This window comes from Zoogloea sp., from assembly GCF_028689785.1.
Classification (GTDB): Bacteria; Pseudomonadota; Gammaproteobacteria; order Burkholderiales; family Rhodocyclaceae; genus Zoogloea.
Map to the genome: position 1 here is coordinate 1 of NZ_JAQVCN010000005.1, position 55,862 is coordinate 55,862.

At 63.0% G+C, this 55,862-nt stretch carries 54 protein-coding genes and 1 tRNA gene (1 of these 55 running past the window's edge); 29 read left to right on the forward strand and 26 right to left on the reverse strand.

Annotation, left to right across the window (positions count from 1 at the left end; translation table 11 throughout):
• Positions 1–99: 99 nt before the first annotated feature.
• From PHI64_RS03935 to rpmH, 6 genes are all read right to left on the reverse strand, one after another.
• Positions 100–981, reverse strand: a complete 882-nt coding sequence (locus tag PHI64_RS03935) for a hypothetical protein (protein WP_299878917.1) — start codon at positions 979–981, stop codon at positions 100–102.
• A 288-nt stretch (positions 982–1,269) separates the two neighbouring features.
• On the reverse strand, positions 1,270–2,616 hold the full coding sequence (mnmE, locus tag PHI64_RS03940; protein ID WP_299878919.1) for a tRNA uridine-5-carboxymethylaminomethyl(34) synthesis GTPase MnmE: 1,347 nt from the start codon (positions 2,614–2,616) through the stop codon (positions 1,270–1,272).
• Positions 2,597–4,243, reverse strand: coding sequence for a membrane protein insertase YidC (gene yidC / locus PHI64_RS03945; RefSeq protein ID WP_299878921.1), 1,647 nt, complete (start codon positions 4,241–4,243; stop codon positions 2,597–2,599). Before yidC ends, mnmE begins: the two co-directional genes overlap by 20 nt.
• 51 nt (positions 4,244–4,294) lie before the next feature.
• Positions 4,295–4,504 carry a membrane protein insertion efficiency factor YidD gene (gene yidD, locus PHI64_RS03950; RefSeq protein WP_299878923.1) on the reverse strand — a complete coding sequence of 70 codons (210 nt, stop codon included), beginning with the start codon at positions 4,502–4,504 and terminating at the stop codon, positions 4,295–4,297.
• Positions 4,501–4,998, reverse strand: a complete 498-nt coding sequence (rnpA, locus tag PHI64_RS03955; protein ID WP_299878925.1) for a ribonuclease P protein component — start codon at positions 4,996–4,998, stop codon at positions 4,501–4,503. The genes yidD and rnpA overlap by 4 nt, the downstream gene beginning before the upstream one ends.
• Complete coding sequence (rpmH, locus tag PHI64_RS03960; RefSeq protein WP_079434516.1) at positions 4,937–5,071, reverse strand: 50S ribosomal protein L34; 135 nt, start codon at positions 5,069–5,071, stop codon at positions 4,937–4,939. The genes rnpA and rpmH overlap by 62 nt, the downstream gene beginning before the upstream one ends.
• A gap of 307 nt (positions 5,072–5,378) precedes the next feature.
• Between rpmH and dnaA the strand changes: the two genes are divergently transcribed.
• The 6 genes from dnaA (at position 5,379) to PHI64_RS03990 (ending at position 13,814) form a co-directional block, all read left to right on the forward strand.
• Positions 5,379–6,839: a chromosomal replication initiator protein DnaA gene (gene dnaA / locus PHI64_RS03965; protein WP_299878928.1), complete on the forward strand. Its 1,461-nt coding sequence runs from the start codon at positions 5,379–5,381 to the stop codon at positions 6,837–6,839.
• A gap of 83 nt (positions 6,840–6,922) precedes the next feature.
• A complete protein-coding gene (dnaN, locus tag PHI64_RS03970; RefSeq protein WP_299878931.1) occupies positions 6,923–8,029 on the forward strand; it encodes a DNA polymerase III subunit beta in 1,107 nt (368 codons plus the stop codon).
• Between the two features lie 74 nt (positions 8,030–8,103).
• Positions 8,104–10,578: a DNA topoisomerase (ATP-hydrolyzing) subunit B gene (gene gyrB, locus PHI64_RS03975; RefSeq protein ID WP_299878934.1), complete on the forward strand. Its 2,475-nt coding sequence runs from the start codon at positions 8,104–8,106 to the stop codon at positions 10,576–10,578.
• A gap of 319 nt (positions 10,579–10,897) precedes the next feature.
• Entirely contained in the window at positions 10,898–11,785 is an 888-nt protein-coding gene (locus tag PHI64_RS03980; protein ID WP_299878937.1) for a sce7726 family protein, read from the forward strand.
• A gap of 8 nt (positions 11,786–11,793) precedes the next feature.
• On the forward strand, positions 11,794–12,732 hold the full coding sequence (locus PHI64_RS03985; RefSeq protein WP_299878940.1) for a sce7725 family protein: 939 nt from the start codon (positions 11,794–11,796) through the stop codon (positions 12,730–12,732).
• Positions 12,733–12,890: 158 nt separating this feature from the next.
• A complete protein-coding gene (locus PHI64_RS03990) occupies positions 12,891–13,814 on the forward strand; it encodes an RES family NAD+ phosphorylase (RefSeq protein ID WP_299878943.1) in 924 nt (307 codons plus the stop codon).
• Positions 13,815–13,950: 136 nt separating this feature from the next.
• On the opposite strand, the gene PHI64_RS03995 is transcribed toward PHI64_RS03990, so the two are convergent.
• The 6 genes from PHI64_RS03995 to PHI64_RS04020 all read right to left on the reverse strand — a co-directional run bounded on the left by PHI64_RS03995 (position 13,951) and on the right by PHI64_RS04020 (position 17,937).
• Positions 13,951–14,298, reverse strand: a complete 348-nt coding sequence (locus PHI64_RS03995) for a type II toxin-antitoxin system PemK/MazF family toxin (RefSeq protein WP_299878946.1) — start codon at positions 14,296–14,298, stop codon at positions 13,951–13,953.
• On the reverse strand, positions 14,298–14,543 hold the full coding sequence (locus PHI64_RS04000; protein WP_299878949.1) for an AbrB/MazE/SpoVT family DNA-binding domain-containing protein: 246 nt from the start codon (positions 14,541–14,543) through the stop codon (positions 14,298–14,300). The genes PHI64_RS03995 and PHI64_RS04000 overlap by 1 nt, the downstream gene beginning before the upstream one ends.
• 155 nt (positions 14,544–14,698) lie before the next feature.
• Complete coding sequence (locus PHI64_RS04005; protein ID WP_299878952.1) at positions 14,699–15,067, reverse strand: helix-turn-helix transcriptional regulator; 369 nt, start codon at positions 15,065–15,067, stop codon at positions 14,699–14,701.
• Between the two features lie 42 nt (positions 15,068–15,109).
• Positions 15,110–16,396 carry a HipA domain-containing protein gene (locus PHI64_RS04010; protein WP_299878956.1) on the reverse strand — a complete coding sequence of 429 codons (1,287 nt, stop codon included), beginning with the start codon at positions 16,394–16,396 and terminating at the stop codon, positions 15,110–15,112.
• Positions 16,380–16,664, reverse strand: a complete 285-nt coding sequence (locus tag PHI64_RS04015) for a helix-turn-helix domain-containing protein (RefSeq protein ID WP_299878959.1) — start codon at positions 16,662–16,664, stop codon at positions 16,380–16,382. The genes PHI64_RS04010 and PHI64_RS04015 overlap by 17 nt, the downstream gene beginning before the upstream one ends.
• A gap of 202 nt (positions 16,665–16,866) precedes the next feature.
• On the reverse strand, positions 16,867–17,937 hold the full coding sequence (locus PHI64_RS04020) for a DUF1176 domain-containing protein (RefSeq protein WP_299878963.1): 1,071 nt from the start codon (positions 17,935–17,937) through the stop codon (positions 16,867–16,869).
• A gap of 166 nt (positions 17,938–18,103) precedes the next feature.
• On the opposite strand from PHI64_RS04020, the gene PHI64_RS04025 reads away from it, so the two are divergent.
• Positions 18,104–18,646 (forward strand): DUF2058 domain-containing protein, encoded by a 543-nt coding sequence (locus tag PHI64_RS04025; RefSeq protein ID WP_299878966.1) that lies wholly within the window; start codon positions 18,104–18,106, stop codon positions 18,644–18,646.
• A gap of 28 nt (positions 18,647–18,674) precedes the next feature.
• On the opposite strand, the gene PHI64_RS04030 is transcribed toward PHI64_RS04025, so the two are convergent.
• Positions 18,675–19,577: a LysR family transcriptional regulator gene (locus tag PHI64_RS04030; RefSeq protein WP_299878969.1), complete on the reverse strand. Its 903-nt coding sequence runs from the start codon at positions 19,575–19,577 to the stop codon at positions 18,675–18,677.
• Between the two features lie 124 nt (positions 19,578–19,701).
• Here PHI64_RS04030 and PHI64_RS04035 point away from each other — a divergent pair, with 124 nt between their 5' ends.
• The 13 genes from PHI64_RS04035 to mobA all read left to right on the forward strand — a co-directional run bounded on the left by PHI64_RS04035 (position 19,702) and on the right by mobA (position 34,816).
• Positions 19,702–20,319: an NAD(P)-dependent oxidoreductase gene (locus PHI64_RS04035; RefSeq protein WP_299878972.1), complete on the forward strand. Its 618-nt coding sequence runs from the start codon at positions 19,702–19,704 to the stop codon at positions 20,317–20,319.
• A 49-nt stretch (positions 20,320–20,368) separates the two neighbouring features.
• A complete protein-coding gene (locus PHI64_RS04040) occupies positions 20,369–21,745 on the forward strand; it encodes a sigma-54 dependent transcriptional regulator (RefSeq protein WP_299878974.1) in 1,377 nt (458 codons plus the stop codon).
• Positions 21,746–21,767: 22 nt separating this feature from the next.
• Positions 21,768–23,885, forward strand: coding sequence for a cache domain-containing protein (locus PHI64_RS04045; RefSeq protein ID WP_366945129.1), 2,118 nt, complete (start codon positions 21,768–21,770; stop codon positions 23,883–23,885).
• A 290-nt stretch (positions 23,886–24,175) separates the two neighbouring features.
• Positions 24,176–27,247, forward strand: a complete 3,072-nt coding sequence (gene fdnG, locus PHI64_RS04050; RefSeq protein ID WP_299878977.1) for a formate dehydrogenase-N subunit alpha — start codon at positions 24,176–24,178, stop codon at positions 27,245–27,247.
• A 10-nt stretch (positions 27,248–27,257) separates the two neighbouring features.
• A complete protein-coding gene (gene fdxH / locus PHI64_RS04055) occupies positions 27,258–28,154 on the forward strand; it encodes a formate dehydrogenase subunit beta (RefSeq protein WP_299878980.1) in 897 nt (298 codons plus the stop codon).
• A complete protein-coding gene (locus PHI64_RS04060; RefSeq protein ID WP_299878983.1) occupies positions 28,151–28,777 on the forward strand; it encodes a formate dehydrogenase subunit gamma in 627 nt (208 codons plus the stop codon). Before fdxH ends, PHI64_RS04060 begins: the two co-directional genes overlap by 4 nt.
• 104 nt (positions 28,778–28,881) lie before the next feature.
• Positions 28,882–29,814 (forward strand): formate dehydrogenase accessory protein FdhE, encoded by a 933-nt coding sequence (fdhE, locus tag PHI64_RS04065; protein ID WP_299878986.1) that lies wholly within the window; start codon positions 28,882–28,884, stop codon positions 29,812–29,814.
• A 13-nt stretch (positions 29,815–29,827) separates the two neighbouring features.
• Positions 29,828–31,255, forward strand: coding sequence for an L-seryl-tRNA(Sec) selenium transferase (gene selA, locus PHI64_RS04070; protein ID WP_299878989.1), 1,428 nt, complete (start codon positions 29,828–29,830; stop codon positions 31,253–31,255).
• Positions 31,249–33,177: a selenocysteine-specific translation elongation factor gene (gene selB, locus PHI64_RS04075; RefSeq protein WP_299878992.1), complete on the forward strand. Its 1,929-nt coding sequence runs from the start codon at positions 31,249–31,251 to the stop codon at positions 33,175–33,177. Before selA ends, selB begins: the two co-directional genes overlap by 7 nt.
• Before the next feature lie 43 nt (positions 33,178–33,220).
• Positions 33,221–33,317: transfer RNA gene (locus PHI64_RS04080), tRNA-Sec, on the forward strand.
• A 24-nt stretch (positions 33,318–33,341) separates the two neighbouring features.
• Entirely contained in the window at positions 33,342–33,818 is a 477-nt protein-coding gene (locus PHI64_RS04085) for a hypothetical protein (RefSeq protein WP_299878995.1), read from the forward strand.
• Positions 33,808–34,200 carry a DsrE family protein gene (locus PHI64_RS04090; protein ID WP_299878998.1) on the forward strand — a complete coding sequence of 131 codons (393 nt, stop codon included), beginning with the start codon at positions 33,808–33,810 and terminating at the stop codon, positions 34,198–34,200. The genes PHI64_RS04085 and PHI64_RS04090 overlap by 11 nt, the downstream gene beginning before the upstream one ends.
• Before the next feature lie 16 nt (positions 34,201–34,216).
• A complete protein-coding gene (mobA, locus tag PHI64_RS04095) occupies positions 34,217–34,816 on the forward strand; it encodes a molybdenum cofactor guanylyltransferase MobA (protein ID WP_299879001.1) in 600 nt (199 codons plus the stop codon).
• 38 nt (positions 34,817–34,854) lie between these two features.
• Here the strand turns inward: mobA and PHI64_RS04100 are convergent, their stop codons facing one another.
• The 4 genes from PHI64_RS04100 to PHI64_RS04115 all read right to left on the reverse strand — a co-directional run bounded on the left by PHI64_RS04100 (position 34,855) and on the right by PHI64_RS04115 (position 39,583).
• On the reverse strand, positions 34,855–35,766 hold the full coding sequence (locus PHI64_RS04100) for an EamA family transporter (RefSeq protein ID WP_299879004.1): 912 nt from the start codon (positions 35,764–35,766) through the stop codon (positions 34,855–34,857).
• 122 nt (positions 35,767–35,888) lie between these two features.
• Positions 35,889–37,394, reverse strand: a complete 1,506-nt coding sequence (locus tag PHI64_RS04105; RefSeq protein ID WP_299879006.1) for an NYN domain-containing protein — start codon at positions 37,392–37,394, stop codon at positions 35,889–35,891.
• A gap of 92 nt (positions 37,395–37,486) precedes the next feature.
• Positions 37,487–39,295: a GspE/PulE family protein gene (locus PHI64_RS04110; protein WP_299879009.1), complete on the reverse strand. Its 1,809-nt coding sequence runs from the start codon at positions 39,293–39,295 to the stop codon at positions 37,487–37,489.
• Positions 39,296–39,406: 111 nt separating this feature from the next.
• Positions 39,407–39,583: a hypothetical protein gene (locus PHI64_RS04115; RefSeq protein ID WP_299879013.1), complete on the reverse strand. Its 177-nt coding sequence runs from the start codon at positions 39,581–39,583 to the stop codon at positions 39,407–39,409.
• Positions 39,584–39,739: 156 nt separating this feature from the next.
• On the opposite strand from PHI64_RS04115, the gene PHI64_RS04120 reads away from it, so the two are divergent.
• A complete protein-coding gene (locus PHI64_RS04120; protein ID WP_299879016.1) occupies positions 39,740–40,009 on the forward strand; it encodes a helix-hairpin-helix domain-containing protein in 270 nt (89 codons plus the stop codon).
• Between the two features lie 106 nt (positions 40,010–40,115).
• Here PHI64_RS04120 and PHI64_RS04125 read toward each other — a convergent pair whose 3' ends face one another.
• The 3 genes from PHI64_RS04125 to PHI64_RS04135 are packed head-to-tail and all read right to left on the reverse strand — an operon-like array spanning position 40,116 to position 42,701.
• The gene (locus PHI64_RS04125) at positions 40,116–41,249 is read right to left on the reverse strand and encodes an alanine--glyoxylate aminotransferase family protein (protein WP_299879019.1); all 1,134 of its coding nucleotides are present in this window, start codon (positions 41,247–41,249) and stop codon (positions 40,116–40,118) included.
• A gap of 44 nt (positions 41,250–41,293) precedes the next feature.
• Positions 41,294–41,767 (reverse strand): SRPBCC family protein, encoded by a 474-nt coding sequence (locus PHI64_RS04130; protein ID WP_299879022.1) that lies wholly within the window; start codon positions 41,765–41,767, stop codon positions 41,294–41,296.
• A gap of 28 nt (positions 41,768–41,795) precedes the next feature.
• Positions 41,796–42,701 carry a DMT family transporter gene (locus PHI64_RS04135; RefSeq protein WP_299879025.1) on the reverse strand — a complete coding sequence of 302 codons (906 nt, stop codon included), beginning with the start codon at positions 42,699–42,701 and terminating at the stop codon, positions 41,796–41,798.
• A gap of 621 nt (positions 42,702–43,322) precedes the next feature.
• Here PHI64_RS04135 and earP point away from each other — a divergent pair.
• The 5 genes from earP to PHI64_RS04160 all read left to right on the forward strand — a co-directional run bounded on the left by earP (position 43,323) and on the right by PHI64_RS04160 (position 47,198).
• A complete protein-coding gene (gene earP / locus PHI64_RS04140; protein WP_299879028.1) occupies positions 43,323–44,579 on the forward strand; it encodes an elongation factor P maturation arginine rhamnosyltransferase EarP in 1,257 nt (418 codons plus the stop codon).
• Positions 44,580–44,636: 57 nt separating this feature from the next.
• Positions 44,637–45,197 (forward strand): elongation factor P, encoded by a 561-nt coding sequence (gene efp, locus PHI64_RS04145; protein ID WP_299879031.1) that lies wholly within the window; start codon positions 44,637–44,639, stop codon positions 45,195–45,197.
• Between the two features lie 165 nt (positions 45,198–45,362).
• Positions 45,363–45,755 carry a hypothetical protein gene (locus tag PHI64_RS04150; RefSeq protein WP_299879034.1) on the forward strand — a complete coding sequence of 131 codons (393 nt, stop codon included), beginning with the start codon at positions 45,363–45,365 and terminating at the stop codon, positions 45,753–45,755.
• A 70-nt stretch (positions 45,756–45,825) separates the two neighbouring features.
• Entirely contained in the window at positions 45,826–46,371 is a 546-nt protein-coding gene (locus PHI64_RS04155) for a YaeQ family protein (RefSeq protein ID WP_299879037.1), read from the forward strand.
• A gap of 110 nt (positions 46,372–46,481) precedes the next feature.
• On the forward strand, positions 46,482–47,198 hold the full coding sequence (locus PHI64_RS04160; RefSeq protein ID WP_299879040.1) for a superoxide dismutase: 717 nt from the start codon (positions 46,482–46,484) through the stop codon (positions 47,196–47,198).
• A gap of 15 nt (positions 47,199–47,213) precedes the next feature.
• Here the strand turns inward: PHI64_RS04160 and PHI64_RS04165 are convergent, their stop codons facing one another.
• From PHI64_RS04165 to PHI64_RS04190, 6 genes are all read right to left on the reverse strand, one after another.
• Positions 47,214–49,127, reverse strand: coding sequence for an MFS transporter (locus tag PHI64_RS04165; protein WP_299879042.1), 1,914 nt, complete (start codon positions 49,125–49,127; stop codon positions 47,214–47,216).
• Positions 49,124–50,359 carry an amidohydrolase family protein gene (locus tag PHI64_RS04170; RefSeq protein ID WP_299879045.1) on the reverse strand — a complete coding sequence of 412 codons (1,236 nt, stop codon included), beginning with the start codon at positions 50,357–50,359 and terminating at the stop codon, positions 49,124–49,126. The genes PHI64_RS04165 and PHI64_RS04170 overlap by 4 nt, the downstream gene beginning before the upstream one ends.
• Positions 50,356–50,829, reverse strand: coding sequence for a rhombosortase (gene rrtA / locus PHI64_RS04175; RefSeq protein ID WP_299879048.1), 474 nt, complete (start codon positions 50,827–50,829; stop codon positions 50,356–50,358). The genes PHI64_RS04170 and rrtA overlap by 4 nt, the downstream gene beginning before the upstream one ends.
• Positions 50,830–50,893: 64 nt before the next feature.
• The gene (gene rhlP / locus PHI64_RS04180) at positions 50,894–51,721 is read right to left on the reverse strand and encodes a rhombotarget lipoprotein (RefSeq protein ID WP_299879051.1); all 828 of its coding nucleotides are present in this window, start codon (positions 51,719–51,721) and stop codon (positions 50,894–50,896) included.
• Between the two features lie 21 nt (positions 51,722–51,742).
• Positions 51,743–53,881, reverse strand: a complete 2,139-nt coding sequence (gene aas / locus PHI64_RS04185) for a bifunctional acyl-ACP--phospholipid O-acyltransferase/long-chain-fatty-acid--ACP ligase (RefSeq protein ID WP_299879054.1) — start codon at positions 53,879–53,881, stop codon at positions 51,743–51,745.
• Positions 53,882–53,894: 13 nt separating this feature from the next.
• Positions 53,895–54,206 (reverse strand): metalloregulator ArsR/SmtB family transcription factor, encoded by a 312-nt coding sequence (locus PHI64_RS04190; RefSeq protein ID WP_299879057.1) that lies wholly within the window; start codon positions 54,204–54,206, stop codon positions 53,895–53,897.
• 187 nt (positions 54,207–54,393) lie between these two features.
• Between PHI64_RS04190 and PHI64_RS04195 the strand changes: the two genes are divergently transcribed.
• The 3 genes from PHI64_RS04195 to atpE form a co-directional block, all read left to right on the forward strand.
• The gene (locus tag PHI64_RS04195) at positions 54,394–54,735 is read left to right on the forward strand and encodes an ATP synthase subunit I (RefSeq protein ID WP_296407679.1); all 342 of its coding nucleotides are present in this window, start codon (positions 54,394–54,396) and stop codon (positions 54,733–54,735) included.
• Positions 54,736–54,737: 2 nt separating this feature from the next.
• Positions 54,738–55,580, forward strand: coding sequence for a F0F1 ATP synthase subunit A (gene atpB / locus PHI64_RS04200; RefSeq protein ID WP_299879061.1), 843 nt, complete (start codon positions 54,738–54,740; stop codon positions 55,578–55,580).
• A 65-nt stretch (positions 55,581–55,645) separates the two neighbouring features.
• Positions 55,646–55,862 carry the 5' portion of a F0F1 ATP synthase subunit C gene (gene atpE / locus PHI64_RS04205; RefSeq protein ID WP_079434620.1) on the forward strand. Its footprint extends 29 nt past the window's final position, so the window shows 217 of its 246 coding nt (coding positions 1–217); the start codon lies at positions 55,646–55,648; its stop codon lies off the right edge, out of view.

Genomic DNA, 55,862 nt, shown 5'->3' on the forward strand with positions numbered 1-55,862 from the left:
TTCATGGGAAGCCCAAAAAGGCAGGAAACTACACAAAATGCGGCCCAGTGAACAGGGGGGTTTGTAATTGCATGAATGTGAACGGGATTTTTGAGGCGGTTATGCTGGGTCGATGCGATTGCCCTGGGGGTGGTAGCCACCGTTGCCAGCTCGATAGAAGTAACGATGATCGCCAAAAGGGGGAATAGCCTCGAAATCAAGAGGAATCGGTTTGGCGCCGACCTTGTAGTAAATGTCTTGAGATTCCTTGAGCGTCTTGGGCGTACTGGGGTAGGGGCCTATATCGATGTAGCCATGCTCTTCGAGTAGGGCGATTGTTGTGCGATTAGCTGTTAGATGACTAGGGTCATAGCTTTTCGGCTTGGGGGCGCAGGTATGAGGATGTTCCCTCGGGCTGGAAATCTCGGACGTATTGATTGGGGATGGTGCAATGGCGCCCAATCCTATTTCTTCCGTCTCAGATCCCAAGGCCCCCCATCTTACAAATTGTTTCCATTCTTTAAAGGGCGACAGTTTTGTAAATTCCCGGCGAGAGTAGGTTATTTGCTTCGTTTCATAGTAGTAACATCCCAGCTCCCACCCCTCATCCTTCTTCCGCCCTCTATTGTCCTGAAACACCTGTATAGAATTGTCCCGGACATCCCAGATGAGGATTCCAAAGCGGCGAAATTGAGGATCTGCTTCGTTGGGCGGAACGCCGGGCGCGCTGCCATTGAAGATCAGGCGATGGTTGTCCATCCACCACACGGCATTCATGTGGGTGTACGCGCCGGAGTCGACAACGGGTAGAGGGGTCTTGGGGACACCGGCCAAGGCTGCTGTGGATTGAGCGGCCTTCAGGTTGAAGGCCAATATTCGGCTAAGAATCCCATCGGCTATGCTTGGTGGCTCACTTGCGAAGGAGGTGTCAGGAGACAGCAGCAAGGTTGTCAGCCCCAGGAGATACAGCTTTTCTCGCCAGCAGATCGATTGTGCGCTCATCATCTTTCTTCGCTAAACCCTGCGACATGCTCATGTTCTGGATGAGCTCACAGCAGTAAATCCCTTGGCCAGGCTTTCGGCGCACCTGAAATCTTGTTGCTGGGGTGTGATTATCCCTTGAAAATATTCATTTTGGATTTTTCGTGAGGAGGCGGGGACTACGCATCGAAGTCAGCAGTCGGTGCCGTGCCTTGGTCGTCCGGTGAGGCCGCCCTGCAATCTCATGCGCCCATGGCTTCAGTCGTCCAGACGCTCAGCAGACATCAGTGGACGTCCATGGACTCCACTTCACTTCCCAATGCAGAACCGCGAAAAGATCACCCCCAGCAGATCGTCCGGGGTGAATTCCCCGGTGATCTCATTGACTGCCTCCTGGGCCAGGCGCAGCTCTTCGGCCATCAGTTCGAGGGCGTGGCGGGCATCGAGGGCAGCCTCGACCCGAGCCAGGGCTTCGCGCAGGGCGATGAGGTGGCGCTCCCGGGCGAGGATCACGTCTTCCCCATGGCGGTGCCAGCCCGCCACCCGCAGCAGCTCGGCCCGCAGCAGCCCGACGCCCTGATCGGCCTTGGCGGAAAGATAGAGGCAGATGCCGGCGGCGTCCTCGGTGCGCTCGGGCTGGCGTGCCAGCAGATCCACCTTGTTGAAGACGGTGATGCGTTCGACGCCTGCCGGCAGCCGGGCATCGATGGCTGCGTCGGCATCGGTGAGGCCGGCCCGCACATCCACCAGGCGCACCACCACGTCGGCGCGCTCGATCTCCTGCCAGGTGCGGGCAATGCCGATCTTCTCGACTTCGTCGGTGGTGTCACGCAGCCCCGCGGTATCGGTGATATGGAGGGGAATGCCCTCGATCTGGATGGTCTCGCGCAGGGCGTCGCGGGTGGTACCGGCGATGTCGGTGACGATGGCCCGCTCCTCGCCGGCAAGACGGTTGAGCAGGCTGGATTTGCCGACGTTGGGCTGACCGACGAGCACCACGTGCAGGCCATTGCGCAGCAGGCTGCCCTGACGGGCACGGTCGAGAATGGCGCGCAGTTCGGCGGCAACGACCTCGATGCGTTCGAAGGCCTTGGCCTCGATGAGGAAGTCCACATCCTCGTCGGGGAAATCGAGGGTCGCCTCGACCAGCATGCGCAGGTCGATCAGGCGGTCACACAGACCCTGGACTTCGCGGGAGAAACTGCCGGTGAGGGAACGGACCGCCGAGCGGGCCGCGGCGGCCGTGGAGGCCTCGATGAGGTCGGCAACGCTTTCGGCCTGGGCCAGGTCGAGCTTGCCGTTGAGAAAGGCGCGACGGGTGAATTCACCGGGCTCGGCAAGGCGGGCGCCCAACTCAAGGCAGCGGGCCAGCAGCATCTGCATGACCACCGGGCCACCGTGGCCCTGGAGCTCGATGACGTCTTCGCCGGTAAAGGAGTTGGGGGCGGGGAAGTAGAGGAGGAGGCCTTCGTCGATCAGCCCGCCGCTGCCATCACGGAAGCGGGCGAACTGGGCGACCCGGGCTTGCGGCTCGCGACCACCAAGAGTGGCCGCGAGCGGGGAGAGACTCGGCCCGGAGATCCGGACCACGCCGATGCCACCGCGCCCGGGGGCAGTGGCGATCGCCGCAATGGGCTCACTCGGCCGGCTTGCCACCGGCCGCGATCATCCGGTTGATCTGCCATTGCTGGGCAATGGACAGGGTGTTGTTGACCACCCAGTACAGCACCAGACCTGCCGGGAACCACAGGAACATGAACGTGAAGAGGATGGGCATCATCATCATCACCTTGGCCTGGATGGGGTCGGGGGGAGCCGGGTTGAGCTTCATCTGGATGAAGCTGGTGGCACCCATGACCAGCGGCAGAATGTAGAACGGATCCTTGACCGACAGATCGTGGATCCAGCCCAGCCAGGGCGCGCCACGCATTTCCACCACACCCAGCAGCACCCAGTAGAGGGCGATGAACACCGGGATCTGGATCAGGATGGGCAGGCAGCCGCCGAGGGGGTTCACCTTCTCGCGCTTGTACAGGTCCATCATGGCCTGCTGCATCTTCATCTTGTCGTCGCCGTACTGCTCCTTCAGGCGCTGCAGGCGCGGGCCAAGGGTCTTCATCTTGGCCATCGACTTGTAGCTGGCGGCGGACAGAGGGAAGAACAAGGCCTTCAGGGCGATGGTGACCAGGATGATGGCCCAGCCCCAGTTGCCGGTGAGCTTGTGGAACCACTCCAGCACCCAGAACAGCGGTGCGGCGATGATGGTCAGCCAGCCGTAGTCCACCACCAGGTCAAAGCCCTTGGCGAACTGTTCGAGACGGCTCTGCTCCTGAGGGCCGGCATACAGCGGCATGGACAGCTTGCCGCTCTGGCCCGGGGCGATGGAGGCCACCGGCACGATCACACCGGCGGAGTAGAGGTCGGAACTCACCTGGTTGGCGAAGAACTCGCGCTCACCCTCTGCAGGTGCCCAGCCAGCCACGAAATAGTGCTGCACCATCGCCGCCCAACCGTCGGAGGCCTTGGTGACGAACTTGGCTTTCTTGGCGGCAACATCCTCAAAGGACACCTTCTGATACTTCTCGGCTTCGGTGTAGAAGGCCGGGCCGGTGAAGGTCTGCACGCCGAAACCGCCGGGCTGCTCGGCCGGCTTGCCGTCGCGGGTGAACTGGAAGTAGGCATGGGGCGCCAAAGCTGCAGGGCTGCCGTTGGTGATCTCGTAGCTCACATCCGCCACATAGCTGCCGCGCCGGAAGGTGATCAGCTTGCTGACCTTGACACCCTCGGCGGTAGCCGGTGCGTCAAGGCGCAGGGTCACCGCATCCTCGCCGTCCTTCAGCTCAAGGCTGGACGCTGCCAGGCTGAACAGGGTCTTGTGATTGGGAAGACCATTGCCGATCAGGCCGGTCTGGGCGGCGTAATTGTGCTTTTCGCCATTGTCGAAGAGCACGTAATTGCGCGTGGGATCTTCGGAGGCCTTGTGGCGGGTCAGCTCAAGCCGGACGATGTCGCCGCCCTGGGCCGAGACTTCCGCCACCAGCACGTCAGTGCGGATGATGGCCTTGGGTGCCACTGCCGGTGCGGCTGCCGTGGCGTTCTGGCCGGGCAGGGCAGGGCTGCCGGCTGCAGCAGCGCCCAACGTCGGCGTGGGAACACCAGCTGCAGAATTGGCCGCTGCGGCAACGGCCGGCACCGGGGGCTTGTTGTGCTTCTGCCAGCCGTCCCACAGCATGACCAGGGAGAACGAGAAGACGAGAAGGAGGATCAGGCGACGGTTGTCCATCGGAGTCAGTGTCAGGAAGGAGTTTGGGGCGGAAGGGTTTGCAAGCGCTGCTCAGGGTACCGGATCGTAGCCACCCGCGCTGAACGGATGGCAGCGGCACACACGCCGCGCCGCCAGCCACGACCCCTTCAGGGCGCCATGGCGCTCGACAGCCTCAAGAGCATATTCGGAACAGGACGGCACAAAACGGCAGTTGCGTCCCAGCATGGGGCTGATGGCGTAGCGATAGGCTCTGACCAGAGCCAACACAACCGGTTTCACTTGATCACACCCTGCTTGGGCAGGCGTTCAATCACAGCGAGCATGTCTTCGCGCAGGGAGCGTTTGGTGACGTCACCAACCTTGGCCGACAATCGTAACACCAGATCGTAGGGCGGCAGGCTTGCACAGGCATGACGGAACACGTCGCGACCGATGCGCTTGACCAGATTGCGCTGCACCGCCCGCTTGGCGAGCTTCTTCGCCACCACCAAGCCGAGCCGGGCCGTACCCGCCTGGCCGGGGCAGTAGTGGAGCGCGAAGTAACGCCCGCGAACGACGCGCCGAAAAGCAAAAACGGATGAAAATTCATCCGTTTTATGCAGTCGCAAAGACGCGCCGAAGCCGAACCCTGCCGTGTTTTCTGCTTCATCCGACGGGCCATTGACGATGCCTGCCGGGGAAGAAATATCAGGATCGGCCCGCGGGCGAGCCTCAGACGGCGAGACGATGACGGCCCTTGGCGCGGCGAGCGGCGATGACCTTGCGACCGCCACGGGTAGCCATGCGGACCAGGAAGCCGTGGGTGCGCTTGCGACGGACGACGGACGGTTGGTAAGTACGTTTCATTTTTCGTGCCCGAAAAGTTGAGTCAAACGCGCAATTTGATACGTTAACCCACTGTTTGTCAAGCAGGTTTTGTTCGCCCCCAGCAAACACCCCACGGCAGGCCCGCCCTCGCAAGTGTCCACAGGCCCCCATGCACAGCCCTGATCACCACCCGAAGCTGTGGATAAGTCCCCTCTGCACAGGTACAATGCGCGTTTGGCCAAACGCTCCCCGCGCGCGATTCTGGCCGCTCCGGCCCTGTTCCGGAGTCATCCGGAAGCGTCTATCCGGTGCGCGTTCTGCCGTCGTAACCCACCCGCCCAATATCGTGCCCGAAGCCTCATCGTCGCCCCAATGCGCTGCGTTCTGGACGCATTGCCTGAACTGCCTGGAGCAGGAACTACCCGCCCAGCAGTTCAAGACCTGGATCCTCCCCCTGCGTGCCGAAGAGCTTGCCGGTGACGACGGAGCCGGCATGCGCCTGGTGGCACCGTCAAACTTTCATCGCCAGTGGCTGCGCGACCGTTACCTGCGCCGCATCGAAGAGCTGGGCGAAGAGTTCTTCGGTGGCCTGCCGACCATCGAGGTCAGCCTGGCCCCAGCCGGCAGTCTGCGCCGTGCTGGCCCCCCTCCGAGCAGCACCCCGGCCCCCAGCAGTGCCGCGCCAGCCCCGGCACCCGCAAACGGTGGCAGCTCATCCCCGGCACCCGCAGTGCTCCGCAGCACCCCTGCCGAAACTCCGGTGTCGGCCGATGCCGCCAATTACGACAAGTCGCGCCTCAACCCCGACTTCACCTTCGACACCCTGGTCACCGGCCGCGCCAACGACCTGGCCCGCGCCGCCGCCCTGCAGGTAGCCCAGAACCCTGGCGTGTCCTACAACCCGCTGTTCATCTATGGCGGCGTCGGCCTGGGCAAGACCCACTTGATCCACGCCCTGGGCAACACCGTGTTCAAGGCCGACCCGCGCAAGGTCATCCGCTACGTGCATGCCGAGGACTATTACGCCGACGTAGTGCGCGCCTACCAGCAGAAGTCCTTCGACGTCTTCAAGCGCTACTACCGCTCCCTCGATGTGCTGATCATCGACGACATCCAGTTCTTCAATAACAAGAACCGGACCCAGGAAGAGTTCTTCCACGCCTTCAACGCCCTCACCGAGGCCAAGAAGCAGATCATCATCACCAGCGACACCTACCCCAAGGATGTCCAGGGCCTCGAAGACCGCCTGATCTCCCGTTTCGACTGGGGCCTGACGGTGCAGATCGAACCGCCCGAGCTGGAGATGCGCGTCGCCATCCTTAAAAAGAAGGCCGAAGCCGAACGCATCGCCCTCAACGAAGACGTTGCCTTCCTGATCGCCAAAAACCTCCGCTCCAACGTGCGCGAGCTCGAAGGCGCCCTCAAGAAGGTGCTGGCCTTTGCCCGCTTCCATGGCAAGGAAGTCACCCTGGAAGTGGCCAAGGAGGCCCTCAAAGACCTCCTCAACGCCCACAACCGCCAGCTCACCGCCGAGTTCATCCAGAAGACCGTGGCCGACTATTACAAGATCAAGGTCGCCGACATGCACTCCAAGAAGCGCACCCGGGTCATCGCCCGGCCGCGCCAGGTGGCCATGTTCCTCGCCAAGGATCTCACCCCCATGAGCCTGCCGGCCATCGGCGAAGCCTTTGGCGGCCGCGATCACACCACCGTGCTCCACGCCTGCCGCACCATCGCCGAGCTGCGCCTCGGCGACACCCAGCTCAACCATGATCTGCACGTCCTCACCCAGGTGCTGCGCGGCTGATGAAACCTTTCGCCCCCAAGATTGCCGGATGGACGCCCACCGCGCGCCTGCCCCTCTAAATACGATACTGGAGACCTGAGTCCATGCTGCTTTTCACTGCGCCCCGCGACGCCCTTCTGGCCCCGCTGCAATCGGTATCCGGCATCGTCGAGAAACGTCACACCCTGCCCATCCTCTCCAATGTCCTGATCGAGAAGAAGGGCGATTCGCTCACCCTCCTCGCCACCGACGTCGAGATCCAGATCCGCAACAGCACCCCCGCCGCCCTCGGCGCCGAAGACGTGGCCATCACCGTGGGCGCCCGCAAGCTGCAGGACATCCTGCGCGCCCTGCCCGACACCGCCGACGTCAGCCTCACCCTCGACGACAAACGCATCACCCTGAAAGCCGGCAAGAGCCGCTTCCAGCTGCAGACCCTGCCCGCCGCCGACTACCCCCGGCTGGCCCCGCCCGAAGGCGAAGGCGTGCACTTCACCACCACGCAAAAGGCCTTCAAGAAGCAGCTCGCCCTGGTGCAATACGCCATGGCCCAGCAGGACATCCGCTACTACCTCAACGGCCTGCTGCTGGTAGTGGCCGGCAACCTGCTGCGCATGGTCGCCACCGACGGCCACCGCCTGGCCTACGCCGCCTCCCCGCTGGTCGGCGACTACGCCCGCACCGACGTGATCCTGCCGCGCAAGACGGTTGTTGAACTGGCCCGTCAGCTCGCCGACTCCGACGACCCCCTGGAAGTGACCCTGGTGGGCAACCAGATCGTCTTCCGCTTCGGCAACATCGAGCTCATCTCCAAGCTCATTGACGGCAAGTTCCCCGACTACGAGCGCGTCATCCCGCAAGGCCACCCCAAGCTGGTCAAGGCCAGCCGCCTGGCCCTGCTGCAGTCCCTGCAACGCGCCGCCATTCTCACCAACGAGAAGTTCCGCGGTGTGCGCCTGATGCTCTCCGAAGGTAGCCTCAAGCTGGTGTCCACCAACGCCGAGCAGGAAGAAGCCCTGGAAGAACTCGAAGTCGACTACAGCGGCGACAGCCTGGACATCGGCTTCAACGTCACCTACCTGCTCGACGTGCTCACCAACGTCTCCGCCAACGAGATCGAAATCCGCTTCAACGACGGCAACGCCAGCGCCCTCTTCGGTCTCGCCGAAAACGCCGACTTCAAATACGTCGTCATGCCCATGAGAATCTGACCCACCGCATCACCGTCCGACTGCGCGCCCCCGCCAGGGGGCGTCCCCGCTGTACCCGCTGAACCGAGAACGCCATGTCCGATACGCCGCAACAACCCGCCTCCGCCGACAACTACGACGAATCCAGCATCCAGCAGCTCGAAGGGCTGGAGGCCGTGCGCAAGCGGCCGGGCATGTACATCGGCGACACCTCCGACGGCACCGGCCTGCACCACATGGTCTTCGAAGTGGTCGACAACGCCATCGACGAAGCCCTGGCCGGCCACTGTGACGACATCGTCATCACCATCCACGCCGACAACTCCATCTCCGTCACCGACAACGGCCGCGGCATCCCGGTCGGCGTCAAGATGGACGACAAGCACGAGCCCAAGCGCTCCGCGGCCGAAATCGTCATGTGCGTGCTCCACGCCGGCGGCAAGTTCAACCAGAACAGCTACAAGGTCTCCGGCGGCCTCCACGGCGTGGGCGTCTCCTGCGTGAATGCCCTTTCCAAGTGGCTGCGCCTCACCGTGCGCCGCGACGGCAAGAAGCACGGCATCGAATTCAACCGCGGCCACGCCGTCGATCGCCTCATCGAAGTCGTGGACGGCATCGAGACCAGCCCCCTGCGCATCCTCGGCGACACCAACCGCCGCGGCACCGAGGTGCACTACCTCGCCGACGAAGAGATCTTCGGCACCGTCGAATACCACTACGAAATCCTCGCCAAGCGCCTGCGCGAGCTCTCCTTCCTCAACAACGGCGTCAAGATCCGCCTGATCGACCGCCGCACCGGCAAGGAAGAAGACTTCGCCTTTGCCGGCGGCGTGGCCGGCTTCGTCGAATACGTGAACCGTGCCAAGTCGGTGCTCCACCCCACCGTCTTCCACGCCAGCGGCGAATCCCTCCAGAACGGCGTGCCCATCACCGTCGAAGTGGCCATGCAGTGGAACGACAGCTACGCCGAACAGGTGCTGTGCTTCACCAACAACATCCCCCAGGCCGACGGCGGCACCCACCTCACCGGCCTGCGCGCGGCCATGACCCGCGTCATCAACAAGTACATCGAAGAAAACGAGATCGCCAAGAAGGCCAAGGTCGACATCAGCGGTGACGACATGCGCGAAGGCCTCGCCTGCGTGCTCTCGGTCAAGATGCCCGACCCCAAGTTCGCCTCCCAGACCAAGATGAAGCTGGTCTCCGGCGAAGCCCGCCCGGCGGTCGAAGAAGTCGTCGCCCAGAAGCTCGCCGACTTCCTGCTCGAGCGCCCCATCGACGCCAAGACCATCTGCGGCAAGATCGTCGAAGCCTCCCGCGCCCGTGAAGCCGCCCGCAAGGCCCGCGAAATGACCCGCCGCAAGGGCGTGCTCGACGGCGTCGGCCTGCCCGGCAAACTCGCCGACTGCCAGGAAAAAGACCCCGCCCTGTGCGAAATCTACATCGTCGAGGGCGACTCCGCCGGCGGCTCCGCCAAGCAGGGCCGCGACCGTAAGTTCCAGGCCATCCTGCCCCTGCGCGGCAAGGTGCTCAACGTCGAGCGCGCCCGCTTCGACAAGCTCATCAGCTCCGAGCAGATCGCCACCCTCATCACCGCCCTGGGCACCAGCATCGGCACCGAAGACTTCAAGCCCGAAAAGCTGCGCTACCACCGCATCATCCTGATGACCGACGCGGACGTGGACGGCGCGCACATCCGCACCCTGCTGCTCACCTTCTTCTACCGCCAGATGCGCGAGCTCGTCGAGCGCGGCCACATCTACATCGCCCAGCCGCCGCTCTACAAGATCAAGCACGGCAAGAACGAGATGTACATCAAGGACGACACCGAGCTCAACGCCCACCTGCTCAAGCTCGGCCTCGAAGGCGCCATCCTCACCCCGGCCGAAGGCGCCGAAACCATCCACACCGACGCCCTCGGCGGCCTGGCCCGCACCTACCTGCTGGCCGAAGCCGTCATCCGCCGCCTCACCGACTGGATCGACCCCACCGTCCTCCACGCCCTGCTGGCCAACGACCTGCCCCTGTCGGTGGACGACGAAGCCGCCGCCCGCGACTCCGCCCAGCGCCTGCAGACCGCCGTCGGCAATGAAGTGAGCATCGAAGCCGTCTACAACGAAAGCGCCGAAGCCTGGACCCTCGACATTGCCCGCATGCACCACGGCAACCGCAAGCGCACCCAGATCGACGCCGACTTCCTGCGCTCCGGCGACTACCGCACCATCCGCCAGGCCACCGAATCCATCTCCGGCCTCATCCAGCCCGGCGCCATCATGCGCCGCGGCGAAAAGCAGCAAGCCGTCACCAGCTTTGCCGACGCCATCCGCTGGATGCTCGCCGACGTGGAACGCGGCATCTCCAAGCAGCGCTACAAAGGCCTGGGCGAAATGAACCCCGAACAACTCTGGGAAACAACCATGGACCCCGCCGTGCGCCGCCTGCTACGCGTGCAGATCGACGACGCCATTGCGGCGGATGAGATCTTTACCACCCTGATGGGGGACAACGTGGAACCGCGCCGGGCGTTTATTGAGGAGAACGCGCTGTATGCGAGGAATCTGGATGTGTGAGGGTGTCGGGTGACACAAAAAGCGAAAACTGTGCCTAGTTAGTGCAAAACTAGTGACACAGATAATGACAAAAGCCCGAAATTGAGCTTTTTCATTTGCTTCACAGTCGATTGGATCTTAGGGCTGTAGCACAGCCCTAAACGTGTAAACAGCCTTACGAGGTAATGACAAGACAGAGGCTACCAAGAAAATGACCCCGAAGGCATATTCGGCCATTGAGTGTACTAAGATTGAACACTACAATGAAGCATAAGCGCCTGATCCGGAGGAGGCTTTGTAACCTTAAAAAAAGGGCACTACGGCTTAGCCGGCTGGGAAAATGGAACAAACTGCAACTCAACTTTCCGCATTGTCTCGCCTATTTTCGTCGGCTGTTTTCCGCGAAATGGGGCGGAAAGGGCGTTCTCCGTTATTTACCCGCTTATTCCACCAGACAGGCCTCTCCGGCCAAAGTATTGCGAAGGGAACCGTCGCGACAGCATTTGAGGCCGCTTTCGCTGTTCTAAGGAAATCGGGCTTCCGTGATGAATATGTTTACCGTGCTGCGCTGACGCATAATATTTTGTTAGGCCGCCATTCACTAAGCACTGCCAGTATGCTGACAGAGTTTAGAGCAGGTTCGTGTAAAGCTGATCTTGCTATCTTGAATGGGACCGCAACTGTTTACGAGATCAAATCGGATCGTGATTCCTTAGCGCGCTTAACTAACCAGCTTGAGAATTACCGCAAGGTTTTCGCAAAAATCTACGTTATCGCTAGTGAAGCGTTTGTACAGGAAATTGTTAGTAGTACCTCTAGTGACGTAGGCGTATTGAGCCTTGTACGATGGAACAGAATTCAGACAGTACGAGAGGCCGTTGACCGCCCCGACCTGGTTTGCCCAGAGACCATATTTGATTCACTACGCTTGGCAGAGGCGCGCGAAATTTTGCGAAGTTTCAATATTGCAGTGCCAGACGTGCCAAATACGAAGCTTTACGGTGTGATGCGAAAGTATTTTGGGCAATTGGATCCAACAGAGGCTCATCAAAAGATGGTACAGACGTTGAAGAGGACCCGTAATTTAGCGCAGCTAGGTTCTCTTCTTGATCAGTTGCCGCCTTCATTGCAACCAGCAGCACTCTCCATTCAAATACGGCAAGCAGACCAGGAACGCCTGCTTCAGGCGGTACAAACTCCTTTCAACGAAGCTATGGCCTGGGTGTAAACAATCACATGTATTACCCTTATTTTCGAGGTAAGCAGTTTGAGCTAATCGCTATTCGTGAAACAGCGGAATTACTTAAGAGTTCGGGCTTTGTGCCAATAATTGAGCCCGTGAGAGAGGTTTTAAGCGGGCTAGATCGAGCACTAAAAACTATCTGCGAAGTCAAGGGGAAAGCCATTGTTATCGTTAACCCGGATCATGGCGATCATGCAGAAGATGGTGCTGGAATAAGCTCCTTGCTAAAAAACGGTTTTCTAGACAAAGAAGGTATCACCGCAGGGATTCTGCTTAAGGAAGGGATGAACCTTGGCTCGGCGTTGAACTATTACGATAAACATAAAGATCACAAACCGGTATTTGTGCACGCTGGCTTCACGGAGGCAAAAGCGCTCGCCGAAAAGTTAGACGGTGACCTGGGTCAAACACAGCATGTCTTTTTTGAAAAGCATTGCGGCAAGCTGTATCGCAAACACTTCAAAGGTAGTATGCGAATTCTTCTACGTGATGGTTTTCAGCGACGCCGAAATGCTGACCACCCAGCTATTGAGGAGTTTTCTGACCTCCACGTTACCTACGAGGAGGAGGACATGGATGGGTTTGGGGATTTCTTGATCGTAGGTGACGACTACAGTGAGGGAGGTGGCCCAGCTTACGCTATCGCTATCCACTTAACTTTTATCGATTCAGACAAAGATAATGTCATGTACATCTATCATTTTGTCTCGACGACTAAGGATACGCCAACTGATCCTGCCGGAAAGTTCGGTCAGGCACTAGGCAAGCTTATAGCTAAGCTGGACTCTGGCAATTCCAAGCTCATCGACACTGAGGCCATCCAGGAGTTTCGTGATCTCCATGCAAAGGGTCACTTCCCGGGGCTAGGTCATGTAAAGAAGCTCTCAATGAAGCATCATATAGAAACGATAGCGGATTTTTTTGCTGACTAACATCCATGCCAGCATATTGTTGCTCCGAGTGCTTTGGTGACCGTGGTCTCAAAAAAAGCATTATTCCTTCCCTTAATCCAATTCGCGGTGTCTGCAATTACTGTCAATCAACAGGTGTAGATCTAGTTGAGCCTGCTCAACTTGCAGACGTATTTGAAATGCTCATTAGCATTTATGAGCCTAATCCCAATGGTAAATCCCTCGTGGAATGGTTGAAGCATGATTGGCAAATCTTCTCTCATCCATTCATGGATACTGCCCATGCAAAGGAATTACTCAGCGAAATTCTAGATAACGGAGATATCGTCCGAAAAACGTTTTCTCCAGCCGAGACTTACAAGAGTGAAGGGCTTGCCCGATGGGAAACGCTTCGGGACGAGCTAATGTATAAAAACAGATATTTTCTTGATGAGACTCTCGATACTGACCGACTAAAGGAATTACTGGATCATTTGCCCGCGGATGATTTGCCAGAAAGTTGGTTCCGAGCGCGCATACTGACAGCGAATCCCCCGTATCCGATTGCGGAAATGGGGGCCCCACCAAAGCATCTTACAACTCATGGGCGTGCTAACCCGACGGGTATTCCTTATCTCTATTTAGGTTCTTTACCAGAAACTGCAGTTGCAGAGGTGCGGCCCCATACTGGCGAAGTGGCGTGCGTAGCTGACTTCAAAGTTACGGGTTCTTTGACTGCTATCGATTTACGCAATCCACGCAAACTGGTCTCGCCTTTTCTCCTCGCAGACGCGGGCTCAATTGGCCAGATGCGGGCTGACATTCCTTTTCTGGAACGACTGGGCGAAGAACTTACCCGCCCCGTTCTACCGCGAAGCGCCGCGATTGACTATATTCCTAGCCAATATCTGTGTGAATTTATCAAGAAAAGTGGTTACGACGGAGTTGTCTACCGTAGTTCAGTGAGCAATGGTATGAACCTTGCACTTTTCAATCCCGAAAAAGTCGTGGGTGGAGACGTTTCGCTCTTCAGTATTAATCGTGTATCAGTAGAAGTAGCGCCCATCTGTATTGCCCCAGTAAAATCATGCTTAGGTGTTAACCTTGAAAGAAACGACACATGAGTACGGCGATGGAAGACGAAATCAAGCGTTGGACGGCCAGGTAATGGAAATCCTGCAGTGCAAGACACGTTGGCGGGGGTGTTTGGCAAGAGGCTCAAGGAGAACCCAATATCCAACCGCTGAAGGTTCCCGTGCCTCACTCAAACAAAATGGCCTCAATTCGGGCCAGAGCTTCGTCAACGATGTACTGCGGCACCGTTTCCTTCAGGCTCACGTTCCGTGCTCGCCAGTCCAAGGACTTCAATTGGTGGCAATGCACCGCACCCTGGGTATCGGTGCCAGCCCCCACTAGCGTGACCACCGTTCCGTAAGTACGGGCAGCGGCAGCGGCGCCCTGCGAAATCGGGCAAATCATCGCCAACCCTTGCTGGTTGAAGACCTTACCGCTCAAGACAAGGCCGAAGTGCGGGCCCTTCATTTCCCGACCAGAGGGCGGATCGAAGTCGAGATGCACGATGTCGCCACGGTTTGGCAGGTACGCCATCAGTCGCTCTCCAATCCAAGCGAGGGCATTTCATCCCAGCCTTCGACACGCGGCAGCCCTTGAGGCATTTCTGCCATCAGGTCGGCCAGTTTGTAGCGCGGGCGGGTCGGCGCTTCCACGGTCATCTTATTGCCCAAGAGATGAAGTTCCACCTGGGAGCCTTCGCCCAGACCGTTCTGGTCAATAAATGCCTTGGGCACCGTCATTACGAGCGAGCCACCGGCTTTGCGCAGGGTTTGAAGCATACGGGCCTCCTATCAATCGTAAGTCCTATTTCAGTATAACTTTTATCTTACAAGAGTAGGACATTAATTCTGCAGCATGAGGACAGCCGGTTGGAAGACGAAAAATGCAGGGCATCGCAGCCCCCGGTAGAGCGTGTCGGGCATGGCAGGCGTGCTCATTCTTGCTTGCCGTCCTTGTCACCGCTCACCACAGCAGCTGTACGCGTTCTGCGAGCGCGCAAACGGCTCGCCTGACGCACGTCGGATTCGAGTGCCCGGACATCCTTGCCCGGTTCAGCCAAGTCCCCAAGCCCGTCCGCCAAACCGAGCTGCCACAAGGCCGAGGCATACACCCCCATGCTCACAGACGGGTCGCCCTTCTCCAGGCGAATCAGTGTGGGCACAGAGACCCCAAGACGGCTGGCCCACTGCCGCTGGGACTCCTTACGCCGAAGCCGTGCCACGGCCAGCCTCTCTCCAAGCGTCTGTAAAGAGACCAGGACTTCCGGCGGCAAGGAACTCAGGGCTAAAGAAGGCTTTGACATAACATAAAGGTAGACAAAATATCGATAAGAGTAAATTTTATGTTATGTCACAGCTCCCGCCATCTCCCCAACAATCATGTGCTCCACAACCTTGAACACACGCTGTTCAATCGGTGTAGCGGGCGCCAGCTCCGGGCTGGCGAGGGCCTTGCGAATGCCCTTTGCCACGTCGTTCACGATGCGCGCTGCCGCCTCCGCTGGAAGGCGCAGCGCCTTGCCGGCTTCGATGAGACTGTCGAGTTTCACCTCGTTGAATCTCGCCGCGCCGGGCAGTTCAATGGCCATGCGCACGGCGGGCGACGGTCCGTCCTGGGTGCCCAATGCTCTGGTGTGATAGGCGGATGTGCTCAGCAGGTCGTAATGGGGCGCCAGCTCGGGCCCGAGCCCGGTCATGACGAATGACAGGTTCTTCAGGTGGCTGTCGTCATTTGCCAGAAAGACGTTGAAGACCAGCCATCGAAAGAGTCGAAACCGCGTTGCCGCGGGGTTTGCCGAGAGGGTACTGATCTCGTACAGCGTCTCCAGGGACGCCCGGCTGTACTTCAGCGTGCGGGAGATGTTGAGCAGCTGGCAGGCGTCAAGGATGTGTCTTCGCTGCGTATCGGGAAAGCTGCCCAGCCTGTCGAAGCGTTCGATGATGTAGACCGGGACCGCCGCCTGGTCGTCGGGCAGGCGCCGCAGAATGACGTCCGGGACAAGCAGCCCCGCCGCCCTGGCCAGCCGCATGGTGAGGAATTCATTGTAGGCCGATGCCGGATAGCGCTCCACGTCGGGATGATCAGGCTTGAGGACGTGCGTGGACGGCGTGGCGCCAGCCGGCTCAAACAGCTCACCCTCCTTCACGACGAGCAACAGTTTGTGCTGTGCGCCCGCTGCCGACATCTTCTTTGGCGCATCATGGATCAGGGTCTGCTGCGGCAGATTGCGGATGCGGCGGACAAGCACATCGTCGGGCAGCGGCACAATCGCGCTGTCGGTCGGAGGCGCCTCCCCGGGTGGCAGCAATGTCAGGGCACCAGCCGATTCCCTCCCCAGATATCGCAAGACGTCGAAGGCATCGCGGACATTGGCTTCCCGACAGACCGCTTCTCTCAGATGCTCTTCTGGCAGGAGGTTGTCGAAGAACCACTGTACGGTGCGGACCGTGCTCCCGTCGCGATGCTCAAGCTGATGTCGTGGCAATGCCGGTGACAGGTCAAAAGCCTGGGCAGACCTTGACCATGATTCGTCGTATTTCAGCGTCCAGATGTCCTGCTCTTCGAGCAGATGGCCAACATGCTGGCGCTCAAAATAGATCTGCAGAACGCGCGCTTCACTCACCGTCAGCATCCCGCTTCTGCGCTGCACGCTGCACCAGGCGCTCAAGCTCTGCTGCCGCGGAGTCGTGGAATTCTACGGACACGCGCACCCCGAGCTCCCGGAGCAAGCGAAACACCCGCCCCATCTGCACGGTGTCCTTGCCGTTCTCCACGTCGGACGTGAACTGCTTGCTGACACCCACCATGCCCGCCAGGTCGTCGATCCGGATACCGGAGCTTTTGCGGACAGCACGAAGCACCGTGCCGATATCCGAGACGGAATCCACCGTTTTTTTCATGGAGATCTTTCCTCAGCGCTCAGTCGTCTCACGAACGATTCGTCCGACTATTATTCCTGTGATCGCAGGAATAATAGTCGGAGGCCGCAGCGATTTCCATCATTTCCTACGAGCGCAGGAATTCCCGATCCGAATCCACCGATAACCGATGAATTCCTGCGATCACAGGAATATTTCCAACCCACTCCATCAGGCCAGCCCCTCACTCCCCCCCACCCAGCCCCACCCGCGTCGGCAAATCCCACGCGCCGCCCGGCGCGATCAGCCTGCACATGCCCGTGGACGTGGCATGGGCCAGCACGAAGCCCCTGCCGTCCCACTTCCATTCCTCCATCGACCAGCAATCCCCCAGGCCGCGGCCCTTTTGGGTGGCAGTAATGGTGCCAGCGTCGTATTCCGAGCCCTGGGTGGTGACCAGCACGGGCTGGTAGGGCGGGGCTTGATTGACGATCCAGTAGCCGTGGCCCACGTTGTAGGCGCCGCCCCAGCAGCGGGTGGCGACGAGGAAGCGGGTGTCGGTGAGGCGGGTGGCGGTGGGGGCTTCTTCGACGGACGGATCGGGTTCGGTGAGATCAGGGCAGTAGTCGGTTTCGTCGTTCTTAAGGGTGGCGCGCAGGGCCTTGAGCAGGGCGGGGCCTTGCTGCTTCACCCAGCTCTTGTCGCCCGGCCTGGCGGGGGCGATGGCGCCCGGCTTGATGACAAGGCTCAACAGCGGGGGGAGGGCCTTGCTTTCGGGTTCGGTGCCGCGCCGGATGAGGGCGCCGGGGGTGCCCAGGCGGCCCTGGAATTCGTCCATCTTGAGGAGCACGGCGGCGGCGCCGGTGTCGGAGAGTGCCCAGGTGGTGCCGCTGCGCACAAACTCGATGCTGCTCTTGCGGGTGAGGGCGGCGAGCAGGGCCTGGGTCTGGGCCGGGTTGAGTTCGCCCTGCAGGCTGTCGCTATCGAAACCCACCGGGCCCTGGGCGGTGCCGTTGATGCGCAGTGTGAGCTGGAAGCGCCGGGGCAGTTTGTCGACGATGGGGTTGTCGCCGTAGCGCCCGACCTTTACCTGGGCCGTCACCGGCTGCCCCGGCCCGGCCGGGCGGGTGAGGAGCACCGAGATGGGCAGCTCGACGCCATCCGGGCTGTAGCCGGCGGCGCGGCAAGTGCGGGTGTTGTCGCAGGCCAACTCCCAGTCGCCGTGGAAGAAGCGGGTGCCGGGCAGGTCGGCGGCGGCCAGGGTGGGGGCGGCCAGCAGCAGGGCGGCGTGGAGGATGGGGCGGGGGAGGCGCATGGGGCTTTCCTTGCCCGGTGCAGGAGCCGGGCAACCTGGGGTGACGGCAGGCAGTCTAGGGGCTGCGCTAATGGGCAGCAATGCGTGCACACGGATTGGCCGCTTGCTATCCTCCGCTTCCCGGCCGCGCGGGCGGCCAGTACCCATCACTCACGGAGATACGCCCATGGCGTCGTTGCAGGATCAGTTCATGAAGGCCGGCCTGGTCAGCAAAGGCAAGGCCAAGCAGCTTAACCAGGACAAGTCGCGCCAGCAGAAGCTCGACCGCAAGGCCGGGGTCGAGACGGTCAACGAAGCCAAGCTGGCCGCCCAGGAGATCCAGCGCCAGCAGGCCGAGCGGGCCCGGGAGCTCAACGCCCAACGCGACGCGGCCGCCCGGCAGAAGGCCATCGAGGCGCAGATCGTGCAGATGATCCAGCAGCACAAGCAGGCCAAGCTCACCCGGGGCGCCGCCGAGGTGGCCTACAACTACACCCACGACAGCAAGATCAAGCGCATGTTCGTGTCGGCCCAGGTGCGTGACCACATTGCCGCGGGGCACCTGGTGATCGTCTGCCAGGGCGAGTCCGCCGAGCTGCTGCCGCGGGCCATCGGCAACAAGATCGCCGAACGCGACCCGGCCCGGGTGGTGTACGTGAAGCAGGCCGAAGCCCCCGCCGAGGACGACCCCTACGCCGACTTCAAGGTGCCCGACGACCTGATGTGGTGATGCGGGCGGCCTGCCCCTTCCAGCATCTTCAGCCCCGGCCTTGTTCCAGCCGGGCAAACCACCCCGCCAGAAAATCCACCAGTGCCCGTAGCACGGGGCGCATCTGCCGGTTCGACTGGAACACCGCGTGGATGCCCAGTGATTTGGGCTCATAGCCCGGCAGCAGGGCCACCAGCCGGCCAGCGGCGATGAGCTCGCGGGCGGCGTAGCGGGGCTGCAGGGCAATGCCGGCACCTTGTTCGGCAGCGCACAGCAGGGCGTGGGCCTCGTTGGCACTGAGCCGCCCACCCACCGGCACGCCGATGTGCTCACCCCGGGCATCCACGAACTCCCACAGGCTGTGACCGAAGTAGGAATAGGTCAGGCAGTTGTGGGTGCCCAGATCCTGGGGCGTACTGGGCGTGCCGTGCTCAGCCAGATAGGCGGGCGAGGCGCACACCACCGAGTGGCAATCCCCCAGCCGGCGGGCAACCACGTTGGGGTCCAGGTCGTTGGTGATGCGGATGGCCAGATCAATCCGCTCTTCCACCAGGTTCACCACCCGGGAATCAACACGCAGGTCCACCGCCGCCAGGGGATGAGTGCGCAGGAACTCGGGCAGAGCCCGGGCCAGCGCAGTCTGAGCCAGGGATGATGCACAGGCCACGCGCAGCATACCCTGCACGGGATCCGCCTCGTCGGTGCCCAGCACCGCCATGGCCGCCGACACTTCCAGCATGGCCCGGCAGCGGGCCAGCACCTGCTCGCCGGGGGGCGTCAGGCTCAGGCGACGGGTCGTCCGGTGCAGCAGCCGGGCGCCGGCCCAGGTCTCCATCTCCCGCAGGTAGCGGGTCACCATGGCCGGCGACATCTCCAGTGCCTGGGCGGCACCGGCCATGCTGCCCCGGTCGACGATCTCCACAAACACTTCGGCGGCGGTGATGCGGTCCATATTCGATCGAATCGTGCAATAAAGACTTTCCGATTATGGAGTTTTTCTGCCGGATCAAGAAACATAGGATGACGGACATGGAAGGAGCAATCACGCTCCTCCACAAGCTTCCAGGAGAACATCCATGTCTCACGTCGCCATCCTCGGCATCACCGGCCGCGCCGGTTCCCGCATCGCCACCGAACTCCTCGGCCGCCAGCACACGATCACCGGCATCGCCCGGAACATCAGCCAGGCCAGCGCCCAACCCGGCCTGAGCCTGAAGGCCGCCGATGTCACCGACGGCAAGGCCCTGACCAGCCTGCTCCCGGGCCATGATGTGGTGGTCAGCAGCACTCGCTTTGTCGACGGCATCGACGCCGCTACCCTGCTCGCTGCGGCAAAGCAGGCCGGCGTGAAGCGGGTCGTGGTGGTCGGCGGGGCCGGCAGCCTGGAGGTAGCCCCGGGCGTCGCCCTCATCGACACCCCCGGATTTCCGGAGCTCTACAAGGCCGAGGCGGGCGCAGGCCGCGTCTTCCTGCAGGCCCTGCGCGCCGAGAACGAGATCGACTGGACCTTCATCTCCCCATCAGCCCTGTTCGAACCGGGCGAACGCCGCGGGCACTTCCGCTTGGGCAGCGACGCATTGCTGGTAGACGCGGCAGGCAACAGCCACATCTCCATGGAAGACTACGCCATCGCCCTGGCCGATGAGATCGAGCACCCCCGGCACCACCGCCAGCGCTTCACCGTGGGGTACTGAAGCGTCTTCGATAACCACAATCCGCTGGCCTCATGGTTAAATCCGGACCATGTACCAGCGCCTCGCCGACCCCGTCCCATCTCTCCCCGCCAACCACCGCGAGCCCGCCTGGTCCGAATATGCCGTGCTGGTGGTGGACGACGAAGCCGGGGTGCGCAACTTTCTCGAACGCGCCCTGCGGGCCCGGGGCTGCCGGGTGGAGGTGGCCGGGTCGTCGGAAGAGGGTGCCGAGCGCCTGCGTGAACATCACTTCGATGCCATCGTGCTCGACATCGCTCTGCCCGGCCGCTCCGGTATGGAGTGGCTGCGGGCCCTGAAGAATGATGGCTTTGCCGGCGACGTGATCCTCATCACCGCCTTTGCCGACATCGAAACCGCCATCGATGCGCTGCGCGCCGGCGCCTCCGACTTCGTGCTCAAGCCCTTCCGGGTCGATCAGATCATCAACTCCCTGCAGCGCTGCTTCGAGCGTGCCCGCCTCGATCGGGAGAACTTCGTGTTGCAGCGCCAGGTGGCCGGCCTGGGCGGCGAGGTGGCCGGGCTGATCGGCCATTCCGCATCCATGCGCGCCCTGTGCGACATGATCCGGCGCGTCGCACCCACCCCGGCCACGGTGCTCATCCTCGGAGAATCCGGCGTCGGCAAGGAAGTCACTGCCCGGGCCCTGCACCAGATGAGCCCCCGGGCCGATCGCTCCTTCGTACCCCTCAACTGCGCGGCGGTGTCGGCCGAGCTGATCGAGAGCGAGCTCTTCGGCCACGTGCGTGGCGCCTTCACCGGCGCCCGGGAGGCCCGCCGCGGCCTGTTCCACTACGCCAACGGCGGCACCCTGTTCCTCGACGAAGTGGGCGAGCTGCCCCTGGCCATGCAGACCAAGCTGCTGCGCGTGCTCGAAGAAAGGCGCATCCGCCCGGTGGGCAGCGAGGCCGAGGTGCCGGTGGACGTGCGCGTGGTGGCCGCCACCAACCGCGACCTGCACGCCGAAGTGGCGGCGGGGCGCTTCCGCCGCGACCTGTTCTACCGCCTCGAAGTGCTCACCCTGTCGATCCCGCCCCTGCGCCAGCGCCCCGAGGACGTGGCCGAGCTGGTGCAGCACTTCAACGCCCAGCTGTCTTCCCGCCTGGGCCTGCCGCCCCTCACCGTCACCCCCGCCGACCTGGTCAGCCTGGCCACCTACCCGTGGCCGGGCAACGTGCGCGAGCTGCGCAACCTCATCGAACGCTCGCTGATCCTCGGCAGCCTGCCGGTGCACAACCAGGTCCAGGGCATGGCCGACCCCCTGCCCCTGAGCCTGGCCGAGGTGGAGAAGCGCCACATCCTGGCCGTTCTCGACCAGTGCGGCGGCAACAAGACCCACGCCGCCACCCTGCTCGGCGTCTCCCGCAAAACCCTCGACCGCAAGGCGGTGGAGTGGGGGCTGGCCTAAGCCTTCGTAAAACAGGCCGCCCTTGATCGACTTCCGCGACCGCCTCAGTCGCTCGGTCCGCAGCAAGCTGCTGGCCATGGTGCTGGCGCCGCTACTCCTCGGCGTGCCCATTCTCCTCGGGCTGGTGTGGATGTGGGGCACCCAGGGCTACCAGCAGCTGGTCAGCTACAAGGTCGGCTCCGACCTGATCACCGCCCACGAATATTTTGCTCACATGCACCAGAATGTCGCCGTGGACATCGGCGCGCTGGCTAGCTCCCATCGCCTGTCCCGGGCCATGGCGGCCCCCGCTGGCGCAGCCCTCGACAGCTATCTGGAAGAAGCCCGGGGCCAGGCCGGGCTGGATTTTCTCTACCTCCTCGACGCCCGTGGCGAACTGCTCGGCGCCGACCTACCCCGCCACCACCCCAGCGCCCGACGCGACGACTGGCCGGTGGTGCGCAAGGCCCTCGCCGGTGAGCCCGCCACCGCCATCGATGTCTTCGACGCCGAACACCTGGCCGCCATCAACCCCGCGCTGCGCCAACGCGCCCGCCTGAGCCTGGTGCCCACCCCCAACGCCGCCCCCGACGCACGCCTGGAGGAAACCCGGGGCCTGCTCATCCACGCCGCCATTCCGGTGCGCGACGAAAGCGAGCGGCTGGTGGCCGTGCTCGAAGGCGGCGTCCTGCTCAACGGCAACAGCGACATGGTGGATCGCATCAACGCCATCATCTATCGGGAAGGCACCCTGCCCCTGGGCAGCCGGGGCACTGCCACCCTCTTCCTCGGCGACACCCGCATCGCCACCAACGTGCGCCTCTTCGAGGGCGAACGCGCCCTCGGTACCCGCGCCTCCCGAGCCGTGCGCGACCACGTGCTGACCGAAGGCAAGGTGTGGCTGGACACCGCCTTCGTGGTGAACGACTACTACGTGTCGGGTTACGAGCCCGTCATCGACAGCTTCGGCAAGCGGGTCGGCATGCTCTATGTGGGCTTCCTCGAAGCGCCCTTCAGCGCCGCCATGCAGGGCGCCCTGTTCACCCTCTTCGCGGTCTTCGTGTCGGTCAGCGTGGCTGGCTGCGTGCTGTCCCTGCGCTGGGCACGGAGCATCTTCAAACCCGTCGAGCAGGTCGGCGCCACCATCCAGCGCGTGGGCCAGGGCGACGCCGAGGCCCGGGTCGGGCCAGTGGCCAGCCGGGACGAGATCGGCCAGCTGGCCGCCGCCTTCGACGGCCTCCTCGACACCCTCGCCGCACGCCGGGCCGAGTTGCAACGCTGGGCCGACGAGCTCGACCGCAAGGTGGCCGATCGCACCCTCGAACTGCAAGAGGCCAACGCCACCCTCGAACAGGCCCGCCGCCACCTGGCCATGACCGAAAAGCTCGCCGCCATAGGCGAACTCACCGCCGGCGTGGCCCACGAGATCAACAACCCCGTGGCGGTCATCCAGGGCAACCTGGACGTACTCAAGGAAATCCTCGGCCCGGCCGCCGATCCGGTGCGCGAAGAGATCCGCCTCATCCACGAACAGACCCACCGCATCTGGCTGATCGTCACCAAGCTGCTGCAGTTTGCCCGACCGGGCGAATTTGCCGGCTACGTGGAGGGCGTAGACCCGAATGCCCTGATCGCCGACTGCCTGGTGCTCACCCGCCACAACCTGGAGCGCCGCAACATCGACGTCCATGTGGACACCGCCGCCACCTGCCGGGTCGAGGTGAATGCCAGCGAACTGCAACAGGTCCTGATCAACCTCATCGTCAATGCCATCCAGGCCATGCCGGACGGCGGCAGCCTGCGCCTGCGCATCCGCGACTGGGAGGAGGACGGCCAGCCGGTGGGCGCTCGCATGGAAGTCTGCGACACCGGCCAAGGCATCGCCGCCGAAGACCTGTCACGTATCTTCGACCCCTTCTTCACCACCAAGAAAGGCTCGGGCACCGGGCTCGGGCTGTCCATCAGCTACACCATCATCGAACGCTACGGCGGCCGCATCTCCGTGGCCAGCCAACCCGGGCAGGGCGCCTGCTTCACCGTACACCTGCGCAGCGAAGCCCGCTACGCCGACACCCCCACCGCCCCGGGTTTCAACGCCCGCTGGATCGAGACCGGCACGGCAACCGAGCCTGGCCGCCCGTCCGACGCAAACACACGCTGACACCGCCCACTATCACCGCCATCAACAGCATCGCCATGTCTTGCAGTTGGCCAGGACGCAAGCTCACAAAAACGCACTTGGTATAAACAGCACGGGGCAGCATGATGGCCGGGCGCTCGGGCCGGCTCCGGAACAGATGGGACATTTTGTCCAATCAGAAGACAAAATGTCCCGATCTTTCCAAATGCGTCCATTCAAGCCATTGATTCCTAAGACCACGCCTCCTGGCTCGGCGCTTGCAGGTCATCCAGACCGTTCTTCAACAACACCTCAAAGGGGGAAGAATCATCATGCAACTCTCACGGCGCCAGTTTTTCAAGGTGGCCGCCGGGGGCTTGACCGGTTCGAGTCTCGTCGCGATGGGCTTTTCACCCACCGCGGCCCTCGCCGAAGTTCGCACCTTCAAGCTCGCGCGCACCACGGAAACGCGCAACACCTGTCCGTACTGTTCGGTCGGTTGCGGCATCATCATGTACAGCCTCGGCGACAAGGCCAAAAACGTCCACGCCGAAATCATCCACATCGAGGGCGACCCAGATCACCCGGTAAACCGCGGCAGCCTGTGCCCCAAGGGTGCCGGCCTGCTCGACTTCGTGCACAGCAAGAACCGGCTCAAGTACCCGGAGGTGCGCGAACCCGGCACCAAGGAATGGAAGCGCATCGGCTGGGACGAGGCTTTCACCCGCATCGCCAAGCTGATGAAGGAAGACCGCGACGCCAACTTTGTCGCCAAGAACGCCGATGGCGTAACAGTTAACCGCTGGCTCACCACCGGTTTCCTCGCCGCCTCCGCCTCCAGCAACGAATCCGGCTACATCACCCACAAGGTGGTGCGCAGCCTGGGAATGCTCGCATTCGATAACCAAGCACGTGTCTGACACGGCCCGACGGTGGCAAGTCTTGCCCCGACGTATGGCCGCGGCGCGATGACCAATCACTGGTCCGACATCAAGAATGCGGACGTGATCCTGATCATGGGCGGCAACGCTGCCGAAGCCCACCCCTGTGGGTTCAAATGGGTGACCGAAGCGAAGGCAAAGAACAAGGCCCGCCTCGTTGTCGTGGATCCGCGCTTCACGCGATCCGCTGCGATGGCCGACCTCTACGCGCCCATCCGCACCGGCACCGACATCGCCTTCCTGGGCGGGGTGATCCATTACCTGATCACCAACAACAAGGTGCACTTGGACTACATCAAGTCCTACACCGACATGACTTTCCTGGTGAAGGACGAGTTCGCCTTTGCGGACGGCTTCTTCTCAGGCTACGACCCGGAAAAACGCAAGTACGACAAATCCAGCTGGGAATACCAGATGGGCGAGGACGGCTTCGTCAAGACCGACCCCAGCCTGGAGAACCCGCGCTGCGTGTGGAACCTGATGAAGGCCCACTTCAGCCGCTACACCCCGGACGTGGTGGAGAACATCTGCGGCACCCCCAAGGACAAGTTCCTGCAGGTGGCCGAGCTGCTCGCCTCCAGCCACACGCCGGACCGGGTGATGACCATTCTGTATGCCCTCGGCTGGACCCAGCACAGCACCGGCTCGCAGATCATCCGCACGGCGGCCATGGTGCAGCTGCTGCTCGGCAACATCGGCCGGGCCGGGGGCGGGGTGAATGCCCTGCGGGGTCACTCCAACATCCAGGGGCTCACCGATCTGGGCCTGCTCTCCAACCTGCTACCGGGCTACATGACCCTGCCAGGCGAGAAGGAGACAGACTACGACGCCTACATCGCCAAGCGTGCGCCCAAGCCCATGCGACCGGGCCAGCTCTCCTACTGGCAGAACTACGGCAAGTTCCACGTCAGCCTGATGAAGGCCTGGTACGGAAACGCCGCCACCAAAGAGAACAACTGGGCCTTCGACTACCTGCCCAAGCTCGACAAGACCTACGACGTGCTGCAGGTCTTCGAGCTGATGCACCAGGGCAAGATGAACGGCTACATCGCCCAGGGCTTCAACCCCCTCAACTCCTTCCCCAACAAGGCGAAGGTGGGTGCCGCGTTGTCCAGGCTCAAATACCTGGTGGTAATCGACCCTCTGGCCACCGAGACCTCCGAGTTCTGGCAGAACTACGGCGAGTTCAACGACGTGGACCCGGCCAAGATCCAGACCACGGTGTTCCGCCTGCCCTCCACCTGCTTTGCCGAGGAGGACGGCGCCATCGTCAATTCCGGACGCTGGCTGCAGTGGCACTGGAAGGGCGCCGAGCCCCCAGGCGAGGCGAAACCCGACCCGGCGATCATGGCGGGCATCTTCCTGCGCCTGCGGGATATGTATAAAAAGGACGGCGGGGCCTTCCCCGACCCCATCCTCAACCTGGCCTGGACCCACAAGCTTCCTTACGACCCCTCGTCCGAAGAGCTGGCCAAGGAATACAACGGCAAGACCTTCGCCGATCAGCTCGATCCGAAGGATCCGACCAAGGTCATCAAGAAGGCCGGCGAGTTGCTGGACGGCTTCGCCCAGCTCAAGGATGACGGCTCCACGGCCTGCGGCTGCTGGATCTTCTCGGGCGCCTGGACCGAAAAGGGCAACATGATGGCCCGGCGCGACAACGCCGACCCCTACCACAACGGTCAGACCCTGGGCTGGGCCTTCGCCTGGCCGGCCAACCGGCGCATTCTTTACAACCGCGCCTCGGCCGACCCGGCCGGCAAACCCTGGGATGCCAAGCGCAAGCAGGTGTGGTGGGACGCCACCCAGAGCAAGTGGGTGGGCTCCGATGTGCCCGATTTCAAGGCCGATTCGGTCCCTGAGGACGGCATGGGGCCCTTCATCATGACCCCAGAGGGTGTGGCCCGCTTCTTTGCCCGGGGTGCCATGAACGAAGGCCCCTTCCCCGAGCACTACGAGCCCTTCGAGACCCCCATCGGTGTGAACCCCATGCACCGCAACAACCCCAAGGCCACGTCCAACCCGGCCGCGCGGGTGTTCAAGGGCGACATGGAGGCTTTCGGCACGGCCAAGGACTTCCCCTACGCCGCCACCACCTACCGCCTCACCGAACACTTCCACTACTGGACCAAGCACGTGCATTCCAACGCCGTGATCCAGCCGGAACAGTTCGTCGAGATCGGCGAGGCGCTGGCGGCGGAGAAGGGCATCAAGGCCGGCGACAAGGTCAAGGTGAGCTCCAACCGGGGCTACATCAAGGCCGTGGCGGTGGTGACCAAGCGCATCAAACCCCTCAAGGTCGACGGAAAGACGGTTCACCACGTCGGGATCCCGCTCCACTGGGGCTTCAAGGGGGTGGCCAAGAACGGCTTCATCACCAACACCCTGACGCCTTTTGTAGGAGACGGGAACACCCAGACGCCGGAGTTCAAGTCCTTCCTGGTCAACGTCGAGAAAGCCTGAGGAGATCGCCATGGCACTGCAATCACTTGACATCGCCAAGCGCTCGGCAACGACCACCGAGCCGCCCCAGGCACGCAAGACCCTAGAAGTCGCCAAGCTCATCGACGTCTCCAAGTGCATCGGCTGCAAAGCCTGCCAGGTGGCGTGCCTTCAGTGGAACGACCTCCACGAAGAGGTCGGGAGCTGCGGCGGCACCTATGACAACCCCACGGACATGACCGCCAACTCCTGGACGGTCATGCGCTACGCCGAAGTCGAATCGGAAGAACGGGGCCTCGAATGGCTGATCCGCAAGGACGGCTGCATGCACTGCGAGGACCCTGGCTGCCTGAAGGCCTGCCCGGCCCCCGGCGCCATCATCAAGTACGCCAACGGGATCGTGGATTTCCACCAGGAAAACTGCATCGGCTGCGGCTACTGCGTGGCGGGCTGCCCCTTCAATGTCCCGCGCATCTCGAAGAAGGACAGCAAGGCCTACAAGTGCACCCTGTGCTCCGACCGTGTCGCGGTGGGCCTGGAGCCGGCCTGCGTCAAGGTCTGCCCCACCGGCTCCATCAGCTTCGGCTCGAAGGAGGACATGAAGGAGCTGGCCGATGAGCGCATCACCGAGCTCAAGGAGCGGGGTTTCAAGAACGCCGGCCTGTACGACCCGGCCGGAGTGGGCGGCACCCACGTGATGTACGTGCTCAACCACGCCGACAAGCCGAGCCTGTACAGCGGCCTGCCCGCCGACCCGACGATCGCACCCACCGTCTCCCTGTGGAAGGGCTTCGCCAAGCCCCTGGCCATGGCCGGCATTGCTGCCGCGGCCCTGGGTGGCCTCTTCCACTATGTGATGAAGGGCCCGAACGAAGTGTCCAAGGAGATCGAAGCCGAAGTCGAAAAGGAACTGGAGGCCGAAAAATGATCCGTGATCCGTCCGACCTGCAACGCTACAACGCGTCCGAGAGGGCCAACCACTGGATTGTGGGCATCTGCTTCATCCTGCTCGCGCTCTCCGGCCTGGCCCTGTTCCACCCGGCCCTGTTCCCCCTCACCAACCTGTTCGGTGGCGGGGTGTGGACCCGCATCCTGCACCCCTTCATCGGGGTGATCATGATGCTGTTCTTCGTGGTGATGTTCTTCCGCTTCAAACGCCTCAACCACATGACCGACCCCGACTGGGAGTGGGTCAAGCGGGCCAGGGAAATGGTGGATGGAGATGACCACAACATGCCGGAGATGGGCAAGTACAACGGGGGGCAGAAGCTGCTGTTCTGGTTCCTCGGCCTGGCCATGCTGATGCTCTTCGTATCGGGCATCATCATCTGGCGGGCGTACTTCTCCCATTACTTCCCCATCGGCGTGATCCGCACCGGGGCCGTGCTGCATGCGGTCTTTGCCACGGTGATGATCATCGCGATCATCGTTCACGTGTATGCCGCCATCTGGGTCCGGGGCACCATCCGGGCCATGCTCTACGGCACCGTGACCCGCGCCTGGGCCAAGCAGCATCACCGGGCCTGGTATCGCCAGGTGACCGGCAAGTAGCACAATCCGGCGGGGGCCCCAGCCGGCGCCCCCGCCGCCCGAATTCCCGGTGCCGTCCGTCAGACAAACCGGCGCCCGAGCCCCGAAGCCCTATCTGGAACGCCATGCAGACACTGCTCAGTCCCGAAGAAATCGCCACCCAGGCCGTCGCCGAGAACAGCTCCAACCGGCTTCCTTCCACCTGGGTTTTTGCCAACCGCGCCGAGCGCCTGCGGGCCCTGGCCGGTGAGCACGCCATGGCCGACTTCCTGCTCTTCTGCGCCCGGATCGCCGACGTCCAGCAGCAGCAACTCGACCGCCTTCGCCCCCTCACCGCCCGCCCCGACGCGGCCCTGCTCAAGCGCTGCCGCGAACACGGCATGCCGCCCCTCGATGCCCAGGGCGCTGAGCTGCCCGAGGCCTGGTTCAGCGTCCTCCAGCACCTCGCCGCCGCCCTCGACCCCTACGCCCCGCCGGTACTGCAGTCGGCCCTGCTGAGCCTGCCTGGCATGGCGCGCGACACCATGGACGAACTCGCCCGCAGCATCCTGCGCTGCGAGGAAGCACCGGACACCGTCATCGAACTGGCCCTCGCCCCCCTCGTCGGCGCTGCCCTGCAGGTTGCCTGGACAGCCCGCGCCCTGGCCCTCGCCGAAAGCGACATTCCCGCCGGCTTCGAAGACAGCCTGTGCCCGGCCTGCGGCGCCCACCCGGTGGCCTCCATCGTGCGCATCGGCGATGCCGGCCACGGCGTGCGCTACGCCACCTGCAGCCTGTGCGCCTGCGAATGGCACGTCACCCGCATCAAGTGCGTGCCCTGCCACAACACCAAGGGCATCAGTTATCAGGGCCTGGAAAGCCGGCAGGGCACCGTGCACCCCGGCGTCAAGGCCGAAACCTGCCCCGAATGCCAGGCCAGCCTGAAGATCGTGTCCATGGAGAAAGACCCGCTGGTGGATGCCTTCGCCGACGACCTGGCCACCCTGGCCCTCGACATGCTGGTGGACGAGGCCGGCTTCCACCGAGCCGGTCGCAACCTGTTCCTGTTCACCCCCTAGGAGACTCCCCACGATGGCGTCCATGGTCCATGGCACCACGTCCGACGACAGCACCGCTTACCGCGCCCTGCCCAGTCTCGACCGACTTCTCGCCGCCGCCCCCGGCCTCATCGAGGCCCATGGACGCAGCGAAACCACCCAGGTGCTGCGGGCAGTCCTCGCGACTGCCCGCCAGCGCATTGGCGAAGGACATGCCGCCCCTGAACCCGGCGGCCTGCTCCGGGACGCCGAAACCCGCCTCAAGGCCCGCGCCGCGCCCAGGCTGAAGCGCGTCTTCAACCTCACCGGCACCGTGCTGCACACCAACCTCGGCCGCGCCGTACTGCCCGACGAAGCCATCGCCGCCATGGTGGACGCCGCCCGCTCCCCCTGCGCCCTCGAATACGACGTGGATACGGGCGGCCGCGGCGACCGGGACGACGTGGTGAATGAACTGCTGCGCGAGCTCACCGGCGCCGAAGCCGCCACCGTGGTCAACAACAACGCCGCGGCCGTCTTCCTGCTCCTCAACACCCTGGCCCAGCGCAAGGAAGTCATCGTCTCCCGGGGCGAGCTGGTGGAGATCGGCGGTGCCTTCCGCGTGCCCGACATCATGAAGCGCGCCGGTGCCCGGCTGGTCGAAGTGGGCTGCACCAACCGCACCCACCCCAAGGATTTCGACGAGGCCATCGGCCCTCGCACCGGCCTGCTGATGAAGATCCACACCAGCAACTACGCCGTCGAAGGCTTCACCGCCAGCGTCGGCCAGGCCGACATGGCACGCATCGCCCACGCCCGCGGCCTGCCCTTCGTCGAAGACCTGGGCAGCGGCACCCTCACCGACCTGGAACGCTGGGGCCTGCCCCACGAACCCACCCCGCGGGAGGCCATCGCCAACGGCGCCGACCTGGTCAGCTTCTCCGGCGACAAGCTCCTCGGCGGCCCCCAGGCCGGCATCCTCGTCGGCCGCAAGGACCTGATCACAAAAATCAAGAAGAACCCCCTCAAGCGCGCCCTGCGGGTCGGCAAGATCACCCTCGCCGGGCTGGAGGCCGTGCTGCGCCTGTACCGCGACCCGGACACCCTGGCCGAACGCCTGAGCACCCTGCGCCTGCTCACCCGCCCCCGGGACGCGATGCTCGCCCAGGCCGAACGCCTGCACGCCCCGGTGGCCAGCGCCCTGGCCGGCTGGCCCCTGACGGTCAGCATCGAACCCATGCTGTCGCAGATCGGCTCCGGCAGCCTGCCGGTGGACCGCCTGCCCTCCGCCGGCCTGGTGTTCCGCCCCCAGGGCCGCAAGGGCAGCGTGCTGGGCAAGCTCGAAGCGGCCCTGCGCGGCCTGCCGGTGCCGGTCATCGGGCGCATCGCCGACAACGCCCTGCACCTCGACCTGCGCTGCCTGCCCCCCGACGACGAAGCCGCCTTCCTCACCCAGATCCAGGCGGGCTTCACCCCATGCTGATCGGCACCGCCGGCCACATCGACCACGGCAAGACCACCCTGGTCCGCGCCCTCACCGGCGTGGACACCGACCGCCTGCCCGAGGAGAAGCGCCGCGGCATCACCATCGAGCTGGGCTACGCCTACCTGCCCCTGGCCGCCGACGACGGCAACCCGGAGCAGGTGCTCGGCTTTGTGGATGTTCCCGGCCACGAGAAATTCGTCCCCACCATGCTGGCCGGCGCCAGCGGCGTGGATTTCGCCCTGCTGGTGGTGGCCACCGACGACGGCCCCATGCCCCAAACCCGCGAACACCTGCAGATCCTCGAACTGCTCGGCCTGAGCCACGGCGCCGTCGCCCTCACCAAAGTCGACCGGGCCAGCCCGGAGCGCATTGCCGAAGTCACCCGCCAGATCCACGCCCTGCTCGCCCCCACCTCCCTGGCCGGGGCGCCGGTCTTCCCGGTATCGGCCATCACCGGCAGCGGCGTGGCCGCCCTGCGCAGCCACCTCCTCGACGCGGCCGGAGCCCTGCCCGCCCGCACCGCCGGCGGCGAATTCCGCCTCGCCGTGGACCGGGTATTCACCCTCTCCGGCGCCGGCACCATCGTGGCCGGCACGGTGCACGCCGGACAGATCAGCGTGGGCGACACCATCACCCTGGCCCCCGCGGGCAAGACTGCCCGGGTGCGCAGCCTGCACGTGCAGAACCGCAAGGCCGACCAGGGCCACGCCGGCCAGCGCTGCGCCCTCAACCTCGCCGGCCTGGCAGTAGATGAAGTGAAGCGTGGCGACTGGCTGGTAGGTACCGCCAGGCCGCTGCCCTCCACCCGCCTCGACATCCACCTGCAGCTCGCCAGCGATGCACCTCGGGCCCTGGCCCACGGCGCCGTGGTACAGATCCACCACGGCACCCGCCACCTCCTCGGCCGGGTTGCGCTCCTTGACGCCACCCTCGAGAAGACCGGTCTTCCGCCCGGTGGGGACTGCCCCGCACAACTGGTCGCCGACGCCTCCCTGCACGCCTGTCGAGGCGATCTGGTGGTACTGCGAGACGGCCACGGCCAGCACACCCTGGGCGGCGGACGCATCCTCGACCCCTTCGGCCCGGTGCGCCACCGCCGGGCGCCGGAACGCCTCGCCGTACTGGCCAGCCAGCTCATCGCCGATCCGGCAGAGCGCCTGCAAGCCGTGCTCAACAGGGCCCCCCTCGGTCTCGATGCCAGCCAGCTGGCCGCCGCAGAAAACTGCCACCCCGGCACCCTGGTCACCCTGCTGCCCACCGCCCACCACAGCGAGAGGGCTGGCTGGCTGATCGGCAGCCAGCCCCTGGAAGCCCTCGGCAAGCGGGTCGCAGCCCGCCTCGCCCAACACCACGAACAACACGGCGACGAGCGCGGCGTCGAGCGCGACCGCCTGCGCCGCATGGTCGCCCCTGCCGTCCCCGCCCTTGCCTTTGCCGAATGGCTGGACACCTGGCTTGCCGCCGGCCACCTGGCCCGCAGCGGCAGTGCCTGGCACCTGCCCGAGCACCGGGTCGAGCTGGATGATCGTGATCGCCAGCGCGCCGAAAAGCTGATGCCCTGGCTGCTCGAAAAGCCCTTCGAGCCCCCCTGGGTCCGCGACATCGCCACGCGCCTCGGCGAACCGGAAGCCCTGACCCGCGAACTCCTCAAACGTCTCGCCGCCCGCGGCGAAACCTGCCAGGTGGTGCGCGACCTGTTTTACGCCCCAGCCGCCGTACGCAGCCTGGGCCGTATTGCCACCGAACTGATGGACGGCGAAGGCTGCATCCGGGCCGCCGCCTTTCGTGACAGAAGCGGCCTGGGGCGCAAGCGGGCCATCCAGATCCTCGAATATTTCGACCGCGTCGGCTTCACCCGCAAGGTCGGCCATGGACACGATGAACAGCACCGAATTCGTGGCGATCTTCCGGTAAATTGAGTTTAAATGCGATAAAATACAGGCAATTCACGTTTTCTTGAACGGAAGGGATGCGTCCCCCGGTGGGGCGACTGGTCTTCAAAACCAGGAGGGGCCGTCAAGCGGTTCCTGGTGGGTTCGACTCCCATTCTCTTCCGCCACCCTTACACTTCAGCGAGCCCACCATGCCCCAGCTGCGCGGCTGTGATTTTCCGGATGCGCTGCTCTACCACCCGGAAAGCCACCTGTGGTTCGCGCCCCTGGGCGAAGATCGCTACCGGGTGGGTGTGACCGGCTTAGGCATCGCCTTGTCCGGCGATATCCTGCTGTTCACCCCCAAGCCCACCGGCGCCACGGTGGACGCAGGGCGCGGCTTTGGCCTGCTCGAAGCGGGCAAGACGGTATTCCCCGTCAAATCCCCTTTCAACGCAAGGCTGCTCCGCGCCAACGAGGCCCTCGACCCCTCCGCCCGGGCCATCAACCGTGCCCCCTTCGAAGCCTGGATGGTCGAGCTGCAAGCCGTGGGTGCGCTGCCCGCCGACACCCTGCTGGCCTGGCCCGAGGCCGAGCCGGCCATCATCCGCATCATGGATCGCTACGCCTTCCGCGACCTATCCGACTTCTCCACCCCGCTCTTCCACGAAGACGACCGTGACTTCTGAAGCCCAGCTGCAGAAACTCGCCATCCTCGTTTGGGCCGCCGACCCCAGCCGGCCGGAACTGTGTGCCACCCCCTTTTACTTCGCAGCAGCAGCCGCCGCGATGGACGTGGAGGTGGAGATGTACTTCACCGCCCGCTCGGTGGAGCTGCTCCGCCAGGGGGTGGCCGAAAAGCTGGAGGCCGCCACCGGCAGCGGCAAATCGGTGGCCGATTTCCGGCGCGAAGCCCTGGCCTTCGGGGTCCGCCTGTATGCCTGCCCCACCGCCCTGGCCAGCCACGATGTACCGGAAAACGCACTGATCCCCACCCTTGCCGGGCAGGCCGGGGCGGCCGCCTTCCTGGGTCGCAGCCTCGACCCGGCCTGGCGTACCCTGAGCTTCTGACCCCCGTCTCCACACCATGAAACACGACCCCATCACCGGGCTCATCCTCGCCGGCGGCCTCGGCAGCCGCATGGGCGGGCAGGACAAGGGCCTCGTCGAACTGGCCGGTCAGCCCATGGTGAAACACGTACTGGATCGTCTGGCCCCCCAGGTGCATCAGCTGATGATCAACGCCAACCGCAATGCCGGCGCCTACGCCGCGTTCAGCCCCAGGGTGGTGCCTGACCGGCTGGCAGGTTTTGTCGGCCCCCTGGCCGGCCTGGATGCAGCCCTGCACGACCCGGCGCTGGAAGGGGACTGGGTGCTGACCTGCCCCTGCGACTCGCCCTTTCTGCCCCTCGACCTGGCCCCCCGCATGCTCGCGGCGGTCCAGGCAGCTGCTGCCGACCTGGCCATGGCCAGCACCAACGGTCAGCCCGAACCCGCCTTCCTGCTTGCCCACAGACGCCTTGCCCCCAGCTTGGCCGCCTTTCTCGAAGGCGGCGGGCGGCAGATCCGGCGCTGGGTGGGTGAAGCGCATCACGTCGTGGTGGATTTTTCCGACTGCCCCGGGGCCTTCTCCAACATCAACACCCCCGAGGAACTGGCCCGCCAGACCCCAAGCCCCAAGCCCTAGGCCTGGTGGCTGCCGCGCCAGGTGCTGGCGGAAAGGAGTTATCGGGTTTGAACAGCCCGTCGGCTCGACATCCAGCCGAACAGAGAGAGCAGAGCCAACCCGCCACCGATCAGCAGGATGCCGGCAACCTCGCTGGCCTTGAAAGCTTCGCCCAAGGCCAGCCGCGATGAGAGGATGGCCACCACCGGGGTGCCCAGCACCGAAAGGCTGGCCTCCCAGGCCGGCACCCGGTCGAGAATCCACACCCACAGCCACCAGCACAGCGCCACGCTGGCCACCGACAGGAAGGCCATGATGGCGATGTAGTGAGCACTCCAGTCGGTACTGCGGCCAGGAACCAGTTCGGCGAGCAGCAGCAGGGGGATTGAGCCGATGATCATCTGCCAGGTGGTCAGCACCAGCAGATCCACCGGCTCACGGCGGCGCAGGCGCTTCAACAGCACGGTGCTCACCGCCCAACACACTGCCGCGCCAATGCCCAGCATTTTGCTGAACAGGCTGGAGTGCATGTTCCAGGGTTCGATGATCAGCAGCAGCCCGCCCAGGGTGGAGGCAGCCGCCAGCCACTGCTTGCCACGCACCCGCTCGCCGAGTACCGGCCAGGCCAGCAGCAGGGTCCAGATCGGCATGGTGAAGATCAGCACCGCCGTCTTGCCGGGCCCACCCTCCACCAGCGCCCAGGTCTGCAGGGCCACGAAGCCGGTGATCTGCACCAGGCCAAGCACAGTGGTCTCTCGTGGGGCCACCAGGCGCATGGATTTGCCCATCAGTTTCACCGCCACCATCAGGGCCACGGCGCCGCCCACACAGCGCTGGGCGGCCAGGGCGAAGGGCGAGGCGTACATGAGGCCCTGCTTGAGCAGCACCCAGGTGTAACCCCAGGTGCACGACAGGACGATCAGCGCCAGCGCTGGGAGGTAGCGGGCGAGGGAGGGGGGAAAGACAGGCATGCGCGACGCCGGCTTGATGCCGTGCGGACGGATCGGAGAAGTGGGTCAGGCAGACAGGCGCAAGGAAAGTTCATTGCCCGGCCCGGTACAGCAGTTGTGCAAACGGCCGTACCGGGCTGCGATCAGGCTTCGTCCTGCTTGCGCGGACGACGGCTGCGGGCGGGGGCCTTGCGTGCCGGCTTTTCCGCGACCTCGGGGGCCGGGGCGGAAGGCTCGGCGGGGGCTGCTTCGCCCCCCGCATCGACCACGGCTTCGGCTGCCTTACGGGTGCCACGGCCCTTGCGACGGGTGTCGGGGCGGGGCGCCGCTTCGGGGGCAGCCTCAGCGACCACTGCGGCAGGCGCCGGGGGAGCCACTGATGCCTCTACAGCCGGCTCTGCCGCTTTGGGGGAGCTGCGGCCACGCCGACGGCTCTCCTTGGTCACCGGTGGCGTTTCAGGGTCTGCAGCGGGTACGGCCGGCTCGATGGGAGCTTCCGGTGCTTCTGGCACAGCCGCAGCTTCGACAATGACCGGTGCAGGCGCATCGGCAGCCTTGCCACCCTCCCTGCGCCCGCGGTGACGGGGACTACGGGTTTCGGCCGGCTCGGCCTGAGGCGCAAATTCGGATTGGGCTACATGCTCGGCGTAGGCAGCTTCGAGTTCGCTGCGGGCAACAGCCAGATCATCCACTCTGGGCTTGTTGCCGCCCCGCCCTCCACGACGGGATGAACGACGAGATTCCGTCGGCTCGGCCACGACATTTCCGGCCTGCCCTTCGGCAATCACCACCTGCTCGCTGGCCAGCTGCTCCGTACGGGCTGCAGCGCCACCGGAACGATACACATAGGTGCCGGATTTTTCGTCCCGGCCGAACTCCAGCAAGCCGCGGGACTGGGCCTCCTCAAGCAGGTTGCCGAAGGCACGGAAGCCGTAGCGGGTTTCGCTGAAATCGGGCTTGCGGCGCTTGATGGCTTCCTTGAGCACCGAAGCCCAGATCTTGCCGGTATCACCCCGCTCGGCCAGCAAGGCTTCAAAAGTTTCCACGGCGATCTCGACAGCGCGGGTACGCCGGGCGTCGAGCTCTTCCTTGCGGCGCTTTTCCTCTTCGGGGCTGCGCCGGCTGGACTGCTGGGCCTCCCGGGGTTCGCGACGGGCCGCCACCTGGCGGGTCTCGCGGACCAGATCGTCGTAGAAGATGAACTCGTCGCAGTTGGCGATGAGCAGGTCGGAGGTGGATTGCTTGACCCCGACGCCGATCACCTGCTTGGCGTTTTCGCGCAGCTTGGACACCAGCGGCGAAAAGTCGGAATCGCCGCTGATGATGACAAAGGTATTGACGTGGCTCTTGGTGTAGCACAGGTCGAGGGCGTCCACGACGAGGCGGATGTCGGCCGAGTTCTTGCCGGATTGGCGCACATGGGGAATCTCGATCAGCTCGAAATTGGCCTCATGCATGGTCGCCTTGAAACCCTTGTAGCGCTCCCAGTCGCAATAGGCCTTCTTGACGACGATGCTGCCCTTGAGGAGCAGGCGCTCGAGAACGAGCTTGATATCGAACTTTTCGTAGTTCGCGTCACGTACACCCAGGGCCACGTTCTCGAAATCACAGAACAGGGCCATGCTGACGTTTTCGGGGGATGAGGCCATGTAGGGCTCCAGGAGAGTCGGCAAGAGTGCTGCGCAGGGTACGCCCAAAAGGGCAGGAAGTGGGCCTGAAGTCGCCTCGGAGGGGCTTCCGGTCAGGCGATCTCGCTGCTTTCGGCCGGTGGCGCAACCTTGACGACTTCTTCCAGGGTCGTGACCCCGGCCGCCACCTTGAGCGCACCGGAGAGACGCAGGGGCTTCATGCCTTCGCGGATGGCGATGTCACGCACCCGGGCGATGTCCATCTCGGCATTGACCGCCTTTCTCACTTCCGGCGACATGAGCAGGATCTCGTACAGCCCGATGCGCCCCATGTAACCGGTCATGCGGCATTCCAGGCAGCCCACAGCCTTGTGGATGCGGCTCGGGCGGGGCGCTTTCCAGGGCGTCACCAGATGATCCCAGATGGCTCCCTCTTCGGGCGTCAGGGGATGGGGCTGCTTGCAGTGGGGGCACAGGATGCGCACCAGACGCTGGGCCATGATGCCAAGCAGGGTGGCATTGAGGAGGTAGGCCGGCACCCCCAGGTCGAGCATCCGCGTCACCGCCGAAGGCGCATCGTTGGTGTGCAGGGTGGATAGCACCAGGTGGCCGGTGAGGGCGGCCTGGATGGCCATCTCGGCGGTTTCCAGGTCGCGGATCTCCCCCACCATGATGATGTCCGGGTCTTGCCGCATCAGGGCCCGCACCCCGTCGGCAAAGCCCAGCTCGATGGCCTGATGCACCTGCATCTGGTTGAAGGCCGGCTCCACCATCTCGATGGGGTCCTCGATGGTGCACACATTCACCTCGGGGGTGGCGAGCTGCTTCAGGGTCGAATAGAGGGTTGTGGTCTTGCCGGAACCGGTGGGCCCGGTGACCAGCACAATGCCGTGGGGCTTCTCGGAGATGGAGTGCCAGCGCGCTTCATCCTGCTCCGAAAAGCCCAGCTCAGCCATGTTGCGCACCAACACTTCGGGATCGAAGATACGCATAACTAGCTTTTCGCCAAAGGCCGTGGGCAGGGTGGACAGGCGCAGCTCCACCTCCTTGCCACTGCTCACCCGGGTCTTGATGCGGCCATCCTGGGGGCGGCGCTTCTCCACCACGTCCATGCGCCCGAGAATCTTGATGCGGCTGGTCATGGCGGTGAGCACCGGCATCGGCATCTGGTACACCTGGTGCAACACCCCGTCGATGCGAAAACGCACCAGCCCCATGTCGCGCCGGGGCTCGATGTGAATGTCGCTGGCGCGCTGCTCGAAGGCGTACTGCCACAACCAGTCCACGATGTTGACGATGTGGCTGTCGTTGGCGTCGAACTGACGGTTGCCCTGTCCCAGCTCCACCAGCTGTTCGAAAGATGACAGGCTGGCGCCCGTATGGCCGCTGCTCCGGGCCGCATTCTTGACCGAACGGGCCAGGTTGTAGAACTCCACCAGGTAGCGCGCCACATCGGCCGGGTTGGCCACCACCCGGCGGATGTCCTTCTTGAGGTAGCCCGCCACCTCCTTCTCCCACTCGCGCAGGTAGGGCTGGGTGGTGGCGACCACCACCTCGCGCAAGCCCACCTGCACCGGCAGCACCCCGAAACGGGTGGCGTAGGCCGAGGACATCACCGCCGTCACCGCAGCAAAATCGATCTTGAGGGGGTCAATGCGGTAGTAGTCCAGCTCCACCTTGCCAGCCAGCCATTCGGTGAGCTCTTCCAGGCCCAACACCCTGTGAGGTGGCAGCCTGGAGGCCCATTTCTGGCCGGCAATGACGATCAGGGGATGGGCATCGGAGGGCCGGATGCCCTGGGCAAGGCGCAGGTTGTCAGCATCGGTCTGAGCCACCATCCGGTCGGTGGTGAGCAGGTCGAGCACTTCGGCCAGGCTCAGCCGGTGTTCATGGACGGTAGCAGTACGTAGCGAGGACGGCATCGGACAAGACCGGCAGGGGAGCATGTCGCCCCACCGGGGGCGGGTTGATCGCAGGCGTCGAGCATAAGCGCAATCACCCCGCCCCGGCCGGATTTTTTCCTGCCTTTACCCTCACCAGCCACGGTATCCCCGCTGATAGCCCGGCCCAGGGGCCGGCGGCACCACGATGACCGGCGGCGGCGAATAGTGGCGATGCCCGTAACCATAGCCACGGTCATGACCAACCGGGAGGACGACACAGGCGCTCAGGGAGGCGGCGGCCAGTACGATACAGATAAGGCGCTTCATGACTTCACTCCAGTAAAGGTTGCCCCCCTTCAACGCTGCATCCATCCGGCGGTTTCAGGGCAATCATCTCCGGATGTTGCGGCAGTGGATCAGCACAGCTTGCCAATGACATATGAATTGTCATTAAATGTCTTCGTCATCAACCCGGAGACCACCATGAAGCGCATCCTGTCCCTCATCATCCTGAGCCTGGCCGGCATCAACCTGGCCTTTGCCGCCGTCAACATCAACACCGCCACCCCGGCAGAACTGGACGGCGTGAAGGGCATCGGGCCTGCCAAGGCCCAGGCGATCGTCGATTACCGCAGCAAGAACGGCCCCTTCAAAAGCGTGGACGACCTGAAGAACATCAAGGGCTTTGGCGACAAGAACCTGGCCAAGCTGAAAGGCGAGCTGACGGTGACGGGGGGTGAAGCGAAGAAGTAGAAACGGCAGACCTGCCTTGAGAACAGGCCCCGGCAGGACGCCGGGCCTGTTGAAGATACCACCGGATCACCCGCCATCGAGGCCGATAATCCGGGACAAACCCTGATCAGCCGCGGATCACGGCTTCCAGCGCAGCCAGCACCAGCGCGATGTTGGCAGGGCGGCTGGAATGGCCCATCAGACCAATACGCCAGACACGGCCGGCAAGCGCCCCCAGGCCGGCACCAATCTCGATACCAAACTCGTTGAGCAGACGGCTGCGCACCTGAGCTTCATCAACCCCTTCCGGTACCCACACGGTGTTCAGCTGGGGCAGGCGTGCATCCTCACGCACCACGAACTTGAGGCCCAAGGCCTCAAGCCCGGCACGCAGGCGCAGGTGATTGTTGTGGTGGCGCTGCCAGGCGTTCTCGAGGCCTTCCTCGGCGAGCATCACCAGGGATTCATGCAGGCCGTAGAGCGGGTTCACCGGCGCGGTGTGGTGGTAGGTCCGCTTGGCACCACTCCAGTAGCCCAGCACCAGGCTCAGATCCTGGAACCAGCTCGGGCAAGGAGACTTGCGCGCACGGATGCGTTCGACGGCAGCCGGCGAAAAACTCACCGGCGACAGGCCCGGTGTGCTCGACAGGCACTTCTGGCTGCCGGAATAGGCCGCATCGATTCCCCACTGGTCCAGCAGCACGGGCACTCCGCCCAGTGAAGTGACGCAATCCATGATCGTCAGTGCCCCGTAACGTCGGGCGATCGCCGCCAGCGTGGCCGCATCGGAGAGGGCCCCGGTGGAGGTTTCGGCATGCACGAAGGCAAACAGGGCGGCATCGGGATTGGCAACGAAGGCTTCCTCCACCTTGGCCGGGTCCACCGGTGCACCCCACGGGTCCTCGACGATCACCGGCACGCCACCGCAGCGACGCACGTTCTCGGCCATGCGCTGACCAAACACCCCATTGATGCACACCACCACCTTGTCACCCGGGCTGACCAGGTTCACGAAGCAGGTCTCCATGCCCACCGAGCCTGGTGCAGAAACCGGGAAAGTCAGCTCGTTGTCGGTCTGGAAGGCATAGCGGAGCAGGCTCTTGAGCTCGTCCATCATGCCCACGAAGGCCGGATCCAGGTGACCGATGGTGGGGCGAGCCATGGCGGCCAGCACGCGCGGCGGCACATCAGACGGCCCGGGCCCCATCAGGGTACGCACGGGAGGCTGAAAGGAGGTGATACGGGGCGAATCAATTTTCATGGTGTCTCCTGATGTCATTCTGGTGTGTCGGGCTACAGGCCCCCTCACTGGGGCCGGCCATTGGCAGCGATCAGACGGATGATGCGAACAGTGTCCAGGTCGGACTCCCGGTAGGCAGCCTTCACGTACTCGGACACCTGCACCCCCTCCGCTGCCCCCAAGCCCTCAGGCAAGGTGGTTTCATAGGTGAAGCGCAGATAAAGGTGATCGGCGGCGGGCTGATCGAAGCGGATGGTCAGACGCCCGCCGGCATGTTCGGCCGTCGCTGCCGACTCGAAGCAGACCCACTCGAGATGCCGGAAGGTGACCGTATCACGCACGCTGGCCTGACCGAAGTGCAGCTCGCGCTCCACCCGCTCTGCCTCGCGGGACAGAATTGTGCAGCGCTCAAGCCCGGGTAGAAAAACAGTGGGCTCTTCCACCCGGTACATCAGGCCGTGCCAGACCTGTTCCGCACTCAAGGGTTCGATAAGCGGGTTGAGGGGGTTGTTGATCTCGATGAGGTGTTCGAAATGCAAGGGCGGCTCCCAAAGTGAACCTGGCAGTCTAGCCTTTCTTGAAACCGGTCGTCAGCCAGATGCCGGTCAGAATTAACGCAATTCCGAAAAAATGGTAGGCCCTGGGCACTTCCCCGAGGAAGAGCGTGGCCAGGATAGTGCTGAAGGCCGGCATCAGATGGATGAACAGGCCTGCCCGGGAAGCCCCCACTTCACCGACTGCCCGATTGTAGAAAACATAGCCCAGAAAGGCCGGAAAGATCCCGGTGTACGCCACACCAGCAAGGGCCGAGGGCGTCAGCTGCAAGTGTGCACCGGACGCCAGCTCCCACCACGCCAGCGGCGCCAGCACCATCAGACCGATCACCGTCAGGGTTGCCAACAGGGCCATGGGGTGCAGACCGGCAGGCCGCCAGCGCAGACCCAGAGTGTAAAGCGCCCAGGAAAGCACCGCTGCCAGCATCCAAAGATCACCGACATTGAGGCTCAGGCCCGCCAGCACCGCCAGATCACCGCGGCTGACGATGGCCATCACTCCAACGAAAGATACCCCCACGCCGATGGACTCCACCAGCGTGGCCCGATGCCCCAAGCACCAGGATATGGCGATGATGGCGATGGGGATGAAGGAGTTGAGCAACGCCGCATTGGTTGCGGTGGTATGCACCAGTGCCACGTACGCCAGGGTGTTGTATGCACCAACCCCCAGCACCCCGAGCACTGCCAGAACGCCCCACTGCTTATGGGTCATGTTCCGCAAAGCCTTGAGATGGGGCCAGGCGAAAGGCAGGGTCAATAGAAGGGCAAGGCTCCAGCGCGCAAAAGCGAGGCTCATCGGAGGGACTGCGTCTCGCAGGCCACGTCCCACCACCATGTTGCCCGACCAGAACAGAACGGTCAGCGTCAGCAGCAGGTAGGGATGAAGCAGGGCTCGAGGCAAACGATGCGCGGACATGGAGGACTGCCTTGGGCGGGATGGCCCCGGATTATGGGGGAGGTTCTGCAAGCCTGCGCTTGGGATCAACCCGTATGAGCGGCCTGGGAAGGGCGCTAAAAGTTGTTCAGGGTTTGTTCTTGTATTTTTCTTTATATATATAAGTTCATGTTAACTGTGTACCCGCATTTTCTGTGGATAAGTATATATTTCCTTTTTAAAACAGTATTTTGATTTCTGTAGAAAGCTCTGGAAAAGGGGGCTGGGAAGAGTTGGACGGTTTGGGGACGATTCCTGGAGTCCCGGCTGGAAGTCTGTTTGTCCACATTTTCTCCGGCGCTTTCCCCGGGTACTTGTACACAGCGCCCGGGTCGGTGAAGGGATGTTCACGGATCTGCCAGGGTCGGGGTTGCAACTGTCGAAGGCTTTCAGAGGGGGGGCCGTTTTTCTCTTCCCCGGGGTTTCCCCCTCAAGCTGTGCTTCAAGGAGCGGGTTTCTCTGTTTTGTTTACTGTTTTTGTTTACATATAAGTACTGTTAACTATATAGCTCGGCACTTTTCTGTGGATAACAGGGCTATTCTCTTTTTTTTCATGAAGATAGCCAGTTCATAAAGCTGTCGGTGAAGGCCCGGTCAGGCTGTGTGGTGATTGTTGAGCAAATTTGCCCTCGATTCGACCAACGGCTTTGTGCACAATTTGCCCGACCTTTCTACCCCAACTTATCCCCAATTTTGACCAGCGAACTCCAGCCATCCGGTCTTCCCACCGCTCCGGCACCCTGCTGGGACATCTTCTGCCCCGTTGTGGACAATTTCGGAGACATCGGTGTCTGCTGGCGTCTGGCCCGCCAGCTGGTTGTCGAACATGGACTCGCCGTTCGTCTGTGGGTGGATGAGCTGAAAAGTGCACGTCGTCTGATCCCAACCCTGGATCCGCAAGCAGCCTGCCAGCACGTGGACGGCGTGGAGATTCGCCACTGGGTTGAACCCCTCGTCGCGGTGCCGCCGGGTGAAGTGGTGATTGCTGCGTTTGCCGGCAATCTGCCGGACAGCTTCCTGACGGCGATGGCCCGCTGTGTGCCGCGTCCCCGCTGGATCAACCTTGAATACCTGAGCGCCGAGTCCTGGGTTGCCGGCTGTCACGGCCTGCCTTCACCCCATCCGGCCCTGCCCCTGGTGCAGCACTTCTTCTTTCCCGGCCTGGATGGCAGTACCGGAGGGCTGTTGCGGGAGGTTGATCTGGCGGCCCGGCGCGGTCGGTTCTCGGAGGATGCCTTTCGCCGTTTCTTCGGCCTGCCGCCACGGGAGCCCGGCCAGTGCTTGGTGTCGCTGTTTTCGTATGAGAATCCGGGCCTCGGGGAGTTGTTGGGGATCTGGGCGCAGGGGATGCGGCAGGTGCTGTGTCTGGTGCCGGAAGGGAGGGTTCTTCCTGAAGTGGCAGCCTGGTTCGGGGTGAGTGGCCTGCAGCCTGGTGACCGGATCCGAAAGGGCAATCTCACTGTCACGGTTCTGCCCTTCGTCGAACAGTCCCGTTACGACGAACTCCTGTGGGCCTGCGATGTGAATTTCGTCCGTGGTGAAGATTCTTTCGTACGCGCCCAGTGGGCCGAAGCGCCTTTTGTGTGGCACATCTATGCGCAGCAGGACGACGCACATCTTGAAAAGCTGGATGCGTTCATGGCGCACTATCTGGCGGGGGTGAGCCCCTCCGTGGCCTGCGCCGTGGAGGACTTTTGGCGTGCTTGGAATGGTGGCGAAGGTGTGGGTGCCTGCTGGCCTGCTTTCGAAGCGGCTCTGCCGGCGTTGGCGCGTCATGCGTCGACGTGGTCGGTACAGTTGCAGGCCGCCGGTGACCTTGCCGGGAATCTGGTGCGATTTTGTAAAGTTGAGATAGAATAATCAGTTACCTATTCACCGTGGCCCGTGCCGCGCAATCTTCAGCAAGCAGGAAAAAGCATGAAAACCGCAATGGAACTCCGCTCCGGCAACGTGATCATGGTGGGTGCCGACCCCCTGGTGGTCCAGAAGGCCGAGTACAACAAGTCCGGTCGCAACGCCGCTGTCGTCAAGATGAAGCTCAAGAACCTGCTCACCGGTGCGCCGTCCGAGTCGGTTTACAAGGCTGACGACAAGTTCGAAATCGTGGTTCTCGATCGCAAGGAAGTGACTTATTCCTACTTTGCTGACCCGATGTACGTGTTCATGGACGCCGAGTACGAGCAGTACGAGGTCGAAGCCGAGAACATGACCGACGCGCTCAAGTACCTGATCGACGGCATGCCTTGCGAAGTGGTGTTCTACAACGGCAAGGCCATTTCCGTGGATCTGCCGACCACCGTGATCCGTGAAGTTGAATACACCGAACCCGCCGTCAAGGGCGATACCTCTGGCAAGGTTCTGAAGCCGGCCCGCATTGCGCCGAGCGGCTTCGAGCTGTCTGTTCCGGCTTTCGTTGAAATCGGCGACAAGATCGAGATCGATACGCGTACCGACGAGTATCGCAACCGGGTCAAGTAAGCCGTCCCCAAAAGACAAGCAAGGTCTTCCGGGGCCTTGTGGCCTTTTGTTGCGGTCGTCATCCTTTTGCAGTCTGCGGCGTTGTATGCAGCATGTCTGCCCAGGCGGACGGAGTTTCCCCAAGGTTCAACCCCTTTTGATAACCACCCAGTTGGAGAGTCATTCATGAATACCCGTTCCCTCGCCCTCGCCGCCCTCATCGCCCTTGGCCTGGCTGCCTGTTCCAAGAAGGAAGAAGCACCTGCTCCGGCGCCCGCGCCCGTTGTTGATGCTGCCAAGGAAGCTGCCGATAAGGCTGAAGAGGCTGCCAAGCAGGCTGCTGAAGCCACCAAGGACGCTGCTGGCGCTGCGAAGGAAGCGGGCAAGGAAGCCGTTGAGGCTACCAAGGAAGCTGGCAAGGAAGCTGTTGAAGCCACCAAGGATGCGGCCAAGGATGCCGTTTCCGCCGCCAAGGAAGCAGCTGGCGCTGCCAAGGAAGCCGGTAAGGAAGCCGTTGCTGCCACCGCCGATGCGGCCAAGGATGCGGCTGACAAGGCCAAGGCTGCTGTCGGCAAGTAATTCCCCGTCAGCCGTTTTTCCCGAACCGGGCCCTGCGCCCGGTTTTTCGTTGACCCCCCGGGTTTCTGTCATGGCTCTCAAATCCACCATATTCCGTGCTTCCCTTTCCATTTCCGATCTGGATCGGGGTTACTTTTCCGAGCACAGCCTGACCATCGCCCGCCATCCGTCTGAGACCGATGAGCGCATGATGGTCCGCGTGCTGGCCTTTGCGCTGCATGCGACGGAGCACCTGGAGTTCGGTCGCGGAATTTCCAGCGATGATGAGCCGGCCCTGTGGAACAAGGACGACACCGGGCGCATCCTGCAGTGGATCGAGGTGGGTTTGCCTGACGAACGTCTGTTGCGCCGAGCTGCCGGGCGGGCAGATGAGGTGGTTGTGCTGGCTTATGGCGGGCGAGTTGTGGATATCTGGTGGCAGAAGGATGCTGCCACCCTGGGCAAGCTGAACAACTTGCGGGTATTGGCCGTGGCCCAGGAGGATTCCCGGGCCCTGGCTGCCCTGGCCGAGCGTTCCATGACTCTCAGCTGCACCATCCAGGATGGGCAGATCTGGTTCTCGGCCGGTGAGACGACCCTCAGTCTGCAGCTCCAGCCAGTTCATCCCGCACTCTGACGGGATAACTGCGCCGATTCATGACATGAGGCTTGAAGAGTGGCGAATAATGCGCTCTCCGGCCAGACCCTCAGTTGCCGGGCCTATTGATCCCATAGAGGAGAGTCCGCATGTCATCGTTGCTCCAATCCGAGTCCCTGACGGGTGTCAGCCGTCGTCAGTTTATTGGCACATCCATTGGTATCCTGAGCGCCACGGCGCTAGGGGTCTTGGCCCGGCCGGTCCAGGCTGCCAGCCCCATCCTGCTTCCTGCTCTGCCCTGGGCCGACTCCGCCTTGGCGCCGGTAATCTCGGCCAACACCATCGGCTTTCACTACGGCAAGCACCACAAGGGTTATGTGGATAACCTGAACCGCCTGCTAGCAGGGTCGGATCTGGCTGATCTTTCCCTTGAGAAGATCGTTGCTGCCACGGCCGGCAAGGCCGACAAGACGGCCATCTTCAACAATGCGGCGCAGATCTGGAATCACAGCTTCTACTGGAACAGTCTGCGGCCGAATGGTGGTGGTGAACCGCCAGCGGCGTTGAAGAAACGGATCGAAGCTTCCTTCGGAAGCGTGGACGCCTTGAAGAAGGAGCTGGCAACTGCGGCGACATCCCAATTCGGTAGTGGTTGGGCCTGGCTGGTTGCCGACGGCGACAAGCTCAAGGTGATCAGGACCGCCAATGCCGATCTGCCCCAGACGGTCGGCCTCAAGCCGCTGCTGACCATTGATGTGTGGGAGCACGCCTACTATCTGGATTACCAGAACCGGCGTGCCGACTATGTCAATGCGCTGATCGACAAGCTCCTCAACTGGGAGTTTGCCCAGCAAAACCTGGGCTGATTGTGCTGGGCCTGCTTACTTCCAGTCACCCCGCAAGCCTGCCACCTGCACCTGCAGGCCCGGCAGGCTGACGGTTTCAGGTGGAAGAGCGGGCCCCACCACCAGCTCTATCCTGTTGAACAAGCCGCGCCGCAGGGGCCGGCTCAGGGCCGGGCCATCCTTGCGTGAGAACATGCTGCCCCACAGGCCGCGCAGGGCCATGGGGATGACCGGTACCGGGTTGGTTTCCAGGATGCGGGCGATGCCGGGACGGAAGGGGCACAGCTCTCCATCAGCGGTGATCTTTCCTTCCGGAAAGAGGCCGATCAGCTCTCCGGCAGCCAAGGCTGCCGAGACTTCTGCAAATGCTGCCTCCATCATTGCCGGGTCTTCCTTGGCGGGGGCGATGGGGATGGCCTGGCTGTGACGGAAGACGAAGGACAGCACTGGCCAGCGGAAGATGCGGTGGTCCATCACGAAGCGGATCGGTCGGCGGGAGGCTGCGGCGATCACTAGCGCATCGACAAAGCTCACGTGGTTGCAGACGATCACGGCCGGTCCTTCGGAGGGGATGTGTGCCAGCCCTTCGGTGCGCAGACGATAGACCGTATGGACCAGCAGCCAGACGATGAAACGCAGCAAGAATTCCGGCACCAGCCGGTAGATGTAGAAGGCCACCGCTGCGTTCATGATGGCGGCCACGCCGAACAGCATGGGCATGGACAGCCCGGTGCTGAGCAGCGCACCGGCAACCAGGGCGCCAACCACCATGAACAGCGCATTGAGGATGTTGTTGGCAGCGATCACCCGTGCCCGGTGTCCAGGTGCCGAGCGGCTCTGCATCATGGCGTAGAGGGGCACGATGAAGAAGCCTCCGAACACGCCGAGCATGGTCAGGGCCAGCAGAACCCGCAGCATGCCGGGTTGCACCAGGACCTCACCGATGGCCAGCGGTGCGCCGGCCGGCAGGGTACCCGGAGAAGCCAGGGCGATGTCGAGCCCGAACAGGGTGAGGCCGATGGAGCCGAAGGGCACCAGACCGATTTCCACATGGCCGCCGGAGAGCTTCTCGCACAGCAGCGAACCCAGGCCGATACCTACCGTGAAGGTCGCCAGCAGCAGGGTGACCGTGCCTTCTCCGCCTCCCAGCACGCCCTTGGCGTAGGCCGGAAACTGGGCCAGGAACAGGGCGCCATAGAGCCAGAACCAGGAAATGCCGAGGATGGCCAGGAACACCGGTCGGTTCTCCCGGGCAAAGCCGATGTTGCGCCAGGTTTCGGTGAAGGGATTGGGGTTGACGCGCAGGTCTGGGGCTGGTGCTGGAGCTGGCGGTACGCCCCGGCTGGTCAAGTATCCGGCAAACGCTACCAGGATTCCACCTCCGGCAATCCACAGGTCACCGTGCGGTGCACCGGCAAGCAGGCCGCCGCACAGGGTTCCCAGCAGAATCGCCACAAAGGTGCCGGCCTCCACCAGCGCATTGCCGCCCACCAGTTCATCTTCGTGCAGATGTTGTGGCAGCAGGGCGTACTTGACCGGACCAAACAGGGTTGAGTGGCAGCCGAGCAGGAACAGGGCGCCGAACAGTACAGCGAGGCTGTGGATGAGGAAGCCGGCGAGGGCCACGACCATGATGCCGATCTCCAGCACCTTGACCAGGCGGGTCAGGCGGGCCTTGTCGTACTTGTCGGCAAGCTGACCTGCCGAGGCCGAGAACAGGAAGAAGGGCAGGATGAAGATCCCCGCTGCCAGATTGGCCAGCAGTGCTGGGGCGATTGTCGTCCAGCTGGCCGCCTGGAAGGTGAGCAGCACCACCAGAGCGTTCTTGAACAGGTTGTCGTTGAAGGCGCCCAGAAACTGGGTCAGGAAGAAGGGACGGAAGCGCCTTTCTCCGAGCAGGTGAAACTGGGACGGAGGAGCGTCCTTGGCGTGATCCGGCGGGGCACTCATGCAGGTTTCCGATCAAAGAAGTTGCGCGTTTCAAAAACGCTTCGGGCAAAGTGCCGCTGTCCCGAGCGCAGGTGGCGCTTGAGAACGAAGTCGAAGAGCAGAGGATTGTGCTCGCGGAGGGTTTCCAGCACCGGCACTGCAGCCGGATCGAGGAGTCTTTCGCGGGCCAGCTGGCGGGCTGATACCAGGGGCAGGATACCGGGCAGCGGGTAATCGGTACCGAAGAGCAGGCGCGGGTGCCAGTCTTCCTGCTCAAGGAGGTGACGGATGATGCCCACATCCCGATTGCGCAGATTGATGGCGGAAATGTCGCCATACAGCAATCCGGCATAGTGCTGCTCACCCATCAGGCGTGCGAACAGGCTGAAGCTGGATACCCGGGGGCCGTTGCGTCCCCGGTCTTCATCCTGGTCCTCGCCGAGGCTGGCGCAGTGGGCTATCACCACGCGCACTCCATGATCAAGGGCCCGGCGCAGGCGCAGGGGGTTGCCCCAGGCAGGCTGGCCGGCGCCATGGACAGCTTTCTCCTCACCAGCATGGGTGATCAGCGGCATGCCGAGCCGGGCCATCGCCGTGTAGAAGCGGTCGCAGGCAGGCGAGGCCGGATCGATGCCCATCGCTGGTGGCAGCCACTTGACGGCACGTGCCCCATCGCGGACTGCGCCTTCCAGGGCTTCGACGCAGTCTGGCCGGTAGGGATGGATGGAGCAGACCCACTCAAAATAGGCCGGATTGGCCCGGGCCACATCCCGGGCATACGCATCGGGAACATGGAAAGCGGTGAGTTCGGGATGCGGCCGCCCGTGCGCATCATGGGTGCGCTCGAAGGCCAGCAGTATCAGCTTGAAGCCCGTCTGCATGCCGTCGGCCAGATTGTGGAGACGCTCCACATAGCTCTGGTCCACCCGCCCGGGGGCCTCGTGGGCGCAGCCGGCGTTGAGGTAGAAGAGCCGCTGGAAATACTCGGTGGGGTGCAGCGGACTGAGCATGCGCGGGGTGATGGTGACGCCGCTGCCTCCGTCACCGATACCGGCCAGGTGGGCGTGACAGTCCCACACCCGGGCAGGATCGAGCCCTTCCCAGGCTGCGCGGACGACGTCGTGAGCAGCGATATCCGGGGGCAGGCTGGCTCGGCAGGGGTTCCACAGGCTTCGTCGGGCAAGGGCGGTGCCACCCGCACCAAGCAGTGCTGCCGTTGCGGTGCTGCCGAGGATGAAGTGGCGGCGCTTCATGATGGGGACGCAGTTTTCCGGTCGAGGTGGAGAAAGCCTGCCCAAGCGCTCAATCCGAGAAGAAATCCGGCAAGGTGGGCCTGCCAGGTGGTGGCGATGCCCACAGGCAGGAGCGGTGATGGGGTTCCGGAAATGGCGTCGAATGCCAGCTTTGCGCCCCAGGCCAGTGCCGCGATACGGCCGATCATGCCGCCATCGATTGCCACGCCGACCACCAGCACGGCGACAAGTCCGGACATTCCGCGGTAAGTCTGTAGTTCGGGCAGCAGGCTCAGCAGGACCAGGGACAACAGCGGGGCGGCAAGGGGCAATAGTGCCAGCCAGCGCCGCAGGGGCTTTCCGGCAATCACCATGAGTGCGGCGACAGCAGCGAGGTTGCCGATCAGATGCAGGTTCGACCAATGGCACAACTGGCCGGTCCAGAGGCGCCAGATTTCGCCACCTGTGATGGCCGCGCGGTCAAACTGCATGCTCTCACCTGGCATCAGGTTGGCAAGGGCGAACAGGCTGACCAACAGTGCCAGGAGCAGTCGCTCAGCTGGCACGCAGCCTCCGGGCCAGCACAAATGCTGCGGCGAGTCCGAGCAGGCCGAGCCCGGCCAGGTCCATGCTGCCACCCCCTTTGTACTCGGGCTTATGGACGATTCTTGCAACCTTCTGCTCCTTGGCTCTGGTCCTGAAGGCTTCGAGCTGGGCATCGAGGCGTGGAATCATCTCGTCGATGGCTTGCCGGTAGCCTTCCGTTCGTGCTTCCCGGGAGGCTTCGGACAACTTGACCAGTGCCGAGCTTCCCTTGATCTGACTTGTTCCAGGGGCGCGGAATAGCAGGTTGCGGCTCTTCACATCGAAGACGGTGGCATCCACCAGAGTGCTTACGTCGTACTGGTTGCCGTTGATCACATAGGCGCCGACGATGGTCCAGTACAGCAGGGACAGGCGGTTGCTGTCACTGAATTGGACCTGATCGTAGGAGATCAGGGTCACCACGTCCACGTTGAACATCCGGGCGGCCTGCTCCAGATTCTCGAAGCCCCCTTTGGGGCGCAAGTAGGCCGTAGGGATGACCTCGATGGCGGAGATGTAGGGGCGGTTGGCAAAGGCGTCCTTGACCCGGCGCAGCAGGCGATCACGCTCTAGCTCCGGCAGATCTGCATAACGGTCGCCAGGGACAAAGGCGATGCCGACACGTAGGGGGAGGCTCAGCTCCGGCACACTTGGTGTGAGTTCGGGTTGCTGGTTTTTCGGGTAGAGGTAGTCAACCACCATGCCGCGCTGGGCTTGGTTACCGCGTTCCCACCACATGGCACAGCCGGCCAGCAGGGAAGATGCGAGAAGAATGGCGATGAGGGCTTTGTTGCGCATGACTGTCCTTTCCGGGATGGCTCAGGCCCTTTCGGCCCACTGCTTGAGGCTGACGTAGTCGATCTTGCCGGTACCCAATAGTGGCAGGGCATCGACTGTGATGATCCGGCGAGGTACGGCAATCTCGGGCCAGCCGCCGCTCCGGGCGGTAGCCTGGAGCTGCTCGCGATTCAGCGCCGGGTCGGTGGAGAACAGAAGGATTGTCTCGCCCCGGGCTGGGTCGGGTTGCGTGGACGCAGCGTGGGCTGCGGTCGGCGATGTGGATGCGGCGAGTTTCTCCACAGCCTCCAGGGACACCATCTCACCGGCTACCTTGGCAAAGCGCTTGACCCGCCCGACGATCTTGACGAAGCCTTCGTCGCTCAACTCCACCACATCGCCGGTCTCGTACCAGCCATCACCGGCCGGCGATGCAGGCGGCTGGAGAACGCCGGGGTTCTCGAAGCGCAGGTAGCCCGACATGAGGTTGGGACCCTTCACATGCAACATGCCGCCGGCAGCAATTCCCGGGATCGGTACCAGCTGATACTGGATGCCCGGTAGAAACTGCCCCACGGTGCCGCTGCGGAAGGCCATCGGAGTGTTCACTGCCAGCACCGGGGCGGTTTCGGTGGCGCCATAACCTTCGAAGATGCGGATCCCGAATTTTTCGAACCACAGGTCGCGTACTGGTGTGGCGAGCTTTTCGGCGCCAGCGATCACGTAACGCAGACGATAGAAGTCGTATGGGTGGGCAAACTTGGCGTAGTTGCCAAGAAAGGTGCTGGTGCCGAGCAGCACTGTGCAGTTGCGGTCGTAGGCCAGTTCGGGAATCACCCGGTAGTGGAGCGGTGACGGGTAGAGGAAGACGCGCGCACCAGACAGCACCGGCAGCAGTCCGCCGGCCGTCAGGCCGAAGGAGTGGAACAGGGGAAGGGCGTTGAGAATCTTGTCGTCGATGGAGAAGTCCACCACCGCGCGGATCTGGGCTACGTTTGCCAGTAGTGCCCGGTGCGACAGCACAACACCCTTCGGCTTGCCTTCGGAGCCGGACGTGAACAGCACGACTGCAGCATCTTCCGGTGAGCCGGCCGGGAGCGCGAGTCTCGGAAAGGGCAATGCCCACAACAGCAGCCACAGCTTGTCGCTCAGACGCATCCTAGCCTGCAGCTCCTCCAGGTAGATCAGTCGCACGCCCTGCAGGGCAGGGAGCTTGTCACCCAGCTTGGCCTGCTCGACAAAGGCTTGGGAGGTGACAATGCAGCGGATCTGTGCTGCGGTGATTGCTGCCTGCATGCCCTCGACGCCAGCCGTGTAATTGAGCATGGCAGCTGTGCGCCGGTATGCCGAAAGGCCGAAGACGAGTCCCAGTGTGGGCGCCAGATTGGGCAGCAGGATCCCGACCTTCTCACTGGGCCGACTCTCCCGGGCAACCAGTCGTCCAAGGGCCAGGGCCATCTTGATCACGTCACGGTAGCTGTACTCGATCTGCTTGAGATCCTCCACCAGGGAATGACCATGACCCTGGATGTCAGCGGCATCGAGCAGGGTGGTGAATAGGGTTTGGTCCGGTCGGGTGGCGAAGATCATTTCCTGCATGAGACGACGCATGGCCTCGCCGGCCCGGCGACGCCGGTCGCGGGCCGTGGGCGCCTCGGGCATGGGAATGTGAGTGGTGGGCAATATGGAAAGACTGATTCGCGGAAAGAGACGACGTGGGACGTGGGCCGCGAGACGGGAAAAATAGGTGCGGGCTGCGCCGTCGATCCTTACCGGAAGAATCGTCGCGCCTGTTTTGGCAGCGACGAAGGCCGGGCCGTCGTAAGTCTTCATCAGGCTGCCCGTCGTGGTGATGCGACCTTCGGGGAAGATGACGACCGGGCGACCGCTCTCCAGTAGTCGGATTACCTTCTTCATGGCCATGGGGCTGGTGGGATCGACCGCGAGGTAGTCCACCAGGGAAAGAAGAAGCCGGAAAGCCGGATTGCGTACGACTCCTGTATGAACGACAAATACCGGATCAAGGGGCAGGAAGAGACCCAGCAGCAGGCCATCAAGAAAGGACTCGTGGTTGGCCACGACCAGCAGCCGTCCGCTATCTGCGGGTGGATGCCCCTTGACCTGGACCCGGAACATGAGGGAACTGAGGGTACGCAGGAGCACCTTGATGATCGATCGCATGGAAATGGCCCGGTCAGAGATAAGCGTCGAGGTAGGTGGAGACCTTTCCGAAAGCCTCCTGCAAGAAGGCTTTGTTCACATGGAAATAGATCTCCTTGCCCTCCCTTTCCGAAACGAGTACGCCGGCCTCACGCAGCACTTTCAGATGGTGGGAGACGGTTGAGCGGGCGAGGGTGGATACCTCGGCGATCTGGCCGACGTTGAGCCTCTCACCAGCCTCGAAGGTCAGCAGAATCCGCTGTCGGTGCTCATCACCAAGAGCAGCGAAGATGGCCGAAATGTCACGCCAGGTTTCGGGGATGGCCCGGGAGTAGTCATTATTCATGTCGATAATGATCGATATGTTTCCGGTATCTGTCAAGCACCAGGTCTGGCAATTTCCCTCATGCCGATGACCTGTCCAATAATGCTGCAGTGCGGCGGCGATTGACTTTGCTGCGGTTAACCCCTACTATCCACACGTTTTTCGTACGGCGGACGGCGCATTACCCGACGTGCCACGCAGAGAGCCAATGTTAAAAGCGGTATTCCTGCAGATAGGCGCGACAATTCTTGTAGCATTGGCTGCAGGATTGATTTCAGGGACGCGCGGTGCGTTGTCGGCGGCGTTGGGAGGCGCAGCCTGTGTTCTTCCCAATTTGTTGTTCGCCCTGCGCCTCAGCTTGGTTTCCAAGCGTCCGGCTGCGTCGTACCCGCTTGAGTTTTTTGTTGGCGAGTTCTTTAAGATCGCGTCAACCGTAGGATTGTTGGCGACCGTTCGACTCGTGTATCCAGACGTCCATTGGTTGGCGTTGTTTATCGGGTTGGTCGTGGCGCTGAAGGCGAATTTATTTGCATTTTTGGTGAAGACCTAACCATGAGCACTGGCACCGAAGCACACGGCCCGACCGCGGGCGAGTACATTGTCCACCACCTCACCCATCTGAACTCCACCGGTCACGCGCAAACCGCGATCATTGACTGGAGCGTTTGGAACCTCGATACCCTCTTCTTCTCGATCGGTCTCGGCATCGTTACCCTGTTGCTGCTGACTAAGGCCGCGAGCAAGGCTACGTCCGGCGTTCCCGGCCGTTTCCAGGCTGCCGTCGAAATCCTCGTCGAGATGGTTGCCGACCAGGCCAAGGGCATTGTGCACAGTGCTGAATCCCGCAAGTTCGTGGCCCCCGTGGCGCTGACCGTGTTCTTCTGGATCTTCCTGATGAACTCCATGGACTTCCTGCCGGTTGATCTGCTGCCCAAAATCTGGGCGTTGATCTCCGGTGACGAGCATGCTTACCTGCGCGTCGTGCCCACCGCCGATCTGAACGGCACCCTCGGCATGTCCATTGGTGTTCTGCTGATCTGTCTTTACTACAACATCAAGATCAAGGGCCTTGGTGGCTGGGTTCACGAACTTTTCACGGCCCCGTTCGGCTCGCACCCGCTGCTCTACCCGATCAACTTCCTCATGCAGATGATCGAGTTCCTTGCCAAGACCGTTTCCCACGGCATGCGGCTGTTCGGCAATATGTATGCTGGCGAGCTGGTCTTCATGCTGATTGCGCTGATGGGCGGTACTGCCACCGTGTTCGGTTTCCTCGGCCACATCGTTGCCGGTTCCATCTGGGCGGTCTTCCACATCCTGATCGTCGCCCTGCAGGCCTTCATCTTCATGATGCTGACCCTGGTGTACATCGGACAGGCCCACGAAAGCCACTAATTAGTTTCAAGGTTTAAGCAGTCGTTTCGGTTTCAATTTAAATCATCTCAACTAAAGGAGTAGTCATGGAACACGTTCTCGGTTTTGTTGCTCTGGCCGCCGGTCTGATCATCGGTCTGGGTGCTATTGGCGCCTGTATCGGTATCGGCATCATGGGTAGCAAGTACCTGGAAGCATCCGCCCGTCAGCCCGAACTCATGAACGCCCTGCAGACCAAGATGTTCCTGCTGGCCGGTCTGATCGATGCTGCGTTCCTGATCGGCGTCGGTATCGCCATGATGT

Excerpts from the sequence above, each read along its gene's own strand:
- rpmH (WP_079434516.1), bottom strand. The coding sequence starts at position 5,071 with ATGAAACGTACTTACCAACCGTCCGTCGTCCGTCGCAAGCGCACCCAC.
- PHI64_RS04160 (WP_299879040.1), top strand. The coding sequence starts at position 46,482 with ATGTCATCGTTGCTCCAATCCGAGTCCCTGACGGGTGTCAGCCGTCGT.
- PHI64_RS04010 (WP_299878956.1), bottom strand. The coding sequence starts at position 16,396 with ATGCTGACGGTGAGTGAAGCGCGCGTTCTGCAGATCTATTTTGAGCGC.
- PHI64_RS04060 (WP_299878983.1), top strand. The coding sequence starts at position 28,151 with ATGATCCGTGATCCGTCCGACCTGCAACGCTACAACGCGTCCGAGAGG.
- rhlP (WP_299879051.1), bottom strand. The coding sequence starts at position 51,721 with ATGCGCAACAAAGCCCTCATCGCCATTCTTCTCGCATCTTCCCTGCTG.
- PHI64_RS04100 (WP_299879004.1), bottom strand. The coding sequence starts at position 35,766 with ATGCCTGTCTTTCCCCCCTCCCTCGCCCGCTACCTCCCAGCGCTGGCG.
- PHI64_RS04020 (WP_299878963.1), bottom strand. The coding sequence starts at position 17,937 with ATGCGCCTCCCCCGCCCCATCCTCCACGCCGCCCTGCTGCTGGCCGCC.
- selA (WP_299878989.1), top strand. The coding sequence starts at position 29,828 with ATGGCGTCCATGGTCCATGGCACCACGTCCGACGACAGCACCGCTTAC.
- PHI64_RS04015 (WP_299878959.1), bottom strand. The coding sequence starts at position 16,664 with ATGAAAAAAACGGTGGATTCCGTCTCGGATATCGGCACGGTGCTTCGT.
- atpB (WP_299879061.1), top strand. The coding sequence starts at position 54,738 with ATGAGCACTGGCACCGAAGCACACGGCCCGACCGCGGGCGAGTACATT.
- PHI64_RS04170 (WP_299879045.1), bottom strand. The coding sequence starts at position 50,359 with ATGAAGCGCCGCCACTTCATCCTCGGCAGCACCGCAACGGCAGCACTG.
- fdhE (WP_299878986.1), top strand. The coding sequence starts at position 28,882 with ATGCAGACACTGCTCAGTCCCGAAGAAATCGCCACCCAGGCCGTCGCC.
- PHI64_RS03935 (WP_299878917.1), bottom strand. The coding sequence starts at position 981 with ATGAGCGCACAATCGATCTGCTGGCGAGAAAAGCTGTATCTCCTGGGG.
- efp (WP_299879031.1), top strand. The coding sequence starts at position 44,637 with ATGAAAACCGCAATGGAACTCCGCTCCGGCAACGTGATCATGGTGGGT.
- gyrB (WP_299878934.1), top strand. The coding sequence starts at position 8,104 with ATGTCCGATACGCCGCAACAACCCGCCTCCGCCGACAACTACGACGAA.
- PHI64_RS04165 (WP_299879042.1), bottom strand. The coding sequence starts at position 49,127 with ATGAGTGCCCCGCCGGATCACGCCAAGGACGCTCCTCCGTCCCAGTTT.
- PHI64_RS04085 (WP_299878995.1), top strand. The coding sequence starts at position 33,342 with ATGCCCCAGCTGCGCGGCTGTGATTTTCCGGATGCGCTGCTCTACCAC.
- fdxH (WP_299878980.1), top strand. The coding sequence starts at position 27,258 with ATGGCACTGCAATCACTTGACATCGCCAAGCGCTCGGCAACGACCACC.
- PHI64_RS04115 (WP_299879013.1), bottom strand. The coding sequence starts at position 39,583 with ATGAAGCGCCTTATCTGTATCGTACTGGCCGCCGCCTCCCTGAGCGCC.
- PHI64_RS04025 (WP_299878966.1), top strand. The coding sequence starts at position 18,104 with ATGGCGTCGTTGCAGGATCAGTTCATGAAGGCCGGCCTGGTCAGCAAA.
- PHI64_RS04120 (WP_299879016.1), top strand. The coding sequence starts at position 39,740 with ATGAAGCGCATCCTGTCCCTCATCATCCTGAGCCTGGCCGGCATCAAC.
- mobA (WP_299879001.1), top strand. The coding sequence starts at position 34,217 with ATGAAACACGACCCCATCACCGGGCTCATCCTCGCCGGCGGCCTCGGC.
- aas (WP_299879054.1), bottom strand. The coding sequence starts at position 53,881 with ATGCGATCGATCATCAAGGTGCTCCTGCGTACCCTCAGTTCCCTCATG.
- PHI64_RS03980 (WP_299878937.1), top strand. The coding sequence starts at position 10,898 with ATGGAACAAACTGCAACTCAACTTTCCGCATTGTCTCGCCTATTTTCG.
- PHI64_RS04150 (WP_299879034.1), top strand. The coding sequence starts at position 45,363 with ATGAATACCCGTTCCCTCGCCCTCGCCGCCCTCATCGCCCTTGGCCTG.
- PHI64_RS04125 (WP_299879019.1), bottom strand. The coding sequence starts at position 41,249 with ATGAAAATTGATTCGCCCCGTATCACCTCCTTTCAGCCTCCCGTGCGT.
- yidC (WP_299878921.1), bottom strand. The coding sequence starts at position 4,243 with ATGGACAACCGTCGCCTGATCCTCCTTCTCGTCTTCTCGTTCTCCCTG.
- PHI64_RS04035 (WP_299878972.1), top strand. The coding sequence starts at position 19,702 with ATGTCTCACGTCGCCATCCTCGGCATCACCGGCCGCGCCGGTTCCCGC.
- PHI64_RS04105 (WP_299879006.1), bottom strand. The coding sequence starts at position 37,394 with ATGGCCTCATCCCCCGAAAACGTCAGCATGGCCCTGTTCTGTGATTTC.
- PHI64_RS03985 (WP_299878940.1), top strand. The coding sequence starts at position 11,794 with ATGTATTACCCTTATTTTCGAGGTAAGCAGTTTGAGCTAATCGCTATT.
- PHI64_RS04155 (WP_299879037.1), top strand. The coding sequence starts at position 45,826 with ATGGCTCTCAAATCCACCATATTCCGTGCTTCCCTTTCCATTTCCGAT.
- PHI64_RS04110 (WP_299879009.1), bottom strand. The coding sequence starts at position 39,295 with ATGCCGTCCTCGCTACGTACTGCTACCGTCCATGAACACCGGCTGAGC.
- PHI64_RS03990 (WP_299878943.1), top strand. The coding sequence starts at position 12,891 with ATGCTCATTAGCATTTATGAGCCTAATCCCAATGGTAAATCCCTCGTG.
- PHI64_RS04005 (WP_299878952.1), bottom strand. The coding sequence starts at position 15,067 with ATGTCAAAGCCTTCTTTAGCCCTGAGTTCCTTGCCGCCGGAAGTCCTG.
- dnaN (WP_299878931.1), top strand. The coding sequence starts at position 6,923 with ATGCTGCTTTTCACTGCGCCCCGCGACGCCCTTCTGGCCCCGCTGCAA.
- PHI64_RS04040 (WP_299878974.1), top strand. The coding sequence starts at position 20,369 with ATGTACCAGCGCCTCGCCGACCCCGTCCCATCTCTCCCCGCCAACCAC.
- PHI64_RS04135 (WP_299879025.1), bottom strand. The coding sequence starts at position 42,701 with ATGTCCGCGCATCGTTTGCCTCGAGCCCTGCTTCATCCCTACCTGCTG.
- selB (WP_299878992.1), top strand. The coding sequence starts at position 31,249 with ATGCTGATCGGCACCGCCGGCCACATCGACCACGGCAAGACCACCCTG.
- PHI64_RS04000 (WP_299878949.1), bottom strand. The coding sequence starts at position 14,543 with ATGCTTCAAACCCTGCGCAAAGCCGGTGGCTCGCTCGTAATGACGGTG.
- PHI64_RS04190 (WP_299879057.1), bottom strand. The coding sequence starts at position 54,206 with ATGAATAATGACTACTCCCGGGCCATCCCCGAAACCTGGCGTGACATT.
- PHI64_RS04195 (WP_296407679.1), top strand. The coding sequence starts at position 54,394 with ATGTTAAAAGCGGTATTCCTGCAGATAGGCGCGACAATTCTTGTAGCA.
- PHI64_RS04030 (WP_299878969.1), bottom strand. The coding sequence starts at position 19,577 with ATGGACCGCATCACCGCCGCCGAAGTGTTTGTGGAGATCGTCGACCGG.
- PHI64_RS03995 (WP_299878946.1), bottom strand. The coding sequence starts at position 14,298 with ATGGCGTACCTGCCAAACCGTGGCGACATCGTGCATCTCGACTTCGAT.
- rrtA (WP_299879048.1), bottom strand. The coding sequence starts at position 50,829 with ATGCAGTTTGACCGCGCGGCCATCACAGGTGGCGAAATCTGGCGCCTC.